Genomic DNA, 53,530 nt, shown 5'->3' with positions numbered 1-53,530 from the left:
ACGCAAGTGGCTGCATAACCTGGGAGTTTCCACTGCTTACATTGAACCAGGCAGTCCATGGGAGAATGGCTTTTGCGAAAGTTTTAACAGTAAAATGCGAGATGAGTTTCTAAACCGAGAAATTTTTGATTCCATGGTTGAAGTAGATATATTAACGAAACGTTGGGTTTTGGAGTATAACACGATACGACCACATAGTTCCCTTGGATACAAGCCTCCAGCACCTCAAACCATAGTGTGCGTTGCTTAAACTAACTTGGTTTTTTGGACTAGTTTTCGGGGGCAGGGCACTGGCACTTAGCCAAATTGTCTCCATCTACCTTCCCATTGCCATTTACGCCACTATCCACGTATTCATCCCCATCGACCCCCGCACCTAATCTTAAACAAAAAGATGGCTACAACCCCTGCTAATTTCAAGGGTTATAGCCATTTTTCGCCGTTACCAGTGATACGGTTCTCCGTGGCTAATTTTAAGCACCAACCACTTTTTATCGCAAGTGTGTCCAAAGTGTGTCCAAAAGGCAAAAAAAGAAGGCCTACATCGCTGTAAGCCTTGATTTTATTGGGGTAAGAATGGTCGGAGCGACACGACTTGAACGTGCGACCTCTACCACCCCAAGGTAGCGCTCTACCAAGCTGAGCTACGCCCCGAGATTCCACGAAACATATTGTACCTTTCTATGCTAAGAAAGTCAATAGCAATCTCTTGATTCTGAGTAGTTTCCTGCTGTTTTTTATAACGTCAGCTCTTCCACCTGGCATCCCTGATGGTCAAGATCCAAAATCAGATAGCGCGAGGTAATATTAGCCTTGGCAAAGGCTTCTACCATGGCTTCGCCGATAGCTTCTTCCTTCTCTGTAGCAAACGCCATTAAGCAAGGACCAGCGCCGCTCAAAACAGCCCCTAGTGCCCCTTCACGGCGTGCAGCAGCCAGTACCCCTTCCATACCGGGAATCAAAGGCTGGCGATAAGGTTGATGCAAACGATCGCCAAAGCCAAGTCCTAATGATTCCGCATCGCCCGCTACCAATTTTGCTACCAGCCAGGCGGCACGGGAAACGTTATACACGGCATCTTGCAAAGGAACCGTTTGTGGAAGCACTTCTCTTGCTTTTTTTGTCGCCAAATGAAAATCAGGAATAGCCACCACCATGCGCAGAGGAATTTCAATCGGCAACTGCTGCGTATACGGATTTTGCCCGTCCATGATGCTGACGGTAACGCCGCCAAATAAGGCCGGAGCGACATTGTCAGGATGGCCTTCCATTTCCGTAGCCAAGGCCAGCAATTGTTGATCATTAAGCACTGAATTCTGCAATAAAGCATTCGCCGCCGCCAAGCCGCTAGCTATGGCAGCAGCGCTGCTGCCAAGGCCGCGAGACAAAGGAATACGGTTTGTCATCACGATTTCCAGGGCGGGAATGGATTCTCCTGCCATGGAAAAAACGCGCTTCAGCGCTTTATAAAACAAATTATCCTTACCTTTGGAAATAAAAGCTTCTCCCTCGCCCTGCACACACATAACCAGGCCGCTTTGGCCGTAGTGCGCTTTCACGGTTACCTCGTTATACAAAGTACACGCCATACCCAGACAATCAAATCCAGGTCCGCAGTTGGCCGTTGTCGCCGGAACCAACACGCGTATGTATTTTTGCATGGATACTGCCTCCTTGCCCCACCGTTAAAATCCAACGGGGCTGCCTAAGTTCGGCAGCCCCGCCTTACATTGTTTAATCCATAGCCACGCGAATTACGCTGCGCACTTCACTTACCACCGACATGCCGCGCATTGTACTAAGGGCCAGTTGCACACAAGAATCGGCCACTTCATACGTGATAACCGCCAATTCTGCACAGCCGTTAATCTTCCGCTTCTGAATGACCGAGTTTAAGCTAACCTGCTGGGCGCCAAAAGCGCCGGCAATGGCTGCCAATACCCCTGGCTGATCCTGAACCAGCAGGCGGATAAAATAAGGCGCCTTCGTCTCGCTAATCGGTTGGATGGGCCGCTCTTCAAAGCAAGTGCACAATATGCGTCCCGAAGCCCCGCGATATAGGTTTCGAGCTGCATCGATCACATCGCCTACTACCGCGCTGGCTGTAGGCATCTCACCTGCGCCACGGCCATAGAACATGGCTTCGCCAACAGCATCTCCGCGTACAAACACCGCATTATACACATCATGTACATTCGCTAAAGGATGACTGCTCGGCAAAAATGTCGGATGAACACGCACGCTGATGCGCCCTTCTTCTTCACGGGCAATGGCAAGCAGTTTAATAACATATCCCAGCTCCGAAGCATAGGCAATATCTTCACTGGAGATATTGGTAATCCCTTCTACATAGACATCATCAAAGGTAACCCGGGCGTTAAAGGCAATAGAAGCAAGAATCGCCAATTTACGCGCCGCATCAAGGCCGCCTACGTCCGCCGTCGGGTCCGCTTCCGCATACCCTTTTGCCTGCGCTTCAGCCAGCACATCTGCGAAATCTAGCCCTTCTTGGGTCATCTTGGTCAGCATGTAGTTGGTTGTCCCATTAACAATACCCATCACTTCATAAATGTGATTGCCTGCAAGGCATTGCTTCAAGGGCCGAATAATGGGAATACCACCGCCTACGCTGGCTTCAAATAAAAAGTCTACCTGCGCCTCTTCGGCAGCGGCAAAAAGCTCTTTGCCATGTTGAGCCACTACATCCTTATTAGCTGTCACCACATGCTTGCCAGCCTGCATGGCCCGCAGCATATAATCTTTAGCAGGCTCTTCGCCGCCCATGACTTCAATGACAATATCAATTTCGGGATCGTTTAAGATATCTTCTACTTTATCTGTGACCTGAACTGGCTGCGGCAAGGAACGTTCTTTATGCACATCACGCACCAGCACGGTTTTCAAAACAATGGGTTTCCCCACTTTATGCGCAATACTAGCGCCATTTTGACAAAGTACTTTGGCTACGCCGGTTCCAACCGTTCCCAGACCAAGCATGCCGACTTGAATACATTCTTTCATTTTACGTTTCCTCCCTCGGTCCTGCTCGGCCGCATTTTCCCTTAGCGTCTCTATCTCTTACTTTCTCAAACCTGACCTAAAATTTCGATACGTTTTACGCCGTCTACCATGCGTAATTTATCCATCAACGCTTCCAGATCGATCTTCAGATCTGCCGTTTCAATGGAAATGCTGGCATTAGCCACTCCCTGTAATGGGATACCTTGATTGATCGTCAATACGCTGCCACGCTCTCCTGCAATTGTATTAAGCACACGAGAAAGAACGCCTGATTTATGATCCAACAGCAGCGACAAGGTAATGATTTTCTCTTGGCTGGCTTCATAAAAAGGAAAAACATAATCTTTATACTTGTAATATGCGCTGCGGCTTAATTCCATTTTTTCCACCGCTTCATTGATAGTCCGCGCTTCGCCGCGTTTCAGCATATCCTTCACTTTAATGGTTTTCTTAATTGCCTCGGGTAAGATTTCTTCACGTACCAAATAAAAAACAGATTTTTGCTCTGCCAAAGCAAACCCCTCCATATCATTTTTAAAATATAAATATCTTTATATGGTAGACATTATACCATTGCCAACTCGAAAAAGACAAGTAAAATTCGTCATTTAACGTCTTATCTGCTATATTTATTCGTACTTTTTCCGATTAGCATCCACATCCAGTGTAATCAAAGCAGTATTCTGAAAATACATTTTCTACTTTTTAACAAAAACAACCGAGAACTGTTAGTAAAACAGTTCTCGGTTGTTACTCTCCTTCTGTCCCTTACAGGCTAGCAAGCAATTCTTGCACTTTTTGTAAATATTCCGTCTGCGGCACTAATAAAACCTGACCGTCACGACGACATTTGATTTCTACCATACCTTCCGCTAGCGCCTTAGGGCCAAGCGCGATCCGTACCGGGTAGCCAATCAGATCCGCATCTTTGAATTTAACGCCCGGCCGCTCATTGCGATCATCAAGAAGCACATCAATGCCAGCCGCTTTCAGCTCGCCGTAAATGCGTTCCGCTAGCTGCAGTTGCGCTTCGTCTTTAGTATTGATCGGCACAACCGCTACTTGAAACGGTGCAATCGCCGCCGGCCAAATAATGCCGTCAGCATCATTATTCTGCTCAATAGCAGCCGCCATGGTCCGACTGACGCCAATACCATAACATCCCATAACCATGGGTTTTTCCTTGCCGTTTTCATCCAGGAACGTCGCCTTCAGCGCTTCGCTATATTTAGTAAACAATTTAAATACCTGACCCACTTCAATGCCTCTGGCGGTTGCCAATGCACTGCCGCAATGCGGACAAGGCTCACCGGCTTTTACCATGCGCAGATCCGCAATCTGGTCCGGCTTAAAATCTCTCAAAGGCTCTACATGGAGCAAATGTTCATCAGGCTTATTAGCGCCGCATACAGCATCATGTAAATTCATCACACTGCTATCGGCAACAATAGTACATTTTCCGGCCAGTCCCACAGGACCTAAAAATCCAGCAACACTACCCAGTTCACGCTGAATATCCGCTTCATCCGCCAATTCGATTTGAATGGCGCCCACCAAGTTTTGAACCTTCACGTCGTTAATTTCATGATCACCACGCGCCAAGGCAACTACCAACCCATGTTCCGTGCGGAAGGCAATAGATTTGATGGTCTGCTCTGCAGGGACTTTCAAAAAGGCTGTCACTTCTTCAATAGAGCGCATGCCAGGCGTAGCCACCGGAGTCATATCTTGCGAAGAAGGTTCCGCGTTACTAGGCAGTATCTGACCTTCCGCCTTTTCCACATTGGCTGCATATTCGCAATCAGGGCAGAATACAATCGCCGCTTCGCCGGACTCGGCAATAACCATGAATTCATGCGTTCCAGTACCGCCAATAGCGCCGCCGTCCGCTTCTACCGCCCGGAACTTCAAGCCGCAACGGTTAAAAATGCGCGTATACGCATCATACATTTTGCGATAACTAACTTCCAATCCAGCTTCATCACGGTCAAAGGAGTACAAATCTTTCATAATGAATTCGCGGCCTCGCATCAAGCCAAAACGCGGTCGAATTTCATCACGATATTTGTTTTGAATTTGATAAAGCATTAACGGGAGCTGACGATAAGAACGAACTTCGGAGCGAACCAATGTGGTAATCATTTCTTCGTGGGTAGGACCTAAGCAAAAATTACGGCCATGTCGGTCATGGAGACGAAACATTTCATCGCCGTACACATCCCACCGGCCTGTTTCCTGCCACAACTCCGCAGGTTGAATGATTGGCATCAGCAGTTCCTGGCCGCCAGCTTCATCCATTTCCTCTCGGACAATGGCCTCAATCTTTTTTAAAACCCGCCAGGTAAGAGGTAAATAGTTATAAATACCGCCAGCCGCTTTCCGCAGCATACCGGCGCGCAGCATCAGCTGATGGCTGACAACTTCAGCCTCCGCCGGAACTTCTCGCAACGTCGGGGCAAATAATTTAGATGCACGCATAATTAGGGTTCCTCCTTCAGCAATTGTTCCAATTCTTCCAAGAATGCTTTCATTAGTTCCGCTTCCGCGACCTTGCGTACAATCACGCCTTTACGGAAAATAAGGCCTTCCCCTTTGCCGCCGGCAAGACCGATATCCGCTTCGCGGGCTTCACCAGGTCCATTGACAGCGCAACCCATAACCGCTACTTTTAGAGGCTGTTTGATTTGCTTCAAATGTTCTTCTACGGTTTGCGCCAATTGTTCTAAGTCGATATTACAGCGTCCGCAAGTCGGGCATGAAATGAGCGTAGGCCCATATTCCTTAAGGCCAAGGGATTTCAAAATCTCATTGCCAACTTCCACTTCGCGCACGGGGTCGCCTGTCAAGGAAATCCGGAAGGTGTCGCCAATGCCCTCTGCCAGTAGTGCGCCAATGCCCACAGCCGACTTAATGACACCAGAACGGATGGTTCCCGCTTCTGTAACCCCTAGATGCAATGGATAGTTAACGGTCTGACTCATTAAACGGTAAGCCGCTAAAGTAAGCGGTACATCGTGGGCTTTTAAGGATATTTTTATATCGTAAAAGTCCAGTTCTTCCAATAAACGAATGTGCTCCAACGCACTTTCCACCATGCCGGCGGCGGTAACTTGGCCGTCAAATTTAGTCAAAATACGCTTATCCAAAGATCCCGCATTCACGCCGATGCGAATCGGCACTTGTCGTTCCTTGGCGCCGTCCACTACCATGCGCACATACTTGGCTTCGCCAATGTTGCCTGGATTGATCCGCAATGCATCTACGCCGCTCTCCAGCGCCGCCAACGCCAGGCGATAATCAAAGTGAATATCGGCAATCAGCGGAACCTGCACTTGGCGTTTAATCTGCGCCAGGGCTTTAGCAGCCTCCATATCCGGCACAGCCAATCGTACCAAATCGCAGCCGGCTGCCGTCAAGCGACCAATTTGCTCTACGGTCTCCGCCACGGCCTGTGTTTTCGTGTTGGTCATGGACTGCACCGTGATTGGCGCTCCTGCGCCTACCGGAACCGAGCCAATCATTAAACGCCGGGTATTTCGCCGTTCATAGGTCAACGTCTGTGTTTCAGCCATTTCCCTATTCGCCTCCTTGCTCTACCGTTACGTCTTTAGAATAAATTTAACCTCAGTACATCCTTAAAGGTTGCAAACACCATGATAAGCAACAGCAATATCAATCCTGCCATCTGTACCATTTGCAAACGGTCTTTACTGATCGGACGCCCGCGGACCGCTTCGATGAGCAATGCCACAATATGACCGCCATCCAATACTGGAATAGGCAGTAAATTAATAATCCCCAAATTGATACTTAGCAAAGCTCCAAACCCAAGTAGCTTCATCAAGCCATTTTGAGCCACTTCCCAAGCCATCTGCGCCACGCCGATCGGTCCCGCCACATCGGCGGCAGCCTGTCCCGTAATCATTTTAGCCAAACCTTTAACCATCATCGCCGCAACCGCTACCGTTTGTTGCACAGCCAAACCGCACGACTCGAAAAAGCCTGGTTGATAGTTTTCTAGTTTAGCAGCCACGCCAATAAGTACACGTCCATTGGCGCCATCCTTTTCCGGATAAACTTGTGTAATTCGATGTTCTACCATCCCAGAAGGCAATGTCCGCTCATACTCAATGGCAAGTCCCTTGCCCTCCGTAAGGGGGCCTACCTGCTGCAACGTCTCCACCATCTGTTTCCAGGAAGTAATATCCTGACCTTGTATCCGAATAATACGGTCATCTTTTTCCAAGCCTGCCTGCGCAGCTGGATGTCCCGCCATTGCTTGGCCGACAATCGGGGCCTCCACCGGGCGATCAATACCGGAAAAAACAAAAACCAACGTGAACAAAATGACTGGAAGCAGCAAATTCATAACTGAACCAGCTGCAATGACCAGCATGCGCGCCCAAACCGATTTAGCATAAAAAGCCCGCTTGCGGTACTCCTCTTCGCTCATATCGCCCAGTTCGTCAATTTCTTCGTCTGGATGCATACCGGCGATATTATTAAAACCGCCTAATGGAATAATCCGCCAGGAATAGCGGGTTTCTCCCATCCGCCAACTAATCAGCTTAGGGCCAAACCCAATAGCAAATTCTTTAACCCACATACCGGTTAATTTCGCTGTAATAAAATGTCCCCATTCATGAACCAAAATCAACAAGCCAAACAGCAAAATAGTTGCCAATAGCGAACTCCCATGTCCTCCCAATCCTTTTCCCTCCTTAATTCGCCTGGCGGCAGTAAGCTGCAGCCGCCTGACGAGCCCAATCGTTTGCCGCTAAAATGCTTGCCAATTCCGTCGCAGGCCCCCCCTTATATTGGGACAGCACTTTCTGTACAACTTCCGTAATCTGCAAAAACGAAATTCGCCCCTGCAGAAAAGCCTCTACCGCTACTTCATTAGCGGCATTAAATACGCAAGGATAGGTTTCTCCGGCTCTGCCAACGGCAAATGCTGTCTCAAGCAGCGGAAATGCCTGTACATCCGGCGGTTCAAATGTCAGGGTACGGGAAGTCTTCCAATCTAAACGCTGCCACGAAGCCTCTAGGCGTCGTGGGTAAAATAAAGCATATTGTATTGGAAGGCGCATATCGGGATAGCCAATTTGAGCCAATACCGAGGAATCACTGAATTCTACCATGGAATGCACTATACTCTGCGGGTGAACCACTACTTCAATCTGATCGTAAGACACGTCAAAAAGCCAACGCGCTTCAATCACTTCTAAGCCTTTATTAGCTAGAGTCGCCGAATCTACAGTAATTTTACGGCCCATTGACCAATTCGGGTGTTGCAAGCACTCTTGTAAGGTTACTTTTGCCAACTGATCCCGGCTCCGTCCTCGGAAAGGACCTCCTGAAGCCGTAATGAGAAGCTTGTGAACCTCTTTAGGCGATTCGCCATGCAGACATTGAAACAATGCACTGTGCTCACTATCGACAGGCAGAATATCTACGCCGTACTTTTTCGCTTCGGCCGTAACCAGTTCTCCAGCTGCTACCAGTGTTTCCTTATTGGCTAAAGCAATTTTTTTGCCCGCTTTAATCGCTGCCAAAGTGGGCTTCAATCCTGCAAAACCGACAAGAGCCGTTACCACCGTATCAATTTCGCTTGAAGCTGCCAATTCTTCTATCGCTTTGTCACCGCTTAAGATGGTCGTGGGCCCTTCATAGCGGGCTTTTAAACGCAACGCAGCGCTTTCATCGCTTAGTACTGCGTAAGCAGGCTGAAACTTGCGAATCTGTTCTTCTAGCAATTCATCACTACTGTGAGCAACCAATACTCTGATTTCACATTCTTCGGGATGCGCTGCTGCCACATCTAAAGTTTGGCAGCCAATTGAACCGGTACTTCCCAGTAAAGCAATCCGTTGTCGCATGTAGATTCTCCTATCCTAAAAAAAACAAACTGCGAGCGCCAATATAAAAATATACGACCGGCAATACAAAGAGCAGACTGTCAATCCGATCCAGCATGCCGCCATGCCCCGGCAAGATCGTCCCCGAGTCCTTAACGCCGGCATAGCGTTTCAACCGAGACTCTACTAAATCGCCAATAGGAGCCGCCAAGCCGATTAAGCCGCCTAATAACAACGCTTGTTCTAATTGCAAGCCGGCAAAGGAACTCCCTAACCAACCAACAACTAACAAAGTGCCCCCTAAACCGCCTAGCGCTCCTTCCACTGTTTTCCCGGGGCTAATCTCGGGACACAGTTTTCGCCGCCCCCAACGGGAGCCAATAAAATAAGCAAAAGTATCACTAGCCCAAGTGCCAATAAAGGCCAAGTAAACATAGCCTGCACCTTGAGAAAGAAAAGGCGCAGCCGGTAACACTGCAGTCTCCGGCAAATACATACGCAACGCTACGAAAAAAGCAAGCAACAAGGGTACATACATTACACCGAAAACCGTTGCAAAAGCGTCTGCAGGCGAAAAGCGCGCCGCCTGCACTACCAAGCGCGCTCCGTTTAGCAAGAATAACAGTACCAAAAAGAAAATCATTTCCTGCGAGTTCCCCAGCCAGATACATAAAGGCAGCAGAAAGCTGTATAAAATTCCTAAGCTTTGCCATGGATGCAACTCAATCTGTCGCAGCATACGGCAATACTCAAGCCAAGATACCAGCGCCGCCAGGGAAATTGCTAACCCAAAATACCAGCCGCCCGCATACACAAGCCAAAGTACCAGCGGCAACCCGCAGACCGCCGTCAGTATCCGTTTTCCTAACACCATTGACCACCCATTTCTTACTTCTTAAGTCCTCCAAAACGACGCTCTCTCTGTTGAAAAGAAGCAATAGCCTCCATTAAATGCTTCGGCGTAAAATCTGGCCAATTTACATCACAAAAATACAATTCCGTATAAGCAGTTTGCCAAAGCAAGAAATTACTTAACCGAACATCGCCACTAGTACGGATTAAAAGATCAGGATCTGGAAGCCCCTGCGTATATAAAGCGGCCCCGAAGGTTTCTTCATCAATTGCATCAGCGCATATTTCGCCTTTTTCTACCGCTCGGGCTAACGCCTTTACCGCTTCTAGAATTTCGGCTCGTCCTCCGTAATTGATTGCCAAATTGACAACCAAGCCTGTATTATTCTTAGTTTGTTCCATAGCTTTTGTCAGCTTCAGTTGCAGCGCCGGAGGCAACCCTGCTAAATCACCAACATGGCGAAGCTGCACTTGATTAGCATGCATAGCAGCTAGCTTGCTGTCCAAGTATTCGGCAATGAGACGCATCAACAACCCTACTTCTTCTTCAGGTCGCTTCCAATTTTCCGTCGAAAAAGCGTACACGGTGAGAACTTCAATGCCGATATCGGATGCGGTTTGAATGATTTTTTGCAACGTTTCCGCGCCTGCTCGATGCCCAAAAGTGCGCAATAAGCCCCGTTCCTTAGCCCAACGTCCATTGCCATCCATAATGATTGCCACATGACGAGGAACTGTCTCTGGATGCTCTACGCCTGTATTTGATTTTTCTGAGCCAGTCAGCCATTTCTTCCACATATGGAACTCCTCCATCAGCCTGGATTCAAAAATTCAAAGGAAGACCCCCTCAGACAGAGGGGGTCCTGTGTCAATTTTTCAATAACAGTCTGGAAACCACTTTCCCGACAACATTGTGGATGTGCGTCACTTTCCAAGCAGCCAATCTACAGTTCCATAATTTCCTTCTCTTTGGCTGCCATAACCTGATCCACTTCTTTGATATACTTGTCTGTCAGCTTTTGCGTATCATCTTGCGCTTTTTTTAATTCGTCTTCGGAAATGATTTTATCTTTTTCCAGTTTTTTCATCGCATCATTCGTATCGCGACGCAAATTACGAATCCCCACACGGGTTTCTTCCGCTTTTTTATGCACTTGTTTTACCAGCTCCGCACGACGTTCCTGAGTCAACTGCGGTAAAACAAGACGAATCGCGCTGCCGTCACTATTGGGGTTTAATCCTAGATCCGACTTTAAGATTGCTTTTTCAATAGCGCCAACAAGAGTTTTCTCCCAAGGCTGAATCACAATCATCCGCGGTTCTGGCACACTGACATTTGCCACTTGGTTAATTGCCGTAGGGGTTCCATAATAATCAACCATAACTTTATCGAGCAATGCAGGAGTAGCACGCCCTGCACGCAATGAGGCCAACTCGCGCCGCAAAGCCTCAATGCTTTTTTTCATTTTCTCTTCATGGGTTTTATGGATGTCTTTAACACTCACAATTTTTCCCTCCCACAACAGTACCTATATCATGACCAAGAGCTGCTTTTAAAATATTGCCAGGCTTATCCATACTAAAAACAATAATCGGTATTTCATTATCCATGCATAAGCTTGTCGCCGTAGAATCCATCACAGCCAACCGACGTTTAAGAATTTCCAGGTATTCCAATTCTTTAAATTTCTTTGCATCTGGATTACTGCGAGGATCGGAATCATATACGCCATCCGCATTATTCTTCGCCATTAAAATGGCATCTGCTTCCACTTCCGCCGCCCGCAGGGCAGCTGTTGTATCCGTAGAAAAATACGGATTTCCCGTTCCAGCGGCAAAAATAACAACACGTCCTTTTTCCAAATGACGCACCGCCCGCCGACGAATATACGGTTCTGCTACTTGGCGCATTTCAATGGCCGTTTGTACCCGAGTATCAACGCCTTCACTTTCCAACGCATCTTGCAAAGCCAAAGAGTTAATGACAGTAGCCAGCATGCCCATATAGTCGGCCGTCGCCCGATCCATTCCTTGAGCACTACCGCGCAGTCCTCGCCAGATATTGCCCCCGCCTACTACAATGGCCACTTCTACTCCAGCCGCCCGTACTTCTTTAATTTCACGAGCAATGCTTTCTGCTACATCTGGATCAATTCCGTAGCCTTTTCCGCCCGCCAGAGCTTCTCCGCTCAACTTCAGGACCACTCTTTTATATTTTGCAGTAGTCAAAATTACCCCTCCATATGCATTGTCTGTCTTTTCATTCTACAAGACCCCAGTAAAATCCTGCGCCTATTTTCTGTTTACAGGCGAAAAATAAGAGAACACCAAAAAGTGTTCTCTTATTTTCCCCCTTTAAGCCGAGGATGTTATCCTTGTGCTGCAGCCATAACTTCTGCCGCAAAATCGTTTTCCTTTTTCTCAATACCTTCGCCCAATTGATAACGAGCGAAGCGACGAATGCTGATATTCTCGCCAATTTTGGCAATTTTTTCATTGATCAGTTGCGTAATGGTTACGTCTGGGTTTTTAATAAAGACCTGCTCCATTAAGCAAACTTCTTTATAGTATTTTTCAATACGACCCGTAATCATTTTTTCAACAATCGCTGCCGGCTTGCCTTCGTTCAACGCCTGTGCACGAAGAATTTCTCTTTCATGCTCCAAGATTTCTTCCGGCACCTCTTCACGACGAACATACATCGGATTCGCAGCAGCAATTTGCATTGCAATATCCTTGGCTAAGCCATGGAAGTCATCGGTTTTAGCTACGAAGTCGGTTTCACAGTTTACTTCTACCATAACGCCAATACGTCCGGCGCCGTGAATATAAGCTTCAACTAAACCTTCCGCCGCTACGCGACCCGCTTTTTTCGCAGCCGCTGCCAATCCTTTTTCGCGCAAAAAGTCAACGGCTTTATCCATATCACCATTAACTTCACCAAGAGCTTTTTTACAATCCATCATACCCGCTCCGGTACGTTCCCGAAGCTCTTTTACCATTGCAGCAGTTATCATCAGAACATCCTCCTGTCAATAATTCGCATCTTTTATTGAGAAAGGTAAGGGGCAGCCCCTTACCTTTACTGGTCATTATTCAGCGGCTTCGTCTACAGCAACTTCCACATTTTCTTCATCATGCTGCTCACCTTGACGGCCTTCCAAAATGGCATCCGCCATCTTAGACGTCAGCAGTTTAACCGCACGAATCGCGTCATCGTTAGCAGGAATTACATGATCAATTTCATCAGGATCGCAGTTCGTATCAACAATCCCCACGATCGGAATCCCGAGGTTGCGAGCTTCTGCTACTGCGATACGCTCTTTGCGAGGGTCAATGATAAACAAGGCCGACGGAAGTTTGCGCATGTTCTTAATGCCGCCCAGGAATTTCTGCAAGCGATCCATTTCGTGACGCAACTGCAGAACTTCTTTCTTCGGCAACACTTCAAATACGCCATTTGTTTCCATTTCTTCCAGCTTACGCAGACGGTTAATCCGAGCTTGGATGGTTTTGAAGTTGGTCATCATGCCGCCCAACCAGCGTTCGTTAACATAGAACATGTTGCAACGAGCCGCTTCTTCACGCACAGCGTCTTGAGCCTGTTTTTTCGTACCAACAAACAGCAAGGTGCCGCCGTCAGCAGCCAAATCACGTACAAAGTTGTACGCCTCGTCTACTTTTTTAACGGTTTTCTGCAAGTCGATAATATAGATACCATTACGCTCCGTAAAAATATAAGGAGCCATTTTGGGGTTCCATCTCCGAGTCTGATGACCAAAGTGCACCCCTGCTTCGAGAAGCTGTTTCATTGAAATTACTGCCATAATAAATTACCTCCTGTTAATTTCCTCCACTCTCCGCATCTTTCGTTTTCACCGACCTTTTCAGCTCGGCACAGCCACGAAATTGGAGGTGTGTGGTTTTTTATACAACACGAGAAATTATACCATGAATCCATCCGACAAACAAGCTTTTTCAGCTATTTTCGCAAGCTTAAAAGCAAGTTCACTTCTGCTACGCCAAGTCCGGTCTGTTGCGCGATTTCTCCCATGGTTAAACCAGCGGCAACCAGTTCATAAACTTTCTCATAGCGTTCTCTTCCCTGCGCCGTTTTTGCGCGTGCGTTTTGTGGATTCCTATCTTCTGGCGTCTCTGAGGGTGTTTGAAGATTCAATTCTTCTTGCAGCAAGGCCATTGCAAAATTAAGAGGTTCTCCTGCAGCAGGCTCTTCCTGCTTTGCTGTTTTACTTGGTTTTATTATCGGCAAGTCGGACTTTTGCACAGGCTCTTCTTGCCTCGACGGCTCCATACGTTTAGTTTGCTCTTCGCACCGCGCCAACAAGGCTTCCAAGCGAATCGCTTCCTGCTCCATGCGCAGCAAAATATGCTCCGCTGTTTCCTGCAAGCGCATCTCCAGTTCTTGCCCTTGCTGCTGCAATTGCATATCCTGCACTTTGCGTAAATGGTCCTTGCGAATATAAAAAAGGATCCCGATGACGCAAGCAAGAGTCAACGCGATCCAAGGCCAGTTTGTCATCACACTACATCCTCATGTTCGAATATCAATCTTATGCCCTCTCACCGGATCCGGCGGAGTTTCTTCCGCTGCATCCTTCTTGTCCTTGGTCTTCTTCTCGTCTTTTTCTTTATGCTGTCCAGAACGTTCACGTTGTTCGTCTTTAATGCGTGAGTGCTCGGTTTCTTCACTATGCTGCACTTGGCCTTGGCGGATTTTAGTCAGCTCTTTCCACTCTTGACCAGCGAGTTGCGGTTGCTGCAGGTTTTGTTGTTCCTGAGCCTGCTGCATTTTTCCCGCTTCGCCGGCCCGAGGCAACATCACCTGCAAATCCATCGGTCTTATCAGCATTTTTCTTCCCTTCCTTTACTTGTACGAGCCTTTATGAATATCGCCGTCTTCCGCATAATACGAAACAAATTTTTCCGGTTCACGAATAAATTTAACCAAATTACCTAAGACAATTTTCACCCCGGGGTAAACCGTGTCCATAACCCGCACCCGTCCATTGCGCATTTCTTCCAATGAAAGTTCAATTTCAGCCATACGGGTTCGCATGCTTTCCACTTGCCCGGCCAATTGAAACTGGGCCTTCGTCATCTTCAGCATAATATCGCGTTTTTCCGGCGGCAATGAATTTAAGTCTCTCGATCGAAGCAACGCCAACGCCTTTTGCGTCTGATCCAAGCTCAATTCTTGTTTGCGCAAATCTCGTTTTAACGCTTGATGCTCTTCCCTCAGCATCGGATTTACGCCTACTTCTACCTCTGTATTGGTTGACATATGCGTTCCCAAGCTTTTAGAACGGATTTCCTCGCCTGCCGTAATCGTCCCGCCAATGACCATGCCGCGTTTACCGTCAACAATAATGCGTCTGCCTGCGCTAACCTTAGAATGCAAAATAGCTTCACTAACAATAACTTCCTCGCCAGCTATAACCTGAGCATTTTCTATAAATTTAGCTACTACATTCTTTTCTGCTAAAATCCGTCCTTTGTGCATACCTTGTACGCCCATTTTTATAAATACGTTCTGACCTTCCACAACACCGCCGCATACAGAACCATGCACTTCGACATTTTCCCCCGCCTTGACGCTAAAGCCTTCGGCGACAGAACCTCGCACAATCACGCCGCCAACAAAATTAACATTACCTGTCGATAAATCCACATCGCCTTTGATTTCAATTATGGGTAGAACGCTAATCTTTCGATTGGAGTAATTAAATTGACCGGAAACAGATGCAACAACGGTCAGTTCATCTCGAATTTCAACATTCTTGCCTATCGGCAAAGGAATATCCTTTCCAGGCCTAGGAAATACAGGGTTTCCTAATACATCTTCCCCTTCTTCTCCAGGCGTGGCAGGTACTTTTTCAGCCAAAACTTGTCCACTTTCCACCACAGTAAACAAATTCAAATTTTTAAAGTCGACTCGGCCATCCTCTAATTCCGCAGGCCGTCCTGAAGCCTCGGTATTAACCAGGATATTAATTACTGCATTCTTCCCATCCACCGCTTTTCTACCTGTAGCGCAAACAACCGATGCTCCAGGATGCTTGCATACCTTGGTAACAGCGGCTTCATCAATACCGCTGACAATACCCGCTGCATTCAGCTTTGCAATTACCTCTTGCGGGTTTGCTTTACGACATTTTTCACCGGACTCAATTTCCAGCACAACTTCCATGCGGTCTTTAGAGACCATCCATTTTATTTCCGGCAAAGGCAGTGACAGGCCAACACGCACAGCCTTTCCTGTTTTTTCCGCCAGACATTTTTCGATTTCCTCTGGATCGAATTCACTCGTCTCGCTGGTAACCTTCTGCAGCACGCTTTGCAATTCCGCCTGGCAAGCTGCATCCACTGTCAAATAAGCCCCATCCGGGTGATGTTCCAAACGGAAACCCACTTCCTGCGGTTTTGTTGTCGAATCTTCCATGTCCGCCCCTCCGTTCCACCCTTAGAGCAAGCTTTCCCTTAATGTCTGCAATGCCCCTCGCAAGCGAAAAATTGCTTTCGTGTGAATTTGTGAAATACGCGCTTCAGAAAGTTTTAAGATTAAACTAATTTCCTTCAGCGTTAAACGATCATAATAATATAGACTAACAACGATTTTTTCTTTTTCCGGCAGCTTCTCAATCGCTTCAGCCAGCGTTTGCTGTACTTCTTCAACTTCAATCCGCGCGGATAAATTGGTTTCTTTACCTTGCTTTTCCTGCTGTAGCGCTTCTTCAAGAGGCAACAACGTACTGACACTCAACTGTTGCAACAAATTCTGCAATTGCGTAGCTGAAATGCCAAGTTCCTGCGCCACTTCTTCTTCGCTGGCATTCCGCCCCAAACGATGCTCCACTTGCTGCACTGCAAGCTCATATTGTCTCGCTTTGTGCCGCAATGTCGCGGGAGCCCAATCCTGCGCCCGCAAGGCGTCGAGTATAGCTCCGCGAATCCGCAATGAAGCATAAGTCTCAAATTTAATGCCCCTATGCAAATCAAAACGTTCGATCGCATCCAGTAAGCCAAAAAATCCATTGCTAATCAAATCATCTCTATCTACGTACGTAGGAAGGCTAATAGCCAAGCGCCCCGCAACCAAACGCACCAGAGGCAGGTAATGTTCAATGAGTTGGTCTCGCAATACCGCGTGTCCGCTTTCTTTATATTGCTCCCATAAAGAATCCCATTGCTCCTGACTCTTTTGCTCTGCCGGCATTTCGCAGGCCTCCTCCCTTGCCTCATTCCCTTACATCGGCCCTTTGTTGACTACTTACTGGCCCTATTGTCATTTCGGCAATTTCTGCCACTCTTCCACTCCGAGAGGTTGAAAATTTTCCTGCGCTTCTTGTTCCAACGCTTCTTGAGACTCTTCTGACAATGGTTGCTTCATGGTTGGCAGCTCGGTTTTCATTTTTTCTTCTTGAAATAAAAACCAGCGCTTTACAAGCATACAATACACAACCGCCACCGCCGCGCCAACTACGGCCCCTATAATCGAACGAGACACAAGCGCTTCCAGGCGGACCTGCTGCCATAAGCTGCTAAAACCGGATACAAACGCCCCCAGCACAGATAACATACAAACAATCCAGATTTTTGGCATTTTCTCCGGCCTCCTGGCTACAATTCCTTTTGCCCTTTATCAATGGTCTTAATGTAATAAATACCATTTTCCAAATTCAGTTCAACGGTCCGACCATAATTGCCGCCCGTATCTTCTGCGACTAGTCGGACATCCATTTCCTTTAATTTAGCTTTGACGGCATCGGCATTTCGTTCACCTACCCGCATAATATCCGTAGCATTAGCAAATGCAAACATTTGGGCTCCGCCAGCAATTTTTGCCGTAATGCGTCCTTTCTGAGCACCCAGTTTCAACATGTCATCTAACATTAAGGGTAACGCAGTATCAGCAAATTTCGCCGGGTTGTCCGAAGCTCTTGCCTGCTTACTATCGGGAAGCATGATATGAGCCAAACCGCCAATTTTCGTAGCCGCATCAAAAAAAGCAATACCAATGCAGGAGCCCAAACCGTAGGTCACCAAACTTGCCGGAACCTTACCGACTTTGTAATCCGCCATACCTACTTTTATCAGCTCTCCCATTATTCTTTCACCCCTATCGCTGAAAGAATGATGCTAAGAGAGCCCGGGTCGGGAATCAGGAAAAAGTGCCCTTTTACACCTTCTACTTCGCTGCTGAATTCAGTTTCGATTACAAGAGCATGATCGCCCATTTGTCCTAACTGAATTAAAATTACACTTAAGATCGCTCCTGCCATATCCATAGCTAAAGCCGGAATGGAAGGAAGCAGCGTCAAATTGGTAAAGAAAGACAGCGCATTCAAGTATGCTCCCGCCAAAATATTGCCAATTTCCATCAAGGCGGACTCATCCATAGCCGACAAGGTTTCCGTATGCCCGTACTCCCGTCCCATCAGCATATCTACCAAGGCAAATGCGCTTTCCCTTGGCAATAAAAACAAAATACTCCCAGGCGCTGGACCAAAAACGCGAAGGTAAACCCCTGCCACCATGACATCCGGTCCGCCAACTACATCCGGCACGTCCGCCAAGGGCAAAATTGAAACCTGAGGTACAGACATATCAATTTTGCGTTGAATAATCTGTGATAATGCAGTCGCAGAATTGCCTGCACCAACATTGCCAATTTCACGCAAAGCATCCAATTGCATGCCCGATAGGTTTAAGATATCATCTGTCAAGACATTCACCTCATCGTTTAGACTTTACAACTTTCTTAGCCGACTTTCATTTCCGTATTCAAACCCAAAGTATTTTCCAGATTTAATAAAATCAACAATCGGTCCTCTTCTTTACCAACGCCATCCAGGAATTGCGCATCTACGCCGCCCATCATACCATCCGGCCGCTCAATCTGTTCCTTCACCAACGCGGTTACTTCCAAAACGGCATCCACAATCATACCCACTACGATATCATCCAGCTTAACAATAATAATGCGCGTATCATCCGTATATTCCTGTTTGGGCAAGCTTAGACGTTTTGTGAGATCGACCACAGGCATCACACTGCCCCGCAAATTCATAACCCCTTTGATATAGTCCGGAGTTTGCGGTACACGAGTAATATCGGTAATACGCTTGATTTCCTGTACCTGCAGTATGCTAACGGCATAGTTTTCGGCCCCTAGCTTAAAAACAACTAATTGCATTTCTTCACCAGAAAATAATGCTTCATTCATGGCCTTCGCCTCCTCAAGACTGCAATAAGGACCCAATGTCCAAAATCAAAGCAACTTGCCCATTGCCCAGAATCGTCGCACCAGCAATCACTTTAATTCCGGCCAACAACTTACCTAGGGACTTAATTACGATTTCTTGCTGCCCTATCAGATTGTCAACAATGATCCCTGCCCGGAATTCTCCCATATGCACAATAACCACAAACAACTCACCGGAATCCTCGCTCGTGGTCCGGGGAATCTGCAAAACATCTCCTAAGCGGATAATCGGAATGATTTGGCCTCGCAACAAAATAACTTCGCGATTTTGAATGGTCTTAATATCACTTGGCTCCAGATTGATGGTACTATCAATAGAGCCCAAGGGAATCGCATAAATTTCCTTTGCCACCTCTACAAGCAAGGCTTGAATAATCGCCAACGTCAACGGCAAACGAATTTTGAATTTGCTTCCCTCGTTGATTTTTGTCTCCACGTCTACCATGCCGCCGAGAGACTCGATTTTGTTTTTAACGGCATCCATACCTACGCCGCGACCAGAAACATCGGTAACCACTTCAGCCGTGGAAAAGCCAGGCAAAAAGACGAGACGCACTGCTTCATTCGCATCCATCTTGTCCGCTTCCGCCTGCGTGATTAATCCTTTTTCCAGAGCCTTTTGCTTGATAACTTCGGCGTTAATTCCTTTGCCGTCATCTTCTACCAAAATCACCACATTGTTGCCTTCATGACTGGCAATGAGACGAACTTCCCCTACTGGATTCTTACCTTTGGCCACACGCTCATCCGGATGCTCAATCCCATGGTCAATAGAATTGCGCAGCAAATGGACCAACGGATCGCCGATTTCATCGATAACGGTGCGGTCCAGTTCGGTCTCTTCCCCTTGAATGATTAAGTTAATTTCCTTGTTAAGTTCCCTCGATAAATCACGAACCATACGAGGGAAACGATTAAATACTTGGCCTACTGGAACCATCCGAACTTTCATTACAACGTTTTGCAAATCCGTTGTAACCCGGTCCATTTGTTCAATGGTTTCCACCAAATCCGTCAAGCGATGCGTAATGCCGATCTGCTCCAACCTGGTTTTATTGATAACCAATTCGCCCACCAAGTTCAGCAAAGAATCTAACTTATCAATATCCACGCGTACGGACTGGCTGCCCCTATTGTTTTTCTTTTCCCCCTGCGCCGCTGCCGCTTTAACTGGTTCTGCCGCTTTTTTCACAGCCGCAGTTGGAGCTACATCCGTAGTAACATCGGTTGCAGCCGTTACTGCTGTTGTTTCAGCTTCAGCTGCTTTAGGCGCCTTTTCCAGCAAGTCAATTGGCAGGACAATTACCTTTTCCACTTCGGAAATGCTTAATAACGCTTGTTCCACTTTAATTGCTTCTACATCGCTAAGCAATAAAACCTGAAATGAGCGTTCAAAATTTTCTTTTTCCAATTCATCTACTGTAGGAATACTACGTAAAACATCACCTAGTTCATCAAGAGCGCTCATAGACATGTACGCTCGTGCTGACTTCAAAAGACATGTTTCGCTAAGCTGAACTTCTATTTGATATGCCTGTACCCCTTGTGTACGGGCTTCAATAATGACATTTTCTTCAGCTTCATTCAACGGAAACAAATACTGTTCCTGTTCATTTTCCGGCGCTGCTTCCTGTACAGCAGCTTTTTGAGCTGGCGCTGGCGCTTTCGCTGTTTCTTTGGGGGCGGCAGCAGGCGCTTCTCCTTTAGCAATAGAAGACAGCATCTGTAACAAAGGCTGAATATCAATGGTTTCGTTACTTCCGGCAGCTACGTTCTCAACAAGCTGCTCCAACGTATCTACGCAACGAAAGATCGTGTCGATCAATTCGTGCGAAGCCGCCAACTGCTCCTTCCGCATTAAATCCAGCACATTTTCCATTTCATGAGTTAATTCAGCAATGGTCGTAAACCCCATGGTAGCCGACATACCCTTTAGCGTATGAGCACTGCGAAAAATCTCATCTAAAACAGACAAATTCGACGGATCGTTTTCCAAGTCCAGCAGGCATTGATTGAGTGCTTGCAGGTGCTCGCGTGATTCTTCCAGGAACATTCCCATATACTGATTAATATCCATCTTCCCCTGCACCTCCACTGTTATAAACTAACCGCTTTTATAATTTCAGCAGCAACCGCTTGCAATGGCACCACCCGATCTACAACGCCAAGCTCAATCGCCGATTTCGGCATACCAAATACTACCGATGTCGATTGGTCTTCTGCGATTGTAAACCCTTGGTGTTCTTTGATTTTTTTCATTCCCTGCGCCCCATCATGGCCCATACCAGTTAGCAAAACAGCTACCGTCTGCTTTCCATATGATTGCGCCACAGAATCAAACATCGGATCCACCGCCGGACGATGTCCGCCAACCAGCGGATCTTGACTTAGACGTAAAATCTTTTGTCCTCCAGATCGTTCCACCCTCATATGATGATCGCCAGGAGCAATATACACCCACCCTGGGCGAATGGGTTCGTTCGGTTCCGCCTCCTTTACTTGTACATCGGACAGCGAATTCAAACGCTCCGCCAATGAACGAGTAAAACCTGGAGGCATATGTTGTACAATAAGCACTCCACAGGGAAGATTTTTGGGCAGCCGAGTAATGATTTCCTGCAGAGCCCTAGGACCGCCTGTCGAAGTTCCGATTGCAACAATCTTATCGGTTCCTTGCGCACCGCCTCCGCCTCCGCCTCCAAAGGGAAGCACGCTTCGCGGCGTAATCGGAGTTGTTTGCGGCCGAGCTAATCGCCGTACATTCACAAGTACAGCCTCTCTAGCCTTAGCCAAAATTTCCTGGCGAATATCTTGAATGCTCGAAATAGGACCATTTGTTTTTGCAATAAAGTCAACCGCGCCCAAATCCAGTGCTCGCATAGTCGCATCCGCACCGGCTTTGGTCAAGCTACTCACCATCATTACCGGAGTCGGCGTTTCTTGCATAATTAGCCGTAAGGCTTCCAAGCCGTCCATAATCGGCATTTCCACATCCAAAGTCACCAAATCCGGCTGCAACAGTTTTGTTTTTTCTACTGCTTCTTTACCATTTCGGGCCGTGTCCACTACAACAAAATCCTTTTCTCCAGCAAATAAGTCGCTTAACAACTTGCGCATAAATGCAGAATCATCAACAATCAATATTCGAATCATTCATTATTCACCACCTTTCATCGGAGTCCTTTTTGCCGATGTTCCAATTGCTTTTTAAAAACAAAACGGACTACTTTTTGCCTGTCTCTCTCTTGAATCGATTCAAAACGAACGCCGATCCAGAAAAAAGGCGAATCATCAGCTGGTTTTTCGCAACGTACAACCGTTCCCAGCGTTTCTATTAGTTCGTCCCCTTCATCACCTGGAACCTGCATACTCAATTGCACGATTTGACCGTATTTTAAAGCGTGTTTAGCAATTAAACTCACGCCGCCGCTAATATCTTTCGAGTCCAAAATCAAGCTATGGTCGATAAGTTCATCCCGAGGAGGTTCACCTTTTTTTTCAGTGTAAGTAAGACGTACAGAAATTCGTGCCGCCACTCTGACAAAAGAACGCTGCTGCACTTTATGTATATTCTGCGGCAACGATATTTTCCATACAGGCAGCGGATCCAGCGCTTTTCCTAAAAAAAAGCTGGTAAATACGTACTTTCCGCCTGGAAACAGCAAATTTCCAATAAATTTACTGCCTTCATACAGCAAAACAGGATACCCTTTGCTCATGGGCATAGCTACAATCAGCTCTGTTTTATGAACCTCTTCAATTCTGCTTTGATACACTTCCGTTGAGCCGTCCATCAGCATAATTTCCAGACGTTGATTGGGCTGCAACAGTTTTTCCGGTATCTGTTCCTGCTCGTTTCCACTCATATAACTATCTCCACATCATCATATCTAAAAACTTGCGAAAGAATCCTCTCGCTCCTTTCTGGGAAACCATAACTTTTTCCTGCTGTAATTGGGCGGCAATACTTCGTAGATTCTGCGTAGCCACTCCATTGGGGTACGCAAGAAAAAACGGAACTTGCTGACGCACAGCCTGCAGAACTTGGCGATCATCACAGACAATCCCCAAATGCTCCAAACGAACCGTCAAAAAACGATCACAGGCTAAGGAGAATTTGCGCAAGACCGAAAAGCCTTCGGCTTCGTCAAGAGCCCGGTTGATAATAACATGAATACGAGCGCTGCCTTGATGCGCCAAATAGGTTTTTAGCATTCCATAAGCATCAGTAAGCGCTGTGGGTTCCGGTGTAGTTACTAAGACAATTTCATCCGCCGCTAAGACAAATTGCAACACCGTCTGCCCAATTCCTGCGCCTGTATCTAGCAGAATGTAATCAGCCCATTCATCTAAAAGAGCAACTTGTTCCAATAAATATTGGCAACGCCCCGCCTCCAAGTTAGCAAGCCGATATAACCCAGAAGCGCCAGGTAAAAAGCGAATGCCCCCTGGCCCTTCCAACAAAATTTCTTGAATCGGCACATCTGCATCTAACAATTGAACCAAGGTGTGCTTTGGAGTAGTTCCCAATAAAACATCTACATTAGCCATCCCTAGGTCTGCATCTATGACAACCACTTTTTGCCCCAGTTCACTTAAGGCTAACGCTAAATTGACTGTTAAATTAGTTTTTCCTACGCCGCCCTTACCACTGGTAACGGCAATGACACGCGCTTGTCTAGTTTCACGTTTCCCGGAAGCAGCCGTCGGCTGCGTTTGCTGCACGATACGCCGTAAATTGGCTGCTTGATCATACATGCTCGTCATCGCCCCTAAGCAACTCTTTCGCCAGCCAAGCAGGCGATACAATTTGCAAATCATCCGGAACATTCTGTCCATTGGTTACATAGGATAATTTCATAGGAAATTGCTGCAATACATTTAAAATGACACCGCACCGACTTGCTTCATCTAATTTAGTAAACAACACTTTATCCGGTGCGCAAACTGAAAAACGCTTAGCAATTTCCAGCGCATCTCGATTACAAGTAGTCAGACTCAGCACCAAATGCTTTTCCGCCTGCGGTACCTGGCTCAAAAGTAATTGTAATTCCTCCAACTGCTCTTGATTCTTGGGACTGCGTCCTGCCGTATCCAGCAATACTAATTGACTTCCCTTACATTTCGCCAAAGCTTTTGCAAGCTCCTGCGGCGCATAAACAATTTCTAATTGCAAACCCATTATTTCTGCATATGTCTTCAACTGCTCTACTGCAGAAATACGATACGTATCCGCAGTAATCAGAGAAACACGCATCCCCTTTTGCAATGAAAAATAAGCCGCCAGCTTTGCAATTGTCGTTGTTTTACCAACACCGGTCGGGCCCAGCAACGCTACAACATGAGGAGCGCTGCCGTTTAGAGCAACTCCCGATACCTTTCCCAAGCCTTGCTCAACCAACCGTTCCAGTCGCTCTGTAAAGGCTGGCTCTGTAAGAGTCCCTTTCCATTGATATAAAATGGGATCTTGCCGAACCAAGCTTTCCGCTACCGGTTTCAAGACATCCGCTTCTAATAACTTCTCTACTGCCGCTGAAGCAACGGCATCTACCTCTTGTTTCGATTCATGCAAAGCGCGTTCCAGCAAGGAACGCATCTCTGCCAGCTCTTGCTTCCATTCCGGCTCTGCCGCTTTTACAGGTGTCATGGGCATGCTCAATGACGCAATGGTCTCTTGAGGCTCTTGCAGAGAAGGCATAGCCGCTGCTGCAACAGGCACTGGAGCAGCAACAGGCGGCAGTGCTGGAGCAACAGCTGTTTTGACAGCCGGCGTTTCTAAAAGAGCATCATCCACGGCAGCCATGACTTCTACCCGTTCATTACCGAAAAGTCCCAACATGCCTCCGGTCTTGAACCGACGGGTATGCAGAATCACAGCTTCCCTGCCCAATTCCAATTTCACCTTATTCATTGCTTCTTGTACCGATTGACCGGTAAAAATTCGTACTCTCAATTTACACCTTCACCATCCCAAGTGTTTGAATTTGCACGTTGGGTTCTAACTCTGCATAAGACAAAATTATAAGATTTTCAGCTACCCGTTCCGTTAATTTACGGAAATATAATCGGCAGCCGGGGCTGACTAACACAATGGGTTGATAACCGATTTCCGTCAATTTAGGCAACTCTTTACCCAAGCAATTAACAAGAGCTTGAAGGGTTTGCGGTTCCAGCGCCACAAAACTTCCCTGCTCGCTTCGCTGCACTCCTGCAAGAATTAGTTGCTCCAGTTCCTGGTCCACTGCCAAGCAAACCAAGGTCCCATTAGAGGCATATTGCCTGGAAATTTGCCTAGAAAGAGCTTGTCGAACATACTCAGTAAGAATTTCCGTGTCCTTCGTCATCGCAACATAGTCGCCTAATGTTTCTAAAATAGTAACCAAATCTCGTATGGAAATACGCTCTCGCAAAAGATTACATAAGACCTTTTGCAATTCACCCACAGAGAGCATGGCGGGAACCAAGTCTTCCACTACAGCAGCATGACTTTGTTTCACCGCATCTACCAGCGTCTGCGTCTCCTGGCGTCCGAGAATTTCCGAAGCATGGCTTTTAATCACTTCCGTCAAGTGCGTTGTCAAAACGGAAATAGGATCCACCACCGTATAGCCCGCTAATTCCGCTTGCTCCCGGTTCCCTTCCTGAATCCAAAGCGCAGGCAACCCAAAAGCCGGCTCTACTGTTTCCATGCCTGGAATGGTTTCCATCGCCGTGCCGGAATTCATAGCCAAAAACTGGTCAAGTAATAATTCTCCTCGAGCCACTTCAATTCCTTTCAGCTTAATCACATAGATATTAGGTTTTAGCTGAATATTATCACGAATTCGTATGGTTGGCACAATCAAGCCCATTTCCAAAGCGCATTGACGGCGAATCATGACGATCCGGTCTAATAAATCACCGCCTTGGCTAGCGTCGACCATAGGAATCAGGCTATATCCAATTTCCAACTCCATCGGATCCACCTGCAAAAGAGCGACAATATTTTCCGGTTTTTTGACTTCTTCTTTCTCTTGTTCCTCTTGCTGGCTAATTTCTGATACCGCAGCCGATTGGCTGGTCTTCCGCAAAATGAAACCTACGCCAAACGTAGCTAAAGACAAACAAATAAATGGCAATGTCGGTAAGCCTGGCACTAAAGCAAGCAACAACAAAACTCCAGATACAAGGAAAAACACCCGCTGGTTGGTGAATAATTGGCTGACAAAATCTTGACCCAAGTTAGAGTCAGACGCCGCTCTAGTTACCACAATACCGGTAGCTGTAGAAATTAACAAGGCAGGAATCTGGTTTACAAGACCTTCACCCACCGTTAATAAGGTGTACTGCTGCAATGCCTGCGTAATTTCCAAATTACGCTGCACCATGCCTATGATAAAACCACCAACAATATTAATGATAATGATAACAATAGCTGCAATTGCATCGCCTTTTACAAACTTACTAGCGCCGTCCATAGCGCCGTAAAAATCAGCTTCTCGCTGTATTTTCTTACGACGATCCCTTGCTTCTTGTTCGTTGATAGTCCCTGAATTTAAATCAGCATCAATGCTCATTTGCTTACCAGGCATCGCATCCAAGGTAAACCGCGCCGCTACTTCCGCTACACGTTCAGCGCCTTTAGTAATAACGATAAACTGAATGATGATCAAGATAACAAACACAATAAAGCCAACAACGGCATTACCGCCAACAACAAAGTTCCCGAAAGCCATGATTACTTCTCCAGCATAGCCTTCCAATAAAATCAATCTTGTTGCCGATACATTTAACGCCAGACGAAACAAAGTAGCCAAAAGCAATAACGAAGGAAACACAGAAAAATCCAATGGTTCTTCATTATAAATGGCCACCATGACAATCGTCAGCGCCAATGAAATATTCAAAGCCAAGAGCATGTCCAGCAAAAAAGTAGGCAGCGGTATAATCATCATGACAACAATCGTCACAACTGCAACGGCTATGATTATATCACTATATCGTAAAATTCGATGTAAAATAGTTCCTTGATTCGGCACAATATCCCCTCTTCTTATCTATTAAAATACGGAAGCGTTCTTTACGACAAACGCCGTTTCAGACGGTATACATACGCCAAAACTTCAGCTACTGATTTATATAATTCCGCAGGCACTGTGTCCCCCACTTCGGTAGAAGAGTACAACGCTCTTGCCAGCGGTTTGTTTTCTACTATAACTACTTTATGTTCTTTCGCAATGTCTTTGATGCGCAAGGCTACAAAATCCTGACCTTTAGCCACAATTTGCGGCGCCGCCATCACCTTATTATCATATTTTAAAGCCACTGCAAAATGAGTAGGATTGGTTATAACAACATCAGCTTTTGGCACTTCCTGCATCATCCGCTGCATTGCCATAGCGCGCTGCCGTTCTTTAATCTTTCCTTTGATTAAAGGATCACCCTCACTTTGCTTAAATTCTTGTTTCACGTCATGTTTACTCATTTTTAAATTCTGACGATATTCCCAGTTTTGATACAAAAAATCTAATGCTGCTAAAATCAACATAACGGCGCAAATTTCAAAAACCATACCTAAAATCATTGAAGAAGTAGCTTTTAAAGACGCCCATAACTCCGCATTAATCAGCATAGCATTATTCAGAAGATTTTGTTTAATAACTCGATAGATAAAAAAGCCTACTACACATACCTTAAATAAGGACTTCGCTAATTCTACCAGTGAACGCTTAGAAATCAACCTTCCAGCCCCTGCAATAGGATCTAGTTTTTCTAAGCTGGGCATTAAGGGCTCCATACTAAAAATAAAACCGACTTGTAATAAATTCATAATCACCGCTGAAAAAGCCAACGTCGCCATAATCGGAAAAGCTGTTTTCAACATGACAACAATTGCTTCTACAAATAAAAGCTGCAAGTCAACAAACGTCAAATCATTCGTAGAAAAGCTGCTATAAACATGACGCATAAACAGTCCTAATTCTTCAAAAATAAAACTGCCTAACACTTGCAGCACAAAAAAAGCCAAAATTATACTGACGGTTGCATTAATTTCCATGCTTTTGGCAACTTGACCTTTTTCACGCGCTTCCTGCAGCCGTTTAGGGGTAGCGTCCTCTGTTTTTTCCTCATTAAATCGTTGGAGGTCAAATACCCAAGAGGCTTGCTCTCTCTGCTCAAATTCAGCGCAACATGAGCAGCATTCTGTACATTTCCTGATACATTCCATTAAACGCCACTTCCAAAAACAAAATATAAAAAGGAATTACAAGAGTTAGAACAAACAAGCCTACAAAAATTTTCACGGGAATACCCACCACGAAAATATTCATTTGCGGCATGGTCCGCGCCAAAATGCCCAGAGCAATATCGGAAAGCAGCAATGCACTCAGCACAGGAATAGAGATTTTCATCGCAATTACAAATATACCGCCCACCATATCGACAAATACTTCTGCACTTTGCGGAGAAAAATCAACTTCACCAACCGGTATCAGTTGATAGCTGTTAACTAAACCAGAAAATAAAAAATGATGACTGTTGGTCGTCAAAAATACCAGCATGGCCAGTATGTATTTAAAATTTCCTAAAAGCGGCACTTGTTGCCCTGATTGCGGATCAAAGACGCTAACAATGCCAAAGCCGATTTGCATATCCAACAATTGTCCCGCCATTTGCACGGCAGTAAAAAACAAATACGCCGTAAATCCCATGACTAACCCTACAAGCAGTTCCTTAATTACCATAAAAGCAAAAGGAAATAACGTATCCGGAATTGCCAATTCAGGCCGAAAGATCATAGGAAAAAGCAGTAAAGCGCACATAAAAGCCAGTGACATGCGAATACGTCCTGAAACATTACGACTGCCAAAAAAAGGAGCTGTAATAAAAACTCCTGACATACGTACCAACATCAATAAAAAAAATCCAATATGTCCTTGAAAAACCGCAAAAAGTTCATTCATAAAACCGTCCTCAATGCGACAGTTTTGGCAGTATCAAGAGCAGTTGCTGCGTAAAATCCATTAATAGACGCAGCATCCACGGCCCAAAGATCAAAATTGCCACAAACACAGCAATAATTTTAGGGATAAACGCCAATGTCTGTTCCTGAATTTGCGTAGTAGCCTGAAACACGCTAACCAGCAGCCCCACCAACAGCCCTAATCCCAGCATGGGAGCAGAAACCAACATCACCATTAGCAGGGCGTCCCGGCCCAATTCGACAGCATAATCTGCCGACATAACTCATCGCCCCGTTTCAATTAAAACTCATAATTAACGATCGGACTACCAAATGCCAGCCATCGACCAAGACAAATAAAAGAATCTTAAAAGGCAGTGAAATCATGACTGGCGGCACCATCATCATCCCCATCGACATCAAGGTGCTTGCTACTACCATATCAATAACGATGAATGGAATGTATAAAAGAAAGCCGATTTGAAAAGCAGTTTTTAATTCACTAATCATGAACGCAGGAATCAAAACCGATGTAGACACATCTTCCGGTCCATTAGGCCGCGGCGCCTCCGAGAGATTTACAAATAAAGCTAAGTCGTTTTCACGAGTTTGCTTAAACATAAATTCCCGCATAGGCTCCATGGCTGCTTTGACCGCATCTTCTTGCCCCATCCCTCCTGCCAAAAAAGGCTGTAACGCATTCTGATTTACAGCATCCAAATAGGGCGACATTGTGAAAAACGTAAGAAACAGCGCCAATGCGACAAGCACCTGATTGGGAGGCATTTGTTGAGTCGCTAGAGCGCTGCGCAAAAAAGAAAGTACGACGATGATCCGTGTAAAAGATGTCATCATAATCAAAATAGACGGAGCTAATGATAACACGGTCAACGTCAATAAAATTTGTAGGCTTAGAGCCACTTCTTGAGGATTGTTCGCTTCATTAACGCCTATCGAAACATTCGGCGCCGGTACTAAGGGCGCCGCTTCCACATTGGCACAAATAAATCCTATTATGCAAAATAGAACCATCCCGAAAAGCAGCAAGCCTTGTTTTTTATAATCCACTCCGCTACCTCTTTCTTACTTATTTTCGGGATTGATCAAACACACGCGGGAATTTGTTTTTCAATGCATCTAAACGCTGCAACGAATTCGTCAGCATGTTGTTTAAAGGAATCTCACTAAATAATTCATCTTGCAACAACGCGTCCTGTTGAGAACGAATACGGTCTATTTCTTGGGGATCCGTAATCTCCAATAATAATTGGATTTGTTGGGACGTAATCCCCAAAACCAGAATACGCCCGCCTACTTCCACTACCTGAATAGCGCCTTGTTGCCCCAAAGGAATTACTTGCAATATTTGTTGCTTGCGACTTCCTTGCACTCCTAAATGGCCTAAGCGTCGTCCTAAAAAGCGAGATGCCACATAAGCCAAGAAGAGCACTACCGCAAAGGTGAACAGTAAGGAAAACACATATGCGAAAGAAGAAAGCCAAGAAAGGCCGCCGCTGTTAGAAACTGGCTCTTGATACTTTAAGTACTCATTTCCTGATTCTACAGCTAAAGCGGCCGTCTGCCAGACAGCCGCCGCCACTCCTACTGTTAATGCCGTCAGAAACCGTCCCATAGTCTTATCCAATGACTTTACGGACCGCTTCCAATACACGATCCGGCTGGAACGGCTTAACAATGAAGTCCCGTGCGCCGCATTGGATGGCTTCAATAACCATAGCCTGCTGCCCCATGGCGCTACACATGATTACCTTAGCATTGGCGTCAATTTTTTTAATTTCTTTTACCGCAGTAATCCCATCCATTTCCGGCATCGTAATATCCATCGTAGTCAAGTCGGGTTTCAATTCCTGAAATTTCTCTACTGCTTTCTGTCCGTTTTCCGCTTCGCCGACTACCTCATAACCATTTTTAGAAAGAATATCCTTGATCATCATCCGCATGAACGCAGCGTCATCCACAATCAAAACTCGTATTGCCATTGCCATCTCTCCTTATATCATTCTTGATTTTATTATTGCAAGCTACTGGCCCGTTCTATCGGGCTTACAATATCGGTTATGCGAACTCCAAAGTTTTCGTCGATAACCACGACTTCTCCTTTGGCTAGCAATTTGCCGTTTACTAAAACATCCACCGGTTCACCAGCTAGCTTATCCAGCTCCAAAACCGAACCGGGGCTTAATTCCAAGATTTCGCGAATCAATTTTTTGGTTCGTCCTAATTCCACCGTCACCTGCAACGGTACATCCAAAATCAAACCAATATTTCCGTCAACAGCTGCCATCTGCCCTGGTACGAGCGGTGAAAATTGTACTGCCTGCACTGGAACTTGAGGCTGTTGATAGCTAGGCTGCGGCGGCGCATAATAGCCCTGTTGCGGAGGCATTGCCGCCGCGGGTGCTGGTGCAGCGGCAATCGGAGGAGCCGACTGCGCAGCTGCGGGCGCTGCTGCGGCTGGTTGAGCCGGTGTAGCAGGCGCTGCAGTCTGTTGGCTAGCAATATCTCCCATGAGATTTTTAACCAGCGTCTTAGCCACCTCTACCGGTAAAATCTGCATAATTTCACTGTCAATTAAATCTTCCACTTCCATACGGAAAGCTACCCTCACCACATTTTCTGTAGCAGTAAGCGCTGACGTCAACGGCTCATGGGTAGCAAAATGGATCAAATTTGCTTTCGGCGGTGAAATATCGACTTTTTGTTTAAACATAGTTGACATCGAAGTAGCCACTGAGCCCATCATTTGGTTCATAGCTTCCCCTACCGCGCTCATATACAACTCATTTAATTCCGTAGGAGGATTAGTGCCATCATTCCCCATCATCAGATCCGCAATAATTAACGCATCCGATTCTTTAATCGCTAACAAATTAGTCCCATGAACGCCATGGGTATAGCCTACCTCTACGACAAGAAAAGGCAACGGGCAAGCATTCTGGATTTCCATCAGAGAAGAAACCCCTACTTTAGGAGTCGTAATGGACACGCGCTTACCTAATAAAATCGACAATGTTGTTGCTGCGCTGCCCATAGAAATATTGCCAATCTCGCCTAGAGCATCATGCTCTACATCAGAAAGAACCTCGCCGCTTGCTGCTGCCGGCGCTGCTTCACCTTTTAGCAAGGCGTCAAGCTCCTCTTGACTGAGAAAGCTCTCACTCATTTTCCGTATCTCCTTCATTTAGTATTTTCGTAATCTGTACGGCCATCTTCCGGTTAACTAAACCTGGTTTGCATAAAAATTTCTCCCGGTGGCCAACTGTAATTTTCAACTCATGCTCAACCTGGCTATCCAGCCGCAACACATCTCCTTGAGACAAACCAAGCAGATCATATACATTAATCTGCGTACGCCCCATTTCGACAACAAGAGGTATACGCGCCTTTTCCAACTTTTGCTGTATAGCGCTCACATGCTCTGGCAACGACTGCTTGCTCATGGATGAAGCTACCCAAAAAGTAGTGGTTAGCTTCGACATAATAGGTTCCAGTACTAAATAAGGAATACAGATATTGACTAATCCTTCGGCCTGTCCGATTTTACATTGCAACGTAATAAGCACTACCATATCATTCGGCGGCACAATTTGGGTAAACTGGGGATTGGTTTCAATCATCTCCAATTTAGGATCCACAACCAGCACCTGTTTCCAAGCATCTTGCAGAGAATCAAGCGCTTTACTCATAACCCGGCGAACAATCGACTCTTCAATGTCTGTCAATGCACGCGGTTTGGACAAAGGCAAACCTATACCGCCGAACAACCGGTCAATTACGGCAAACACTATATTGGGATTCATTTCCAAAATAACATTCCCTTTTAAAGGACGCATTTGGAAAATACCGATAACGCTGGGATTAGGCAAAGAACGAACAAATTCTTCATAGGTCATTTGGTCCACTGAGGCTACGTTAATATGCACCAGTGCTCTCAAGTTAGCCGATAAGTAGGTGTTGAAAAACCTAGCGAAGTTCTCATGTAGCATATACAGCGTACGAATCTGATCCTTCGAAAACTTATCCGGCCGCTTAAAATCATAGACCTTGATTTTGCGTTGTTCCTGTTCGCCTTTTATGTCTTCCGCAGATACTTCTCCTGCCGAAAGCGCATTTAGCAACTCATCAATTTCGGACTGGGATAATACATCAGGCCCGGCCAACGCGCTCCCTCCCTTGGTTGCATCTTACCACGTTATTATTGCAAAATAAAGTTTGTGATATATACTTCATAAACCCGCTCTTCTCCCAACGACTTATTCACTTCACGTTTAATAAGCTCTTTGAGGTTTTCTTGTTTTGAGGGATCAAAGTCTTCTACTTTTTGCGACCGCAGCACATACAATACCGTGTCTTGTATCTTCACCTCTTGAGGAGATAAAGCGTTTTTATCCTTTTTCTCTTCCTTTAAGGGTTTCATTTCCAAAACAAGGCCTATTTTCAAATAACGTCCGCTGCTAGGTCCGCCTATGTTAACAACCAATTGGCCGTCTTTAGGGTCGCCTAACTTCACAAAAGTTCCTGGTTCGCGTTGCTCCAATTTAGTGCCAGACTTATCAGCAACAATTTTAGAGGCAATAAAGTATGAAATTCCTCCGGCTAATGCCAACCCCACCACGATCATGACTACAATCAGCATTAGCGGCATCTTCTTCTTTTCTCCATCAGCCATTGCTACACCTCCTTCAAATTTTGGCATATCTTATAAAATATTTAATTTCATTTACATATGTACAGCGGTTAAGCCCGCTTGTTTTCAATCGTTAACGAAAATTATTGAATATGGCCCGACGATATTGCATTACTTTACGTACCAATTCTTCCATAGATTCTTCCACAAGCAATTTTTTTCCGTTCGTCAGAGTTACCACCGTATCTGGGGTTTCTTCAATCATTTCAATCAGTTCGGCATTTAAAACAAATTCATCTTTTGCTTTCAAACGAGTCACCTTGATCATTGCATTTCTCCCCTTACATTGGGCTGCAGGGAGGAGTTCCTCCCTGCAGCTAATTTTACCATCACCGTTCCAAATTAGCCAGTTTTTACAAAAGACATCCGAATTTTATACAACCGCTTCCATCATTCCGCGGTTCAAGAGCTTCCAATTCGGTCCAGCTCCTAGGCAGTTTCAAGCAATTACGGCACTGTCAATATTGGTAAAAACATGACTTTTAACACCGTCGCCTTCCATGGCAGTGATCACAGTTTTATTACGCACGCTGACGACAAAGGCAAGCGAGTCCACAAGCACCAATGCTTCTCGTCCGCCTTTTTGCGCCGCATCCTGTACGGCACTTTGCAGACGCTGCGTTTGCGTAGAACTTAATTCAATGCCCCGTTGCGCCAAGCGTTGTTGCGCATGCTGTGAAAAATGCAATTCCTGCATTTGCCCCTGCAGTACTGTTTCAAAGGAATCGGCGGCTCCGGTCGCCTTCTTTGTTGCCATTCCTGCAGATTCATTAAAAGATCTAAGAGGTGACGGCGTGACAAGTTGCTTTGAAAAAACAACTTTAGGTGACTGCATGCAAACCGTCCTCCTTCACGCCAAACGCTTTTACTTTTTAAATCCGGTAATCAACCGCTGCATCACCTGTGTCCAGTGACAATTCCACTGGCTCTAGCTTTTCTTCCGCTGTTATAGCGTTATTTTTCCCCTGCGGCGACTTTCCTTGTTGGCCTTGCTGCTGTTGCGGCAACGCGTCTCCCAATCCGGCATATACGGCGGCTCCTTGCACCCGAACTCCCTGCTGTTGCATTTCCTGCCGGAATTGCTGCAAGTTAGCTTCCAATACGGCTCTCACCTCTGCGTTCGAGCTGTGGAACGTAGCGTTTACAGTCCCAGCTGCATCTACGGCCACCTTTAGAACCAAGTCTCCCAAATGTTCCGGCCTCAAGCGAATCACCATCTCTGTACTATCAGGCAGTCGAATCATACGTGCTTGGGCTACCATTTGATCGAAAACTCCATGAGGATCAGCTACCGCTGTTGACGCTGCGCTGGTTGCAGCAGTTGCTTCTGTTTGCGGTTTCGACGCAGTGTTCTGTAAAAGCGCCGCCTGTATCGGTTGAAAATCCGTTTCCGCTTGAGAATCAACCTTTACTGGCACTGTTTTTTGTGATGCCCCTTCACTAAAAGCTTGTCCGGCAAATGCAGCCGCCGAATCGGTATTCCCTGAGGCTGCACGACGGACGCCATAGTTAGTTGCTGCTGCAGAATCCATCTTTTGTTCTTGAGGACCTTGCTCGTCGCTAGTTTGCCCCTTTACCGCTTGAGATTCATTACTAATAATACGTCCTTGCGGTTGATACAAGGTAGGCGCCTCCGAAAGGCTTACCACCGGATCGGCCTGCGACTGTGCCATTTTTTGCGGTTCTGCCGCCTCGCTTACCTTTTGTCTTACTTGTAAAGCGTCGGGCTGGGTTTCTGGTTTTGTTGCCTTATTTTCCAATGTTTGCTCCGTCGAAGCAGTTACTGGAGCCTCCGACATTTCCGTTTGTGACTGCAAAGCAGCCGTTTGTACTGGAGCGGCCACTGTTGGCGCTTGCACTTTCTGTTCTACCGCTTCTGTCGCATTTCCAATACTGTTTTGCATAACTTCAGCTAACGCTTCTCTCAAATGCAACGGAGGTGTTTCCACAACAGCCGTTTTCTGCAGCATCCCCTGCAATTGCTGTAGGAAATTTTGTTTGCTCGCATCATCGCCTACCCACTGTTGAAGCCAGCCAGTCAATTCCGACGTTTGCTTTTGCTCCTTCACCGCCGAAAAAATTTCATTCAGCCAAGCTTTCTGAGTTCCAACATCCACGCTACTTGGCAGGGCAGCCAGGTCTTCATTGATAGTTTGCATTGTTGACACGGTTCCTGGTACCAGCGATGCCAATAAAGCGGCTTCTGCCGCATCCAAATCTTTGGCTTCCGTGGCAACCGTTTCAATTCCTGCTTGTTGTCCCTTTTCTACCGCTAAAGAGCTTCCCAAGCAAGTAGAAAATGAATCAGTTCCCGTTGCCGCACCTGTTTTATCAGTACGATTAGTCTTTGATAATCCTTTGATAGCGGCATTAGGATTTACTTGCCCCTGCGTCGCAGTAACCGCATTCGCATTCGAAGCGCCTCCCGGCAAGGAATTGATAAGCGTATTTATTCCCATCTCTTTCACCTCCTTTCTACAATATACTCATTAAATACATTTTTTGTTTCTTCATGCTGTTGGCACCCCTTGCTGCAACTATTCCAGTTTTGCAGGCCGCATCATACTTTGCGTCAATCGTGCGGCACGGCTGGAATCAAAGAGAGGTAAAATTTTAGATACTTGTTCTTCTTCCATTTTGCCCATAATCGCCAAAACTTCCGTATCATCCAGACGGTTCAAAATGCCTACAGCTTCATCCGGCTTCATGCCGCCATACAAGCGAGCCAAACGACCAATACGTTTGCTCTCCTCTTGCTGCTGCTTTTTAAGCATTTTTTCCTTTTCCGCTTCTGTCAACGGCACCGTCTTGGGTTGAGGCGGCACTAAGGCAGGATCCGCAGGCGGTTGCACAACAGGCAGCGCAGGCGCGGTTACACTTTCAGGCAATTCCACCGGTTCAAAGTTGGTTGCCGGCTGTTCAAAATACCGTCCGATGCCCGGTACATTGGCCAAACCGTATTGTTTTCCCAGATCTTCCAAGTCGATTAGCTTGAAATATACTCCTACTCCAAAGCCTAAAAGAACAAGCAAAACGACCAAAAGCAGCGCGACCCCAAGCTTCAGCAGGAAAATGATGCGCGACTTTTTCTCTACTGGTGCTTCCACAGTTGCGTTCTTTGCATCCTGGGATTTATTCTTATTTTGTCTTACATCTGTTTTACCTGCTGCCATACTGCGAAACCATCCTTATCCACCTAATTATATTTCGTTCTCATTTTCCATGAACTTTAATACTCTTTTCACATATTCCTGTGTTTCGCCATAAGGAGGAACGCCTCCGTATGCTTCCACCGCTCCAGGACCTGCATTATATGCCGCAACCGCTTTGGCAGGGTCGCCTTGAAAATGCTGCAGCATTTGCCGCAAATACGTCACGCCGCCTTCAATATTCTCTCTGGTATCTTGCGGGTTAACGCCTAACGCCCTCGCTGTGTCCGGCATCAGCTGCATGATGCCTTGTGCGCCAACGTCTGAAACCGCTTGGGAGTCAAAATTAGATTCCGCCTTAGCCACGGCCATAGCAAGCCTCGGATCTACACCTTGCCTTTTTGCACTGGAGCTAACCATTTGCCGTATGGAATCTCCCTGCTGAGAGAGAGCAGTTCCTGTTGTACTTGCAAGCGTAGAAGAAGACTTGCCTCGGACTTGCTGCTGCAATTCATCCGTAAAAGAAGCAGGTTGCCCTGACAAAGAAGCATTTTTGGCAGTAAGCATGTTTCCCATACGGCCGAATTTGGCTTCAATGGCAGCGATCCGCCCTGTAATTTCTTGAATGCTTTGAATCACCATTCCCTATCACTCTCCTTCTTCCCGCAAATATAACTGCATACCAATTTCATCTAAAACCTTTTGTTCTTCCATCAACGACTCATGCAAATATTGTTGATACTGCGTTTCCTTCAGCGATTCTACCGCTTTCAAATGTTTAACCGCTTCTTCCAGTTTCAGCAGACAGTTTTGGCGCGCTAGTTCCCTCGCTTCCTTTTCGGCAATAAGCTCTTTTTCACGGTTGTAGGATCGTATTTGGCACGCATCGTATAAAGGCAGTATAGCTGCATTCAACAGTCCTTTGCTTTGCTGAGCCGCAAACCACGTTCTCGCTTCACTTCGCTCTTTCCAAAGCTTTTGGAGGGCATCTACCGTCTCTTGCACCCTACGTGTGGCTTCCGCTAATTCTAGTTTAACTTCATCACATTTCCGGCGGCGCACTCCTAACAGCACTTCAAGACGGAAATGAAAGCGTTTCATAGTCCAGGCTCCTTCTTAATCTCAACACCCTTCTACAAGCTGCATCAATTGCATTACCGCATCAGATAAAGTAGTTTGTTCATATACATCCTGCTGCAGAAACTTTCGAATAGCGCCTATGCGTTCAATTGCTTGATCAATCTCCGGGTTGCTTCCTTGAACATACGCGCCAATATTAATCAGATCCGCTGCATCGCGATGGGTTGCCATCAACGAGCGAAGGCACTGAGCGGCCATACGCTGCTCTTTGGTTACAACTTCGGTCATAACCCGGCTTACGCTATTTAGAATATCAATGGCCGGATAGTGATTTTGCGCTGCAATACTGCGTGAAAGCACGATATGTCCGTCAAGAATGCTGCGTACAGCGTCGGCGATGGGTTCATTCATATCATCGCCGTCAACTAAAACCGTATAGATTCCGGTAATGGAACCATTAGCCCCTGTTCCAGAACGTTCCAACAGTTTCGGAAGCATCGCAAAAACAGAGGGAGTATAGCCTCTGGTCGCTGGCGGTTCTCCAACAGTAAGACCTACTTCACGCTGCGCCATAGCAAAACGCGTTACTGAATCCATCATGAACATCACATCGCGCCCTTGGTCTCGGAAATATTCCGCAATAGCCGTCGCTGTCAAAGCTCCTTTAATTCGCACCAATGCGGGCTGATCCGAAGTAGCTACTACCACTACCGATCGTTTCAAGCCTTCTTCCCCTAAATCGCGTTCAATAAATTCACGCACCTCACGGCCACGTTCGCCGATTAAGGCAATGACACTGATATCTGCCTCGGTATTTCTAGCCATCATACCTAAGAGCGTACTTTTTCCAACGCCACTACCCGCCATGATTCCCACACGCTGTCCCTTGCCTAAAGTAAGCAGCGCATCAATTGCTCGAACGCCTACGGAAAGAGGTTCTTCAATCCGCCTTCTTGTAAGCGGCGGCGGAGGTAATGCATTTAACGGATATTCACGACTGGAAACAAGGGGGCCTTTGCCATCCATAGGACGCCCCATTCCATCAAGAATGCGTCCCAATAAACCTTGACCTACTGTCACTTTCAAGGTCCCTTGAGCGGAAATCACCTCGCATCCAGGTCCAATTCCTTCCATCTCTGCAATCGGCATTAACAGCACTCGATTTTGGCGAAATCCGACTACCTCCGCTGGAATCGCTTGAGCGCCTCCACGACTACTTACATAACACAAATCGCCCAAATTGACATTAGGCCCTTGCGATTCAATGACCAACCCCACAATCTGAGTGACTCGCCCACTTCGCCGCATGCTTTCGCACTGCCTGATAGCCTGAAAATAAACATCGCCTGAAAATGCGTCCTTCATCATGGCATCACTTCTTTCAACGCCTGTTGCAGCATTTCCATTTGAGTTTCCATTCTTGCATCCACCGTTCCAGCCGTCGTCTCTACAATACAACCGCCTGGAGACACTGTATGATCCGCACTAATACGCAAGCCTTCCTCTCGACCAATCAAGAGTTGCAAATCACGCCGCGCCATCAAAACGGTTTCATAATCATCAGGATGCACCCGAATTTGAATGGCATCCTGATCTTTCACTTTACTAATCGCAGCAGTTACAATGGGCAACACAACCAGTGGATTTTCCGCTACCTCTCGCGCCAAGACTTTACGTACACAATCCAATACCAAATCCACCACTTGACGTTCTGCATCTACAAGAAACTCTACCTGCTGTTGCTCTGCTGCACGAATTAAGCGATTGGCATTTTGCACCGCCTGTTCCACAGCCAGCTTCATTTCTTTTTCCGCAGCCTGTCGTCCCTGAGCTAATCCTTCTTCAAAACCTTCACGATGTCCCTGCTCTTTAGCCTGTCCATATAACGATTCCGCCTCGCCTTTAATGCGGGCAGCATCTAATTGAGCCGTTCTCACGAGAGCTTCAGCCTGACGCTGCGCTTCCGTTAAAATTACATTCGCTCTCTCTTGAGCAATTTCATCTACACTTCGAGTGTCAAATTTTTCCTCATTTTTATCTTCATGCTGAAGGACTGCCGGAGGCTTGTTCTGAATCACTACCAGCTCCCCTTGCAAGGGCGGCGATTTGATGATTCTATGCAATGACCTCGTCTCCTTTGCCGCGAGATACTATGATTTCTCCCGACTCTTCTAAGCGTCGGATGACATTTACAATTTTTTGCTGTGATTCTTCTACATCGCGAATACGTACCGGTCCCATATACTCAATTTCTTCGCGCAACATTTCAGAAGCCCTTTTCGACATGTTCTTGTAGATTTTTTCACCCACTTCGCCTGACGAAGCCTTAAGCGCCAAGGCCAAATCCTTCTGATCGATTTCACGCAAGACCATTTGCAGCGACCGATCATCCAGCATAACAATATCTTCAAAGACAAACATTTTACGTTTAATTTCTTCTGCCAGTTCCGGATTTTGCACTTCCAGATTTTCAATGATTGTGCGTTCAGTCGTACGGTCTACACGGTTCAGCATTTCCACAATCGTATCAACGCCGCCGGCAGTAGTAAAGTCCTGGGTAGCCAATGAAGATAGCTTCCGTTCTAAAACCCGTTCGACATCCTTCAACACATCCGGCGACGTCCGGTCCATCAATGCAATTCTTTTAGAAACTTCCACTTGCCGATCCGCTGGCAAATTAGAAATAATCGCAGCAGATTGCTCCGGCGTCAAATAAGCCATCACCAGGGCAATCGTTTGGGGATGCTCATTTTGAATAAAGTTTAAAAGCTGTGATGGATCCGTCTTTCGCGCAAAGTCAAACGGACGAATTTGCAGACTCGACGTCAGCCGGTTGATAATCGAAACGGCTTTTTCCGAACCTAATGCCTTTTCCAGCACTTCTCTTGCATACTCAAGACCTCCGGCGGAAATATATTCCTTTGCCACTAGCAGTGCATGAAATTCATCTAACACTTTTTCTTTTTGTTCCTGCGTAACTTTGCGCTGGCTAGCAATTTCCAGCGTTAGTTTTTCAATTTCTTCTTCCCGCAAATGACGAAAAACCTGGGAAGATACTTCAGGACCCAACGAAATCAACAGAATGGCCGCTTTTTGTTTCGGCGTTAACTCATTTTGACCATACATACATTATTCCCTCCCGGCGACCTTTTACTCGTCTGTCAACCACGCTTTGAGCATTTGTGCGATATCTTCCGGGCGCGATTTCGCCATCTGTTCGATCGCCTGACGCTGTTCTTGGCGTCGCCGTTCTTCTGGCGATAATTCCGCCTCGGCGCCTGCCAGATCAGCAACTTCATCCATTGCCAGCATCTGTTGCATTTCTTCCATTTCACGTTCACGCTGTTTCCGTTTCAAGTATAAACGAATAATTGCAAACAATGTTCCTGCCAACAGCAGCACCAAGGCAATTTTCATCCACATGGCCTGCGCCTGTTGGCGTTTGAAATCTTCTTCTTCCTGTCTTTGCTTGTCCGCCAGCTCCGTACTGAAGGGCAGACGTTCTACTGACAAAACATCTCCTCGGGTCGGGTTAATTCCCACTGCAGAAGAAACAGTTCTCGACAGGCTGTCTTGCTGTAGCGGCGTAACCGAATCGTCTACAAGGACCGCTACTGCCAAACGTCGGATTGATCCCGGAGCCGCTACTACTTTTTCCTTAGTTTCATTGATCTCATAATTTCTCACAGCCTCTTTCTTTTCATAGTTAGACTGTGAATTAGGATTTGTTGTTACATACCCCGGTATATTGCTAGGAGTTCCAGCCGGACCGCCGGGCGTTGTAGACGTACCTTTGTAGTTCTCGCTTACATCTTGAGAGCTTCGCACAATTCCTTTGTCGTCTACGACAGGCTCAAAGGTCTGCTTATCCACAGTTCTCTGATCAAATGTCAATTCCAGATTTACACGCGCAGCCGCCTTGCCTGGTCCAAGAACTTGATCCAACAGACTCTGCAGGTTCTTTTGCATTTCTTCCTGCATTTTCTTAGTCAGTTCCACCTGCGTTAGAGAGCCTGAGCCAATACCTCCGGGTTGCTCCGGCGGTTCATTCAGTACTCGAGCCATAGAATCCACAACAGTAACATTCTCCGGTTTTAAACCTTGAATGCTGTGCGCCACCAAATTGACAATCCCTTTAATTTGCTCTTTTGATAATTCAGTTTGGGGCTTGAGTTTCAACATAATAGAGGCAGTCGCCGGCTTTTCATTCTTCTTATACAAGCTGTCTTCAGGCATTACAATATGAACTCGAGCCTTTTCTACTTCTGCCAATTGTTCAATGGTCCGCGTCAACTCTCCTTGTAATGCCTGTAATAAATTTACTTTGTTTTGAAATTCTGTAGTGCCAAATTTACTTTGGTCAAAAATTTCAAAGCCCTTGTTCCCTCTTGGCAACCCTTGGCTCGCCAAATCCAAGCGGACTCGGTATACGTCTTTGGAAGAAACCAAAATAACAGTACCGTCGCCGCCTACTTCGTGAGGAATTTTCAATTCTTTTAATTTTTCCCGAATAGCGCCTGCATCTTTAGCTTCTAAGCCAGTATAAAGAGGCACTAAGTCTGGGCGGCTTCCCACCCAATAGCTAACTCCAAGTACGGCAACAAGCGTCAATACGCCCACGCCTATAAGGATTAGCCGTTGTCTCCGTTCCATGTTTCGCCAAAACCGCAGCACCTGTTCCTTCCAGTCTGCCATGAATTCCATCCTCTCATAATCTCCACGTTGGAATGTTTTTCATGCTGCTGCGACTATTATACCGTCATGCGCATGACTTCTTGATACGCGTCAAGAGCCTTGTTCCGAATTTGCATAGTCAGTTGCAAGGCTACATTGGCTTTTTCAGCGGCAACTGTGACTTCAGAAAGATCCTGAATCTCTCCGGCAGCCATTTTTACCGACAGACTTTGTGAATTAAGCTGTAATTTATTTACTTCTCCTAGCGCATTAGTAAAAAACTGTTGAAAGGACTCTCCGTCAATAGCAGCCGCCTGCGGCTTTGCCGCTTCCGTTAAAGCCAGTGGAGCTTTTACCAGCGATATGGGTTCAATTCGCATCTTCACACCTCTTTTCCCAATAAAAAAATTCACTGCAGCACTTTGCCACGCTCGAGTTTCTATGTATTCAAAACACTTATTTACCGATTTCCAAAGCCTTGGTCATCATAGTTTTTGCAGTATTAATCGAAGTTGCATTTGCTTCGTATGCCCTGGTGGCTGTAATCATATCCACCATTTCCGCAACAACATTCACGTTAGGCATTCGGACATAGCCATTTGCATCTGCATCCGGATGTTGCGGTTCATAAACGGTTCGAAAAGGACTAGCGTCTTCTGTAATTCCAACAGCACGCACACCTTCCGTATTGCTTCCCATTTCTTTTTGCAACACCCTGCCAAAGGACTGTTCTCCTTCTCTTGGCGCAAAAACAACCACTTGCCGACGATAAGGACCGCCTGCAACTGTACGGGTGGAATTGACATTAGCCAAGTTATTGGAAATCACATCCATCCGCAGCCGTTCTGCCGTCAAGCCTGATCCCGCCGCATCAATTGCCGAAAACAAACTCATAACTTAGCTTGCTCCTCCCTTAATCACACTTTTAAGTGAAGTAAAATAGCGTCCGATATCCAGGGCTACCGCTTGATAGTAAATACTGTTTTTTGCCATACCGGCCATTTCCGCATCAATATCTACGTTATTCCCATCAATGCGAATGGACGTATCCTTTTGAACTTGCACTTGGGCTTTCGGAACGGCACCGGTCGCCTGAGGATAATGCTTTTCGTTGGTACGCGACATTTGCAACCGTTTACCATCTCCAAGCTGATCTCGTAACAAGGACTCAAACACTACATCGCTTTTTTTAAACCCGGGCGTATTTACATTGGCCACATTGTTGCTGATCACGCGTTGCCGCGTGCTGGCCGCTTGTAAAGCCCCTTCCATAATCGCCACCCGTCGGGGCGAAATAATAGCCTCCAACACGTAGAAGTTCCTCCTTGCCGAACCGCCGCTCTGCGGTTTTCAAATTTCCACTTGTGACTACTTGATCAATCGCAAAACAATACTTATTTCCAGTTCGACATAATTTCAAAAAACCCTTGCTATTACTGCAAATCTGGACAAATTTTTCCTTTTTTGCACCATAAGTCCTATCCTTATCTTGGAGAAACCAGGCCACATGTATTGATTTCACAATAAAAGCCTCCCTCACAGAAGAGGGAGGCTTTAGCGACAACAAGTTCTCCCTGCGTCACTGCAAGTCACATTATTTTTTCAGTTTTTTCAATTCGTCGATCAAAAGATCATTCAACACTTTGATATAAGTCCCCTTCATACCCAGCGACTTAGATTCAATAACGCCAGCACTTTCGAATTTCCGTAAAGCATTGACAATAACCGAGCGGGTGATACCAACGCGATCAGCTATCTTGCTGGCAACTAATAAGCCTTCATTTCCTTCAAGCTCGTTAAGAATATGCATAACCGCTTCCAATTCCGAATAAGAAAGAGTTCCCAACGCGACCTGTACGGTTGCTTTTTTTCTTGCCTCATCTTCAATTTTTTCGCTACGGTCACGCAGCATTTCCATCCCGACAACTGTTGAGCCATATTCGCCAAGCACCAAGTCGTCATCTTCAAAAGTCACTTCAAACTTAGCGACAATCAAGGTGCCAATCCGCTCGCCAACGCCATAAATAGGAATAACCGTGGTATATTTTCCAGAAAACATACATTCTGTTGCTTGATTAAAAGAGCACAAGCCTTTTTCCAGACTCAAATTCGGTGAAGTTTCATTCACCCGCAGCAACCATTCCACATATGTTTCCGGGAACTGTCGTTGTGAAAGAACTTTATCTCGCATTACTTCACATTCAAAATCGTCCATCAGTGCATACCCGAGCACGCCGCCTTCACGGCTGACAATATACACATTGGCTTTTAAAACCGAGCTTAAAACCTGAGACATATCAAAGTAATCCACTTTTTCCGACTTTTGCAGTAGTTTGTTGATTTTACGAGTCCGTTCTAACAAGGATCCCATGAGTCAATCCCTTCCCTTCCATTTATACATAATACATATTTACCGTTTCGCTTTTCGGTTTTACATTTACTTTCATTCTACATGGAGATGCTTCTTTCCTTCGCCTAAAAGACCTCCAGGAAAAATTCAGTAAATTTACGAAAGCGCTATCGCAACACAACTTACCTTGCAGCAAACTGTTCTTTGCAGCAACCTGCCCATACGGTCTATGTTACAGATATCTAACGTTAATTCATAGTAGCACAGCTAAGCGTTTCACGCAAGAATATTGTCATATTTTTCTTTTAATTTTTTAATGCAAATTAAAGCACGTTGTGCAATTTGCTGGTTTTTGATTTTTTTATCCCGAATTCTTTCTTCTAACGGAGGCAATAAACCAAAATTAATATTCATCGGTTGGAAATGCTTGCTTTCCGCGTGAGTAATATAATGGCACAAGGCGCCATGTGCTGACTCCCTCGGAAATTGCAGCGGCTCCTTCCCTTTAACCAATCGGGCTGCATTAATTCCTGCCACAAGTCCGGCCGCCGCTGATTCTACATAGCCTTCAACGCCAGTCAACTGACCGGCAAATAACCAATTGGGACGTTCTTTAGCCTGCATTGTTGGCAAAAGAACTTTAGGCGAATTAATAAAAGTATTGCGATGCATGACGCCAAAGCGCACAAACTGGGCCTGCTCCAGACCGGGAATCATTCGAAAGACCCGTTCTTGCTCCGGCCAACGCAAATGTGTTTGAAAACCCACCAGATTGTATAGAGTGCCTGCAATATTGTCCTGACGCAGCTGCACTACCGCATATGGAATGCGCCCCGTGTCAGGCCGCGGCAGTCCAACCGGCTTGAGTGGTCCAAAACGCAACGTATCTATGCCTCTAGCCGCCATAGCCTCTACAGGCATACAACCTTCAAAAAAGATTGTTTTCTCAAACTCGCGCACAGGAGCTGTTTCCGCCTGGGTCAGGGCCTGCCAAAACGCCTCGTACTCCTCTTTTTCCATAGGGCAATTCAGATAATCCGCATCTCCCTTATCATAGCGAGATGCCCGGTAAATTTTTTCCATATTCAAAGAATCCGCCTGCACAATCGGCGCTGCCGCATCATAAAAATATAATGACTCCGCGCCAGCAAACCGCTGGATTTCTTCGGACAAAGCCGGAGCCGTCAACGGCCCTGAAGCTATTACCGCCACCTCCGCCTGTACAGGTAACGTCTTGACTTCCTCTTCAACCACTGTAATTAAAGGATGCTGTCGAATCGCTTCGGTAATGCTGCGGCTGAATCCCTCTCGGTCTACAGCCAGCGCTCCGCCAGCAGGCAGGCGCCAAGCATCAGCTTGCTGCAAAATCAAAGAATTCAGTTGACGCATTTCCTCCTTTAGCAGTCCCACTGCATTTTCCACAGCTGCCGCACGCAAAGAATTGCTGCAAACAAGTTCCGCAAACCAAGGCGTGCTGTGAGCCGGGCTGGGCACAGACGGTCTCATTTCATACAACCGCACCCGAACGCCTGCCTGTGCAATTTGCCAAGCGGCCTCGCTTCCAGCTAGGCCAGCGCCAATTACTACAACTTCTTTCATTCCTGCTTCTCCTTCGAGGCCTTCTCTTTTCCCTCAGCTTTCTCCGCTGCGCGGCTGCTGCAATTTTCGTCACCACAGCGAACATTGCTCCGCCCGTTACGGAAAGCATGCCGCACCATAAAATGACCGCAAACCTGACAAGTCTCCGCTAAAGGAGCGTCCCAACTAACAAAGTCGCACTCTGGATAGCGTTGACAGCCGTAAAATACTTTTCCCCGTTTTGTGCGACGCTCAATAATTTTCGCTTGACACTTAGGGCAAGGAATTCCCGTATCTTTAATGATTGGTTTAGCGTTGCGACACTCTGGAAAGCCGGGACAAGCAAGAAATTTTCCATAACGCCCCTGCTTCACTACCATGTTGCGACCGCAACGCTCGCAAATTTCGTCTGAAACCTCTACAGGCAATTCTACTTGACCAATTTCTTCTTCCGCCTTCGCCAAGTGAACCGAAAAAGTATCGTAGAAATCACGCAGTACCGCCAAGCGCGTTTCCCGCCCCTCGGCAATAGCGTCTAACTGCCCTTCAAGGGATGCCGTAAATTTTACGTCAACAATGTCTTTAAAGTATTCTTTTAGTAAATCCAACACTAAATTGCCCAGTTCCGTAGGATAAAACTTCTTTTCCGCTTTAGCCACATAGCCCCGCTGCAAAATCGTGTCAATAATCGGCGCATACGTACTCGGTCGTCCAATTCCTTTTTCTTCCAATGTTTTAACCAACGTAGCTTCCGTATACCTTGGCGGCGGTTCTGTAAAATGCTGTTTAGGCTGCATTTTATGAAGCTTCACTTCTTGTCCTGGCTCCAAGTCAGGAAGACGCACATCTTTTTCTTCTTTGCCCTCGTCCATCCCCTCTGTATAGAGAATCATAAAGCCGGCAAACTTCAAAATGGAGCCGTTAGCACGCAAAAGATATGCCCCGGCCGTCAACTCCACACTAACCGTTTCATAAAGAGCGGCGTTCATCTGGCTAGCGACAAAGCGCTCCCAAATCAACTTGTACAAGCGCCATTGTTCCTTGCTAAGATACGATTCCACTTCTAAAGGAGTCAACTCTACATGAGTAGGGCGAATCGCTTCATGTGCATCTTGCGCCATTTTTTTCGTACTGTACACAGGAGCTTTAGGCGGCAAGTACGCCTCGCCATAACGAGAGGAAATTACTGTCCTAGCCTCTTCCTGGGCAGATTCTGCAATACGCGTCGAATCCGTACGCATATACGTAATCAGACCCACAGGCCCTTTTCCTCCCACAGGCAATCCTTCATACAACTGCTGAGCCACTGACATGGTTTTACGAGTCGTAAAACCCAACTTGCGGGCAGCTTCCTGTTGCAAGCTGCTCGTAGTAAAGGGAGCTGCCGGATTGCGCCGACGTTCCTTTTCTTTTTTGGAAGACACCATAAAGGCTGCTGCTTCTAGTTCTTTGGTCGCCGCCATAGTCTCCGCTTCATTTGTAAGCGCCAGTTTTTTTCCTTCTTTGGATATTACCTGCGCCTCAAACAAGGCTCCCCTGGGTTTGTCACGAAGTTTGGCCGCCAGAGTCCAGTACTCTTCCGAAACAAACTGTTCTATCTCCCGTTCCCTTTCGCAAATCAAGTTTACCGCCACAGACTGAACTCGGCCGGCGCTCAAACCTTTGCGAACTTTGCGCCAAAGCAAGGGGCTCAATTTATATCCCACCATGCGGTCCAAAAGCCGTCTGGTTTGCTGCGCATCCACCCGCGGCAAAAAGATAGAACGCGGATGCTTTAACGCCTGTTGAATCGCAGGTTTCGTAATTTCATTAAATTCAATCCGGCAAGAAGAATCTACAGGCACCTTTAGCAACTGCGCCAGATGCCAGGCAATAGCTTCCCCTTCCCGATCCATATCAGATGCAAGATAAATAGCGTCCGCTTGCTTGGCGGCATTTTTCAATTCTTTGATAATATCGCCCTTGCCGCGTATATTAATATATCTTGGTTCAAAATCTTGTTCCACGTCAATGCCAAATTGGCTTTTGGGCAAATCCCGCAAATGCCCCATAGAGGCTTTCACTGTATATTTTTTCCCCAAAAACTTTTCAATTGTTTTCGCTTTGGCTGGCGATTCCACTACCACCAACGTTTTTTTCACCAAATTACCTCCTTGGCAGTTCGGCCATATCGATGGCCTTCTTTACGAACCAGTCCTTTTAATTCCAGACAAAGCAATGTATATTGCAACTGCGTCCACTCTAGCTCTCCTATGGCGGCTAATTCATCAATATGCCGCAGATTGCCGGTAGAAAGCAAATTCCAAACCTTTTTTTCGTCTTCACTATCTAAAAGAGTTCCCTGCATAACGTTCTTAGCGCCTGCGTCGTCCCAACCGCAAGCCTGCAATACATCGACTCCATTTTCTACTAAGGCAGCACCCTGTCTCAACAAATGATGCGGTCCTTTGCTTCCGGGTGAAAAAATACTCCCCGGCACAGCGAGAACCTCTCGCCCCTCTTCCAATGCCATATCAGCAGTAATTAAAGCTCCGCTCTTTTCATGGGCTTCCACGACAATAGTCGCTTGCGCCAAGCCGGCAATAATGCGGTTACGCGCCGGGAAAAACTTCGGTCTAGGCTGCGTCCCGGGAGCGTATTCGCTCATTACACAACCGCCGGTCGCGACAATTTCTTCTAAAAGGCCTCTATTCTCAGGGGGATATACTACATCAATGCCGCAGCCCAAAACTGCAATTGTTACGCCATTTTGTTGCAAACAGCCGCGATGCGCTGCCGAGTCAATGCCCCGCGCTGCACCGCTGACAACCGCAATACCTGACAACGCTAAGTCCTCGCCCAGCCTTTCCGCCACATTTTTTCCATAAGGCGATGCCTTACGACTTCCAACAATCGCTACAATGCGTTTCGGCAAATGCGTTAGGCTTCCTTTTATAAAAAGGATCCGGGGCGGATGGTGAATTTGCTGTAATAAGGTCGGATACTCTGGCGAAGACAAGGATAAGCAGGAAATTCCCTGCTGTTTCCATGCCTGAAAAACGGCTTCCACATCTATTTTCTCTCGAAAACGCAAAAACGCTGCCGCCTCTTCCGCCGCAAAGAAGCCGGACAAAAGCAAATCGCGCTTGCTTGCTTTCCAGGCTTGCCGAGCGCGACCTTTCTGGGCCATCAATTTAACGACTACACGATCCCGCCATGCCGGAGCAGTTTGCAAAAGAGCGAGATACCAAGCATCTTCCACCTAAATCCCTTCCTTCGCGGCCAAAGGGGTCGCTCAATTGACCTTTATTATAAGCCGCATTTCCCCGCACGGTCAAGGGAATGAAAAAAGAAACCACTCAAAAGAAATGGTTTCTCACTGCGATAACCTAGCAAATTCCATTCAAATCTTGCATGGCGACCGCGTTTATTCTGTTCTTTTCTGAGGCAATGGAAACGGCGCATACCATCGCACGCCTTGTATATCCGCCTGTAATTCTGCCAAGCGTTTCGGCACCGTCACAAGATCTTCCGGCAGGCGTTCTTTTAAAAGTTCCCATAGCGGCACAAGCACAAACGCCCGTTGAAACAGCCCCGGGTGAGGCAAGGTCAAATGTTCGTCCGTACAATACACGTTAGAAATATACAAAATATCCAGATCTAACGTTCGCGGCCCCCACCGTACCGCCCGCTTACGGCCAAGAGCCGTTTCCACCGCCAAACAAATAGCCAACAGTTGTTCTGGAACGGCTGTTGTTTCCACCTCTAACACGGCATTTAAAAACGGAGGCTGCTCAAGAAACCCAAAGGGATCTGTTTCATATACCGAGGACGCTTCAATAATTTTTACTCCTTTTTCGGCTAGAAGCGCCGCTGCCTGCGCAAACAACGCCAACCGGTCCCCCTGATTGGAACCGATGGACAATAGTATCAAAAACTCACCGCCTTCTTGATACTTCTACTTCTACATAATCAATTTGCCCTGGCAACGGTACAGCAGGCTTACGAATTGCCACAGTTACTTCATTAATAGTAATCCACTCGTTCAATAGCAATTCTGCAAGATGTGTTCCCAACGCCTCTAGCAACAAAAAGCGTTTCTGTTCCACTTCACGTCGCACCAATGCATATACCGAGGTATAATCTACTGCTGCTCCCACTTCATCAGATTTTTCCGCCGCCGAAGGATCCACATTCATAATAACATCCAGATAAAAACGTTGCCCTTGTTCTCTTTCATATTCAAATACTCCATGGAATCCATACACCATCATGTTTTTCAACGTAATTTTTGTCATAACCTTCATCCTCTCTTCTGCATAGCATTGATCATTTTGGTTATTCTCGCCATAGCCTTCACGTCATGAACGCGAACGATTTGAACGCCTTGCGCAATGCCCCAAGCCACTGTGGCAGCCGTCCCTTCAACCCGGTCATCCACTGCCAGCCCCCCCAGCACCTCGCCGATAAAACGCTTGCGCGATGTACCCAGGAGAATCGGGCACCCCAGTGCTTTCAATTCGCCTAGCCGAGACATCACCTCCAAATTTTGCTCGCAATTCTTAGCAAAGCCAATCCCCGGATCAATCCAGACATTTTCTTCTCTAACACCGGCTGCTGCCGCAAGTTCCAAGCTACGCCGTAAAAAATCGCAAATGCCGCCCATTATATCTCCGGCATAGGCTGCTTCTTTTTGATTATGCATAACGACCACAGGAACATCATAGCGAGCTGCGACGGCGGCCATGGCAGCATCTCTTTGCAGGCCCCACACGTCATTAATAATATGCGCTCCCGCTTGCAACGCCGCTTCCGCCACCTCCGCTTTATACGTATCAATAGATATCGGCACAGAAATTTGCTTAACCAAAGGTTCTAGTACCGGCAACATGCGACTTAGCTCTATTTCGGCGGATATCTCCTGATTTCCTCCATAAGGCCTTGTTGATTCCGCACCCAGGTCAATAATATCAGCGCCCTCTTCCACTAACCGTTGCGCCTGCTCTATTGCCGCTTCCGCTGAAAAATATCTCCCTCCATCGGAAAAAGAATCTGGCGTTACATTCAAAATCCCCATCACAAGAGTTTTGTTTTCTTTTAAGACTAAGCGTTTCCCGTCTTGCCACGCATAGTCCCGCTGATAGCTTGGCTGCAAATACGCCTTCAACGCCTGTTCCATGGCCACCGCCACACGAGGCAAACCCCACGGCTGTTGTTTTAGCTGCGCCAAAGCCATACGGTACTGCTTAACCGTAGCAAACACCAAGACATCAGTGCACTCCTCCGATAAGTCAGCAGTACCTCTGGAAACCGCCACATCACCGCCTTTAGCCAAAAAGGTCTGTTTGAGCAAATTAGCCGCTTTTGTTGATAAGCCTTCTAGTTTCAATACCGGCAAAAGCATTTTTTCCGTCATCAAAGCAACGCCAACCGGATCACAGCCGATCTGCTCTAATTGACGCTTGGCTTCTGCCAATGACACTACAGATAAGGATCGCAGATTATATGCCATATGCGAATAGTTCCTCCTTTAAAGAACTTGTGTTATCACCTATGCAACTAAATCATAGATTGTAGCAGTTTCCTCTATGAATAGAGGATTGCCAAAACATTTATGTTTATTGTATCATATTTATTGTATGTTAAGGAGCAGGCAGTCAGATTGATTCTGGTAAACGCAATCGCGGCCGATGTTCCCCTGTAAAATTTGTAAAGGGTAGGCTAGGAGGCTTAGGAATGACACAACGCCGATCTCCCGAATGCTTTGACATTCCGGTAGAAAAGATCCGCAACGGGTACTTTAGTGATACATATTTCATTAAAACTAGTGATATTCTGCGAAAAGACGGATATCACCCCCGCGTTATGATGCAAATTTTCCAACGCAAAAATGCAATTTTATGCGGTATTGACGAAGCATTAGCCATCATACAGCGCTGTGCTTACCATCCTGAATCATTAGTTTTACATGCGCTACATGACGGCGACGAGTTGTCCCCTTGGGAAACCGTATTGACAATTGAAGGCGACCTAGCCGATTTTTCACATCTCGAAACTGTTTACCTTGGAGTGTTGGCCCGCCAAAGTAAAATTGCCACGCATGTTCGCGAAGTAGTCCGAGTCGCCAACAATAAACCCGTACTCTTCTTCCCCTCTCGTTTCGATCACTACAGCGTACAAGAAGTAGACGGGTATGCCGCTTATATCGGCGGCGCTCAAGGCGTCTCCACCATTGCTAACGCACAATATGGTTATGACGACGCCATTGGCACCATTCCTCATGCCTTAATCGCCACATACGGTGGCGATACCTTGCGCGCAACAAACGCTTTCCACAAACATATTGATCCTCAAGTCAACCGCGTAGCCCTAGTTGATTTTGACAACAATTGCGTAGAAACAAGTCTAACCATAGCCCGTGCCTTGGGCGACTCCTTATGGGGCGTACGCTTGGATACGTCAGACGCCCTTGTGGATGCTTCTGTAATTCCTTATATGAGCACCTTTAAACCCACCGGCGTTTGTCCGCAATTGGTTCGTAATGTGCGCCGCGCCTTAGATGACGAAGGATTCTCCCATGTAAAGATAGTCGTTTCAGGCGGTTTCAATTCTGAACGAATCCAACAATTCGAACGCGAAAAGACTCCTGTCGATGTGTATGCTGTGGGCAGCAGCCTTTTTGAAAAGGAAAATATTAATTTCACTGCCGATATTGTCATGGTCAACAATGAAGAATGCGCCAAATTTGGCCGCCAATTACGGCCAAATCCAAAATTAGAGCTTATAAAATAAAAAAGGACCCGCAAATGGTGTGCTCCCCGTCAATAGGACAATCAAACAATATAAAGAGTTCCTTTACAGCTCATCCGTTTGGATGAGCTGTTTTTCTTATGCAGCGCTGTAGTGTTCGTGGTATTCATAAGGTGTCATAACGCCCAGCTTTCGTTGTAATCGGTCAAAGTTGTAGTAGTGGATATAGCTGCGGATTGCATGTATCAATTCCATTCTACTGGTAAATTTCCGGCCATAGTACATCTCGCGCTTCAGTATTCCCC

59 protein-coding genes and 1 tRNA gene are annotated in these 53,530 nt (G+C 46.5%); 2 read left to right on the top strand and 58 right to left on the bottom strand.

The genetic code is table 11. From position 1 onward, the window contains the following. Positions 1–250, top strand: a 250-nt coding sequence (locus C508_RS19920) for an integrase core domain-containing protein (RefSeq protein ID WP_245553744.1), incomplete at its 5' end; no start/stop codon positions are given. Between the two features lie 327 nt (positions 251–577). On the opposite strand, the gene C508_RS0114605 is transcribed toward C508_RS19920, so the two are convergent. The 57 genes from C508_RS0114605 to folP all read right to left on the bottom strand — a co-directional run bounded on the left by C508_RS0114605 (position 578) and on the right by folP (position 51,987). Continuing rightward, positions 578–654: transfer RNA gene (locus tag C508_RS0114605), tRNA-Pro, on the bottom strand. Between the two features lie 83 nt (positions 655–737). Then, the gene (gene thrB, locus C508_RS0114600; RefSeq protein ID WP_018704316.1) at positions 738–1,661 is read right to left on the bottom strand and encodes a homoserine kinase; all 924 of its coding nucleotides are present in this window, start codon (positions 1,659–1,661) and stop codon (positions 738–740) included. Between the two features lie 73 nt (positions 1,662–1,734). Next, entirely contained in the window at positions 1,735–3,021 is a 1,287-nt protein-coding gene (locus tag C508_RS0114595; RefSeq protein ID WP_018704315.1) for a homoserine dehydrogenase, read from the bottom strand. 65 nt (positions 3,022–3,086) lie between these two features. After that, positions 3,087–3,533, bottom strand: coding sequence for an ACT domain-containing protein (locus C508_RS0114590; protein ID WP_018704314.1), 447 nt, complete (start codon positions 3,531–3,533; stop codon positions 3,087–3,089). 256 nt (positions 3,534–3,789) lie between these two features. Further along, positions 3,790–5,499 (bottom strand): proline--tRNA ligase, encoded by a 1,710-nt coding sequence (locus tag C508_RS0114585; protein ID WP_018704313.1) that lies wholly within the window; start codon positions 5,497–5,499, stop codon positions 3,790–3,792. 2 nt (positions 5,500–5,501) lie between these two features. Then, on the bottom strand, positions 5,502–6,593 hold the full coding sequence (gene ispG / locus C508_RS0114580; protein WP_018704312.1) for a flavodoxin-dependent (E)-4-hydroxy-3-methylbut-2-enyl-diphosphate synthase: 1,092 nt from the start codon (positions 6,591–6,593) through the stop codon (positions 5,502–5,504). Positions 6,594–6,628: 35 nt separating this feature from the next. Further along, positions 6,629–7,729, bottom strand: a complete 1,101-nt coding sequence (gene rseP, locus C508_RS0114575) for an RIP metalloprotease RseP (RefSeq protein ID WP_018704311.1) — start codon at positions 7,727–7,729, stop codon at positions 6,629–6,631. A gap of 13 nt (positions 7,730–7,742) precedes the next feature. Next, complete coding sequence (locus tag C508_RS0114570) at positions 7,743–8,900, bottom strand: 1-deoxy-D-xylulose-5-phosphate reductoisomerase (RefSeq protein WP_018704310.1); 1,158 nt, start codon at positions 8,898–8,900, stop codon at positions 7,743–7,745. 10 nt (positions 8,901–8,910) lie between these two features. Next, the gene (locus tag C508_RS0114565) at positions 8,911–9,750 is read right to left on the bottom strand and encodes a phosphatidate cytidylyltransferase (protein ID WP_026319558.1); all 840 of its coding nucleotides are present in this window, start codon (positions 9,748–9,750) and stop codon (positions 8,911–8,913) included. Between the two features lie 17 nt (positions 9,751–9,767). Further along, on the bottom strand, positions 9,768–10,529 hold the full coding sequence (locus tag C508_RS0114560) for an undecaprenyl pyrophosphate synthase (protein ID WP_018704308.1): 762 nt from the start codon (positions 10,527–10,529) through the stop codon (positions 9,768–9,770). A 146-nt stretch (positions 10,530–10,675) separates the two neighbouring features. After that, on the bottom strand, positions 10,676–11,197 hold the full coding sequence (gene frr, locus C508_RS0114555; RefSeq protein ID WP_051086822.1) for a ribosome recycling factor: 522 nt from the start codon (positions 11,195–11,197) through the stop codon (positions 10,676–10,678). A 28-nt stretch (positions 11,198–11,225) separates the two neighbouring features. Then, the gene (gene pyrH / locus C508_RS0114550; protein WP_018704306.1) at positions 11,226–11,960 is read right to left on the bottom strand and encodes a UMP kinase; all 735 of its coding nucleotides are present in this window, start codon (positions 11,958–11,960) and stop codon (positions 11,226–11,228) included. Between the two features lie 140 nt (positions 11,961–12,100). Next, the gene (tsf, locus tag C508_RS0114545; protein ID WP_018704305.1) at positions 12,101–12,748 is read right to left on the bottom strand and encodes a translation elongation factor Ts; all 648 of its coding nucleotides are present in this window, start codon (positions 12,746–12,748) and stop codon (positions 12,101–12,103) included. Between the two features lie 75 nt (positions 12,749–12,823). Beyond that, a complete protein-coding gene (gene rpsB, locus C508_RS0114540; protein ID WP_018704304.1) occupies positions 12,824–13,558 on the bottom strand; it encodes a 30S ribosomal protein S2 in 735 nt (244 codons plus the stop codon). Positions 13,559–13,713: 155 nt separating this feature from the next. Beyond that, positions 13,714–14,274, bottom strand: a complete 561-nt coding sequence (locus tag C508_RS0114535; RefSeq protein WP_156817646.1) for a hypothetical protein — start codon at positions 14,272–14,274, stop codon at positions 13,714–13,716. A 9-nt stretch (positions 14,275–14,283) separates the two neighbouring features. Further along, entirely contained in the window at positions 14,284–14,601 is a 318-nt protein-coding gene (locus C508_RS0114530; RefSeq protein ID WP_018704302.1) for a hypothetical protein, read from the bottom strand. A gap of 15 nt (positions 14,602–14,616) precedes the next feature. After that, positions 14,617–16,191 (bottom strand): flagellar assembly protein A, encoded by a 1,575-nt coding sequence (locus C508_RS0114525; RefSeq protein ID WP_018704301.1) that lies wholly within the window; start codon positions 16,189–16,191, stop codon positions 14,617–14,619. A 21-nt stretch (positions 16,192–16,212) separates the two neighbouring features. Continuing rightward, entirely contained in the window at positions 16,213–16,965 is a 753-nt protein-coding gene (locus C508_RS0114520) for a FliA/WhiG family RNA polymerase sigma factor (RefSeq protein WP_018704300.1), read from the bottom strand. A 69-nt stretch (positions 16,966–17,034) separates the two neighbouring features. Then, entirely contained in the window at positions 17,035–17,352 is a 318-nt protein-coding gene (locus C508_RS0114515) for a hypothetical protein (RefSeq protein ID WP_018704299.1), read from the bottom strand. Positions 17,353–17,369: 17 nt separating this feature from the next. Continuing rightward, positions 17,370–17,855 (bottom strand): chemotaxis protein CheD, encoded by a 486-nt coding sequence (locus C508_RS0114510; RefSeq protein WP_018704298.1) that lies wholly within the window; start codon positions 17,853–17,855, stop codon positions 17,370–17,372. Continuing rightward, a complete protein-coding gene (locus C508_RS0114505; protein WP_018704297.1) occupies positions 17,855–18,475 on the bottom strand; it encodes a chemotaxis protein CheC in 621 nt (206 codons plus the stop codon). The genes C508_RS0114510 and C508_RS0114505 overlap by 1 nt, the downstream gene beginning before the upstream one ends. Positions 18,476–18,510: 35 nt before the next feature. Beyond that, on the bottom strand, positions 18,511–18,975 hold the full coding sequence (locus C508_RS0114500) for a chemotaxis protein CheW (RefSeq protein ID WP_018704296.1): 465 nt from the start codon (positions 18,973–18,975) through the stop codon (positions 18,511–18,513). A 13-nt stretch (positions 18,976–18,988) separates the two neighbouring features. Continuing rightward, a complete protein-coding gene (locus tag C508_RS0114495; protein ID WP_018704295.1) occupies positions 18,989–21,091 on the bottom strand; it encodes a chemotaxis protein CheA in 2,103 nt (700 codons plus the stop codon). A gap of 20 nt (positions 21,092–21,111) precedes the next feature. Next, complete coding sequence (locus tag C508_RS0114490; RefSeq protein ID WP_018704294.1) at positions 21,112–22,167, bottom strand: protein-glutamate methylesterase/protein-glutamine glutaminase; 1,056 nt, start codon at positions 22,165–22,167, stop codon at positions 21,112–21,114. Between the two features lie 17 nt (positions 22,168–22,184). Next, positions 22,185–22,880 carry a flagellar brake protein gene (locus C508_RS0114485; RefSeq protein WP_018704293.1) on the bottom strand — a complete coding sequence of 232 codons (696 nt, stop codon included), beginning with the start codon at positions 22,878–22,880 and terminating at the stop codon, positions 22,185–22,187. A 4-nt stretch (positions 22,881–22,884) separates the two neighbouring features. Then, positions 22,885–23,772 carry a MinD/ParA family protein gene (locus tag C508_RS0114480; protein WP_018704292.1) on the bottom strand — a complete coding sequence of 296 codons (888 nt, stop codon included), beginning with the start codon at positions 23,770–23,772 and terminating at the stop codon, positions 22,885–22,887. Continuing rightward, positions 23,765–24,967, bottom strand: a complete 1,203-nt coding sequence (flhF, locus tag C508_RS0114475; protein WP_018704291.1) for a flagellar biosynthesis GTPase FlhF — start codon at positions 24,965–24,967, stop codon at positions 23,765–23,767. Before flhF ends, C508_RS0114480 begins: the two co-directional genes overlap by 8 nt. 1 nt (position 24,968) lies before the next feature. Next, positions 24,969–27,032 (bottom strand): flagellar biosynthesis protein FlhA, encoded by a 2,064-nt coding sequence (gene flhA, locus C508_RS0114470; RefSeq protein ID WP_018704290.1) that lies wholly within the window; start codon positions 27,030–27,032, stop codon positions 24,969–24,971. Positions 27,033–27,073: 41 nt separating this feature from the next. Beyond that, positions 27,074–28,222 carry a flagellar biosynthesis protein FlhB gene (flhB, locus tag C508_RS0114465; protein ID WP_018704289.1) on the bottom strand — a complete coding sequence of 383 codons (1,149 nt, stop codon included), beginning with the start codon at positions 28,220–28,222 and terminating at the stop codon, positions 27,074–27,076. Further along, positions 28,176–28,958: a flagellar biosynthetic protein FliR gene (fliR, locus tag C508_RS0114460; RefSeq protein WP_018704288.1), complete on the bottom strand. Its 783-nt coding sequence runs from the start codon at positions 28,956–28,958 to the stop codon at positions 28,176–28,178. Before fliR ends, flhB begins: the two co-directional genes overlap by 47 nt. Before the next feature lie 10 nt (positions 28,959–28,968). Beyond that, the gene (gene fliQ, locus C508_RS0114455; protein WP_018704287.1) at positions 28,969–29,238 is read right to left on the bottom strand and encodes a flagellar biosynthesis protein FliQ; all 270 of its coding nucleotides are present in this window, start codon (positions 29,236–29,238) and stop codon (positions 28,969–28,971) included. Between the two features lie 16 nt (positions 29,239–29,254). After that, on the bottom strand, positions 29,255–29,989 hold the full coding sequence (fliP, locus tag C508_RS0114450; protein WP_037350987.1) for a flagellar type III secretion system pore protein FliP: 735 nt from the start codon (positions 29,987–29,989) through the stop codon (positions 29,255–29,257). 55 nt (positions 29,990–30,044) lie between these two features. Then, positions 30,045–30,590: a FliO/MopB family protein gene (locus C508_RS18820; RefSeq protein WP_018704285.1), complete on the bottom strand. Its 546-nt coding sequence runs from the start codon at positions 30,588–30,590 to the stop codon at positions 30,045–30,047. Positions 30,591–30,594: 4 nt separating this feature from the next. Continuing rightward, positions 30,595–30,957 carry a response regulator gene (locus C508_RS0114440; protein WP_018704284.1) on the bottom strand — a complete coding sequence of 121 codons (363 nt, stop codon included), beginning with the start codon at positions 30,955–30,957 and terminating at the stop codon, positions 30,595–30,597. A gap of 32 nt (positions 30,958–30,989) precedes the next feature. Further along, positions 30,990–32,141, bottom strand: a complete 1,152-nt coding sequence (gene fliY, locus C508_RS0114435; protein ID WP_018704283.1) for a flagellar motor switch phosphatase FliY — start codon at positions 32,139–32,141, stop codon at positions 30,990–30,992. Further along, positions 32,134–33,138: a flagellar motor switch protein FliM gene (fliM, locus tag C508_RS0114430; protein WP_018704282.1), complete on the bottom strand. Its 1,005-nt coding sequence runs from the start codon at positions 33,136–33,138 to the stop codon at positions 32,134–32,136. Before fliM ends, fliY begins: the two co-directional genes overlap by 8 nt. 35 nt (positions 33,139–33,173) lie before the next feature. Continuing rightward, positions 33,174–33,647: a flagellar basal body-associated FliL family protein gene (locus C508_RS0114425; RefSeq protein ID WP_018704281.1), complete on the bottom strand. Its 474-nt coding sequence runs from the start codon at positions 33,645–33,647 to the stop codon at positions 33,174–33,176. A 91-nt stretch (positions 33,648–33,738) separates the two neighbouring features. Beyond that, a complete protein-coding gene (locus C508_RS0114420; RefSeq protein ID WP_018704280.1) occupies positions 33,739–33,933 on the bottom strand; it encodes a flagellar FlbD family protein in 195 nt (64 codons plus the stop codon). A 171-nt stretch (positions 33,934–34,104) separates the two neighbouring features. Further along, complete coding sequence (locus C508_RS0114415; protein ID WP_018704279.1) at positions 34,105–34,500, bottom strand: TIGR02530 family flagellar biosynthesis protein; 396 nt, start codon at positions 34,498–34,500, stop codon at positions 34,105–34,107. 37 nt (positions 34,501–34,537) lie between these two features. Then, positions 34,538–36,124 carry a flagellar hook-length control protein FliK gene (locus tag C508_RS0114410; RefSeq protein WP_018704278.1) on the bottom strand — a complete coding sequence of 529 codons (1,587 nt, stop codon included), beginning with the start codon at positions 36,122–36,124 and terminating at the stop codon, positions 34,538–34,540. A gap of 78 nt (positions 36,125–36,202) precedes the next feature. Next, entirely contained in the window at positions 36,203–36,838 is a 636-nt protein-coding gene (locus C508_RS18815) for a MotE family protein (RefSeq protein WP_018704277.1), read from the bottom strand. A 27-nt stretch (positions 36,839–36,865) separates the two neighbouring features. Continuing rightward, positions 36,866–37,456 (bottom strand): lytic transglycosylase domain-containing protein, encoded by a 591-nt coding sequence (locus C508_RS0114400; protein WP_018704276.1) that lies wholly within the window; start codon positions 37,454–37,456, stop codon positions 36,866–36,868. 6 nt (positions 37,457–37,462) lie between these two features. After that, positions 37,463–37,915, bottom strand: a complete 453-nt coding sequence (locus tag C508_RS0114395; RefSeq protein WP_018704275.1) for a flagellar export protein FliJ — start codon at positions 37,913–37,915, stop codon at positions 37,463–37,465. 21 nt (positions 37,916–37,936) lie between these two features. After that, the gene (fliI, locus tag C508_RS0114390; protein ID WP_018704274.1) at positions 37,937–39,262 is read right to left on the bottom strand and encodes a flagellar protein export ATPase FliI; all 1,326 of its coding nucleotides are present in this window, start codon (positions 39,260–39,262) and stop codon (positions 37,937–37,939) included. Beyond that, complete coding sequence (locus tag C508_RS18810; RefSeq protein ID WP_018704273.1) at positions 39,259–40,017, bottom strand: FliH/SctL family protein; 759 nt, start codon at positions 40,015–40,017, stop codon at positions 39,259–39,261. The genes fliI and C508_RS18810 overlap by 4 nt, the downstream gene beginning before the upstream one ends. Continuing rightward, on the bottom strand, positions 40,010–41,020 hold the full coding sequence (gene fliG, locus C508_RS0114380; RefSeq protein WP_018704272.1) for a flagellar motor switch protein FliG: 1,011 nt from the start codon (positions 41,018–41,020) through the stop codon (positions 40,010–40,012). Before fliG ends, C508_RS18810 begins: the two co-directional genes overlap by 8 nt. 24 nt (positions 41,021–41,044) lie before the next feature. Continuing rightward, positions 41,045–42,589: a flagellar basal-body MS-ring/collar protein FliF gene (gene fliF, locus C508_RS0114375; RefSeq protein ID WP_026319555.1), complete on the bottom strand. Its 1,545-nt coding sequence runs from the start codon at positions 42,587–42,589 to the stop codon at positions 41,045–41,047. 56 nt (positions 42,590–42,645) lie between these two features. Continuing rightward, entirely contained in the window at positions 42,646–42,948 is a 303-nt protein-coding gene (gene fliE / locus C508_RS0114370) for a flagellar hook-basal body complex protein FliE (RefSeq protein ID WP_018704270.1), read from the bottom strand. Between the two features lie 76 nt (positions 42,949–43,024). Further along, entirely contained in the window at positions 43,025–43,462 is a 438-nt protein-coding gene (flgC, locus tag C508_RS0114365) for a flagellar basal body rod protein FlgC (RefSeq protein WP_018704269.1), read from the bottom strand. 3 nt (positions 43,463–43,465) lie between these two features. Beyond that, positions 43,466–43,879, bottom strand: coding sequence for a flagellar basal body rod protein FlgB (gene flgB, locus C508_RS0114360; protein WP_018704268.1), 414 nt, complete (start codon positions 43,877–43,879; stop codon positions 43,466–43,468). A 283-nt stretch (positions 43,880–44,162) separates the two neighbouring features. Beyond that, the gene (codY, locus tag C508_RS0114355; RefSeq protein ID WP_018704267.1) at positions 44,163–44,939 is read right to left on the bottom strand and encodes a GTP-sensing pleiotropic transcriptional regulator CodY; all 777 of its coding nucleotides are present in this window, start codon (positions 44,937–44,939) and stop codon (positions 44,163–44,165) included. 255 nt (positions 44,940–45,194) lie between these two features. Next, complete coding sequence (gene trmFO, locus C508_RS0114350) at positions 45,195–46,517, bottom strand: methylenetetrahydrofolate--tRNA-(uracil(54)-C(5))-methyltransferase (FADH(2)-oxidizing) TrmFO (protein WP_018704266.1); 1,323 nt, start codon at positions 46,515–46,517, stop codon at positions 45,195–45,197. Continuing rightward, on the bottom strand, positions 46,514–48,637 hold the full coding sequence (gene topA / locus C508_RS0114345) for a type I DNA topoisomerase (protein WP_018704265.1): 2,124 nt from the start codon (positions 48,635–48,637) through the stop codon (positions 46,514–46,516). The genes trmFO and topA overlap by 4 nt, the downstream gene beginning before the upstream one ends. Beyond that, complete coding sequence (gene dprA, locus C508_RS0114340; protein WP_018704264.1) at positions 48,634–49,737, bottom strand: DNA-processing protein DprA; 1,104 nt, start codon at positions 49,735–49,737, stop codon at positions 48,634–48,636. The genes topA and dprA overlap by 4 nt, the downstream gene beginning before the upstream one ends. A 165-nt stretch (positions 49,738–49,902) precedes the next feature. Continuing rightward, positions 49,903–50,409, bottom strand: a complete 507-nt coding sequence (gene folK, locus C508_RS0114335) for a 2-amino-4-hydroxy-6-hydroxymethyldihydropteridine diphosphokinase (RefSeq protein WP_026319552.1) — start codon at positions 50,407–50,409, stop codon at positions 49,903–49,905. Positions 50,410–50,413: 4 nt separating this feature from the next. Beyond that, the gene (folB, locus tag C508_RS0114330) at positions 50,414–50,773 is read right to left on the bottom strand and encodes a dihydroneopterin aldolase (RefSeq protein WP_018704262.1); all 360 of its coding nucleotides are present in this window, start codon (positions 50,771–50,773) and stop codon (positions 50,414–50,416) included. Positions 50,774–50,778: 5 nt separating this feature from the next. After that, positions 50,779–51,987, bottom strand: coding sequence for a dihydropteroate synthase (folP, locus tag C508_RS0114325; protein ID WP_018704261.1), 1,209 nt, complete (start codon positions 51,985–51,987; stop codon positions 50,779–50,781). A 224-nt stretch (positions 51,988–52,211) separates the two neighbouring features. On the opposite strand from folP, the gene C508_RS0114320 reads away from it, so the two are divergent. After that, positions 52,212–53,267, top strand: coding sequence for a nicotinate phosphoribosyltransferase (locus tag C508_RS0114320; protein ID WP_018704260.1), 1,056 nt, complete (start codon positions 52,212–52,214; stop codon positions 53,265–53,267). 96 nt (positions 53,268–53,363) lie between these two features. Here C508_RS0114320 and C508_RS20940 read toward each other — a convergent pair whose 3' ends face one another. Beyond that, positions 53,364–53,522, bottom strand: coding sequence for an IS3 family transposase (locus C508_RS20940; protein WP_422664641.1), 159 nt, complete (start codon positions 53,520–53,522; stop codon positions 53,364–53,366). Positions 53,523–53,530: the final 8 nt, after the last annotated feature.

The organism is Anaeromusa acidaminophila DSM 3853 (assembly GCF_000374545.1).
Taxonomy (GTDB): Bacteria; Bacillota; Negativicutes; order Anaeromusales; family Anaeromusaceae; genus Anaeromusa; species Anaeromusa acidaminophila.
The sequence above is the reverse complement of the archived record's forward strand: the minus strand, read 5'-3'. Positions and strand labels throughout refer to the sequence as shown.

Bases quoted from the DNA above. Each gene is read 5' to 3' on its own strand.
- fliR (WP_018704288.1), bottom strand. From the start codon at position 28,958: ATGAATGAACTTTTTGCGGTTTTTCAAGGACATATTGGATTTTTTTTA.
- ispG (WP_018704312.1), bottom strand. From the start codon at position 6,593: ATGGCTGAAACACAGACGTTGACCTATGAACGGCGAAATACCCGGCGT.
- C508_RS0114560 (WP_018704308.1), bottom strand. From the start codon at position 10,529: ATGTGGAAGAAATGGCTGACTGGCTCAGAAAAATCAAATACAGGCGTA.
- C508_RS0114570 (WP_018704310.1), bottom strand. From the start codon at position 8,900: ATGCGACAACGGATTGCTTTACTGGGAAGTACCGGTTCAATTGGCTGC.
- folB (WP_018704262.1), bottom strand. From the start codon at position 50,773: ATGACAAAAATTACGTTGAAAAACATGATGGTGTATGGATTCCATGGA.
- C508_RS0114595 (WP_018704315.1), bottom strand. From the start codon at position 3,021: ATGAAAGAATGTATTCAAGTCGGCATGCTTGGTCTGGGAACGGTTGGA.
- flgC (WP_018704269.1), bottom strand. From the start codon at position 43,462: ATGAGTTTGTTTTCGGCAATTGATGCGGCGGGATCAGGCTTGACGGCA.
- flhB (WP_018704289.1), bottom strand. From the start codon at position 28,222: ATGGAATGTATCAGGAAATGTACAGAATGCTGCTCATGTTGCGCTGAA.
- C508_RS0114530 (WP_018704302.1), bottom strand. From the start codon at position 14,601: ATGCTGATAAGACCGATGGATTTGCAGGTGATGTTGCCTCGGGCCGGC.
- C508_RS18815 (WP_018704277.1), bottom strand. From the start codon at position 36,838: ATGGCAGCAGGTAAAACAGATGTAAGACAAAATAAGAATAAATCCCAG.
- fliG (WP_018704272.1), bottom strand. From the start codon at position 41,020: ATGTATGGTCAAAATGAGTTAACGCCGAAACAAAAAGCGGCCATTCTG.
- C508_RS0114485 (WP_018704293.1), bottom strand. From the start codon at position 22,880: ATGAGTGGAAACGAGCAGGAACAGATACCGGAAAAACTGTTGCAGCCC.
- folP (WP_018704261.1), bottom strand. From the start codon at position 51,987: ATGGCATATAATCTGCGATCCTTATCTGTAGTGTCATTGGCAGAAGCC.
- C508_RS0114525 (WP_018704301.1), bottom strand. From the start codon at position 16,191: ATGGAAGATTCGACAACAAAACCGCAGGAAGTGGGTTTCCGTTTGGAA.
- fliQ (WP_018704287.1), bottom strand. From the start codon at position 29,238: ATGTCGGCAGATTATGCTGTCGAATTGGGCCGGGACGCCCTGCTAATG.
- C508_RS0114440 (WP_018704284.1), bottom strand. From the start codon at position 30,957: ATGGCAATACGAGTTTTGATTGTGGATGACGCTGCGTTCATGCGGATG.
- fliE (WP_018704270.1), bottom strand. From the start codon at position 42,948: ATGCGAATTGAACCCATATCGCTGGTAAAAGCTCCACTGGCTTTAACG.
- C508_RS0114585 (WP_018704313.1), bottom strand. From the start codon at position 5,499: ATGCGTGCATCTAAATTATTTGCCCCGACGTTGCGAGAAGTTCCGGCG.
- thrB (WP_018704316.1), bottom strand. From the start codon at position 1,661: ATGCAAAAATACATACGCGTGTTGGTTCCGGCGACAACGGCCAACTGC.
- C508_RS0114480 (WP_018704292.1), bottom strand. From the start codon at position 23,772: ATGTATGATCAAGCAGCCAATTTACGGCGTATCGTGCAGCAAACGCAG.
- C508_RS0114415 (WP_018704279.1), bottom strand. From the start codon at position 34,500: ATGCAGTCACCTAAAGTTGTTTTTTCAAAGCAACTTGTCACGCCGTCA.
- tsf (WP_018704305.1), bottom strand. From the start codon at position 12,748: ATGATAACTGCTGCAATGGTAAAAGAGCTTCGGGAACGTACCGGAGCG.
- C508_RS0114410 (WP_018704278.1), bottom strand. From the start codon at position 36,124: ATGGGAATAAATACGCTTATCAATTCCTTGCCGGGAGGCGCTTCGAAT.
- C508_RS0114515 (WP_018704299.1), bottom strand. From the start codon at position 17,352: ATGCCAAAAATCTGGATTGTTTGTATGTTATCTGTGCTGGGGGCGTTT.
- C508_RS0114495 (WP_018704295.1), bottom strand. From the start codon at position 21,091: ATGGATATTAATCAGTATATGGGAATGTTCCTGGAAGAATCACGCGAG.
- C508_RS18820 (WP_018704285.1), bottom strand. From the start codon at position 30,590: ATGGGACGGTTTCTGACGGCATTAACAGTAGGAGTGGCGGCGGCTGTC.
- C508_RS0114520 (WP_018704300.1), bottom strand. From the start codon at position 16,965: ATGCCGGCAGAGCAAAAGAGTCAGGAGCAATGGGATTCTTTATGGGAG.
- codY (WP_018704267.1), bottom strand. From the start codon at position 44,939: ATGGGATCCTTGTTAGAACGGACTCGTAAAATCAACAAACTACTGCAA.
- trmFO (WP_018704266.1), bottom strand. From the start codon at position 46,517: ATGAAAGAAGTTGTAGTAATTGGCGCTGGCCTAGCTGGAAGCGAGGCC.
- fliF (WP_026319555.1), bottom strand. From the start codon at position 42,589: ATGGCAGACTGGAAGGAACAGGTGCTGCGGTTTTGGCGAAACATGGAA.
- C508_RS0114490 (WP_018704294.1), bottom strand. From the start codon at position 22,167: ATGATTCGAATATTGATTGTTGATGATTCTGCATTTATGCGCAAGTTG.
- C508_RS0114510 (WP_018704298.1), bottom strand. From the start codon at position 17,855: ATGGGAGAGCTGATAAAAGTAGGTATGGCGGATTACAAAGTCGGTAAG.
- rpsB (WP_018704304.1), bottom strand. From the start codon at position 13,558: ATGGCAGTAATTTCAATGAAACAGCTTCTCGAAGCAGGGGTGCACTTT.
- frr (WP_051086822.1), bottom strand. From the start codon at position 11,197: ATGAAAAAAAGCATTGAGGCTTTGCGGCGCGAGTTGGCCTCATTGCGT.
- fliP (WP_037350987.1), bottom strand. From the start codon at position 29,989: ATGGTTCTATTTTGCATAATAGGATTTATTTGTGCCAATGTGGAAGCG.
- C508_RS0114425 (WP_018704281.1), bottom strand. From the start codon at position 33,647: ATGGCTGATGGAGAAAAGAAGAAGATGCCGCTAATGCTGATTGTAGTC.
- C508_RS0114320 (WP_018704260.1), top strand. From the start codon at position 52,212: ATGACACAACGCCGATCTCCCGAATGCTTTGACATTCCGGTAGAAAAG.
- C508_RS0114500 (WP_018704296.1), bottom strand. From the start codon at position 18,975: ATGAATGAAGCATTATTTTCTGGTGAAGAAATGCAATTAGTTGTTTTT.
- C508_RS0114420 (WP_018704280.1), bottom strand. From the start codon at position 33,933: ATGATCAAGGTGACTCGTTTGAAAGCAAAAGATGAATTTGTTTTAAAT.
- fliY (WP_018704283.1), bottom strand. From the start codon at position 32,141: ATGAGTGAGAGCTTTCTCAGTCAAGAGGAGCTTGACGCCTTGCTAAAA.
- C508_RS0114395 (WP_018704275.1), bottom strand. From the start codon at position 37,915: ATGAAACGCTTTCATTTCCGTCTTGAAGTGCTGTTAGGAGTGCGCCGC.
- C508_RS0114400 (WP_018704276.1), bottom strand. From the start codon at position 37,456: ATGGTGATTCAAAGCATTCAAGAAATTACAGGGCGGATCGCTGCCATT.
- fliI (WP_018704274.1), bottom strand. From the start codon at position 39,262: ATGATGAAGGACGCATTTTCAGGCGATGTTTATTTTCAGGCTATCAGG.